This is a genomic window from Streptomyces mangrovi (assembly GCF_900114215.1).
Classification (GTDB): domain Bacteria; phylum Actinomycetota; class Actinomycetes; order Streptomycetales; family Streptomycetaceae; genus Streptomyces; species Streptomyces barkulensis.
Genome location: NZ_FOSG01000008.1, coordinates 114860 through 170329 on the forward strand (window position 1 = coordinate 114860; position 55470 = coordinate 170329).

50 protein-coding genes and 3 tRNA genes (1 of these 53 running past the window's edge) are annotated in these 55470 nt (G+C 73.4%); 24 read left to right on the forward strand and 29 right to left on the reverse strand.

The features are described from left to right. Together BM237_RS13450 and bcp are read right to left on the reverse strand one after the other, a co-directional pair. Positions 1-47, reverse strand: partial view of an HNH endonuclease signature motif containing protein gene (locus tag BM237_RS13450; protein ID WP_093849845.1) — the 5' end (the start) only. Its footprint begins 955 nt before the window's first position; 47 of the gene's 1002 nt are visible here — the first part of the coding sequence; its start codon is at positions 45-47; the stop codon falls past the left edge of the window. A gap of 122 nt (positions 48-169) precedes the next feature. Next, complete coding sequence (gene bcp, locus BM237_RS13455; RefSeq protein ID WP_093849846.1) at positions 170-637, reverse strand: thioredoxin-dependent thiol peroxidase; 468 nt, start codon at positions 635-637, stop codon at positions 170-172. A 208-nt stretch (positions 638-845) separates the two neighbouring features. Here bcp and BM237_RS13460 point away from each other — a divergent pair, with 208 nt between their 5' ends. Together BM237_RS13460 and BM237_RS13465 are read left to right on the forward strand one after the other, a co-directional pair. Further along, positions 846-1169: a DUF3618 domain-containing protein gene (locus tag BM237_RS13460; protein WP_093849847.1), complete on the forward strand. Its 324-nt coding sequence runs from the start codon at positions 846-848 to the stop codon at positions 1167-1169. Between the two features lie 76 nt (positions 1170-1245). Further along, entirely contained in the window at positions 1246-1548 is a 303-nt protein-coding gene (locus BM237_RS13465) for a GroES family chaperonin (RefSeq protein ID WP_093850016.1), read from the forward strand. 105 nt (positions 1549-1653) lie between these two features. On the opposite strand, the gene BM237_RS13470 is transcribed toward BM237_RS13465, so the two are convergent. Both BM237_RS13470 and BM237_RS13475 read right to left on the reverse strand, forming a co-directional pair. Next, complete coding sequence (locus BM237_RS13470) at positions 1654-4014, reverse strand: transglycosylase domain-containing protein (RefSeq protein ID WP_093849848.1); 2361 nt, start codon at positions 4012-4014, stop codon at positions 1654-1656. 288 nt (positions 4015-4302) lie between these two features. After that, positions 4303-5613: an SGNH/GDSL hydrolase family protein gene (locus BM237_RS13475; RefSeq protein ID WP_425443694.1), complete on the reverse strand. Its 1311-nt coding sequence runs from the start codon at positions 5611-5613 to the stop codon at positions 4303-4305. A gap of 283 nt (positions 5614-5896) precedes the next feature. On the opposite strand from BM237_RS13475, the gene BM237_RS13480 reads away from it, so the two are divergent. Then, a complete protein-coding gene (locus tag BM237_RS13480; RefSeq protein ID WP_093849849.1) occupies positions 5897-7225 on the forward strand; it encodes a DUF445 domain-containing protein in 1329 nt (442 codons plus the stop codon). Positions 7226-7261: 36 nt separating this feature from the next. On the opposite strand, the gene BM237_RS13485 is transcribed toward BM237_RS13480, so the two are convergent. After that, positions 7262-8143 (reverse strand): aldo/keto reductase family oxidoreductase, encoded by an 882-nt coding sequence (locus tag BM237_RS13485; RefSeq protein WP_093849850.1) that lies wholly within the window; start codon positions 8141-8143, stop codon positions 7262-7264. A gap of 93 nt (positions 8144-8236) precedes the next feature. On the opposite strand from BM237_RS13485, the gene BM237_RS13490 reads away from it, so the two are divergent. Then, entirely contained in the window at positions 8237-9145 is a 909-nt protein-coding gene (locus BM237_RS13490; RefSeq protein WP_093850018.1) for a LysR family transcriptional regulator, read from the forward strand. Positions 9146-9174: 29 nt separating this feature from the next. Here BM237_RS13490 and BM237_RS13495 read toward each other — a convergent pair whose 3' ends face one another. Beyond that, complete coding sequence (locus tag BM237_RS13495) at positions 9175-10263, reverse strand: Gfo/Idh/MocA family oxidoreductase (RefSeq protein WP_093850019.1); 1089 nt, start codon at positions 10261-10263, stop codon at positions 9175-9177. A 56-nt stretch (positions 10264-10319) separates the two neighbouring features. Between BM237_RS13495 and BM237_RS13500 the strand changes: the two genes are divergently transcribed. The 5 genes from BM237_RS13500 to BM237_RS29300 all read left to right on the forward strand — a co-directional run bounded on the left by BM237_RS13500 (position 10320) and on the right by BM237_RS29300 (position 14394). Beyond that, positions 10320-11606, forward strand: a complete 1287-nt coding sequence (locus BM237_RS13500; protein WP_093849851.1) for an ROK family transcriptional regulator — start codon at positions 10320-10322, stop codon at positions 11604-11606. A 76-nt stretch (positions 11607-11682) separates the two neighbouring features. Further along, a complete protein-coding gene (locus tag BM237_RS13505; protein ID WP_093849852.1) occupies positions 11683-12462 on the forward strand; it encodes an HAD-IIA family hydrolase in 780 nt (259 codons plus the stop codon). Between the two features lie 132 nt (positions 12463-12594). Then, entirely contained in the window at positions 12595-13320 is a 726-nt protein-coding gene (locus tag BM237_RS13510) for a hypothetical protein (RefSeq protein WP_093849853.1), read from the forward strand. 20 nt (positions 13321-13340) lie between these two features. Then, on the forward strand, positions 13341-14063 hold the full coding sequence (locus BM237_RS13515; RefSeq protein ID WP_093849854.1) for a class F sortase: 723 nt from the start codon (positions 13341-13343) through the stop codon (positions 14061-14063). A gap of 178 nt (positions 14064-14241) precedes the next feature. Beyond that, a complete protein-coding gene (locus BM237_RS29300; RefSeq protein ID WP_175540995.1) occupies positions 14242-14394 on the forward strand; it encodes a hypothetical protein in 153 nt (50 codons plus the stop codon). Between the two features lie 78 nt (positions 14395-14472). Here BM237_RS29300 and BM237_RS13520 read toward each other — a convergent pair. Then, positions 14473-14546 (reverse strand) — tRNA-Lys (locus tag BM237_RS13520). A 114-nt stretch (positions 14547-14660) separates the two neighbouring features. Here BM237_RS13520 and BM237_RS13525 point away from each other — a divergent pair. Then, positions 14661-15308 carry a nucleoside/nucleotide kinase family protein gene (locus tag BM237_RS13525; RefSeq protein ID WP_245793602.1) on the forward strand — a complete coding sequence of 216 codons (648 nt, stop codon included), beginning with the start codon at positions 14661-14663 and terminating at the stop codon, positions 15306-15308. A 58-nt stretch (positions 15309-15366) separates the two neighbouring features. Here the strand turns inward: BM237_RS13525 and BM237_RS13530 are convergent. From BM237_RS13530 to ehuB, 6 genes are all read right to left on the reverse strand, one after another. Continuing rightward, positions 15367-15440, reverse strand: a tRNA-Lys gene (locus BM237_RS13530). 134 nt (positions 15441-15574) lie between these two features. Next, on the reverse strand, positions 15575-16336 hold the full coding sequence (locus BM237_RS13535; protein ID WP_245793621.1) for an IclR family transcriptional regulator: 762 nt from the start codon (positions 16334-16336) through the stop codon (positions 15575-15577). A gap of 280 nt (positions 16337-16616) precedes the next feature. Continuing rightward, the gene (ehuA, locus tag BM237_RS13540) at positions 16617-17432 is read right to left on the reverse strand and encodes an ectoine/hydroxyectoine ABC transporter ATP-binding protein EhuA (RefSeq protein ID WP_093849856.1); all 816 of its coding nucleotides are present in this window, start codon (positions 17430-17432) and stop codon (positions 16617-16619) included. Beyond that, entirely contained in the window at positions 17422-18072 is a 651-nt protein-coding gene (gene ehuD / locus BM237_RS13545; RefSeq protein WP_093849857.1) for an ectoine/hydroxyectoine ABC transporter permease subunit EhuD, read from the reverse strand. The genes ehuA and ehuD overlap by 11 nt, the downstream gene beginning before the upstream one ends. After that, positions 18069-18824, reverse strand: a complete 756-nt coding sequence (ehuC, locus tag BM237_RS13550) for an ectoine/hydroxyectoine ABC transporter permease subunit EhuC (protein ID WP_175540996.1) — start codon at positions 18822-18824, stop codon at positions 18069-18071. Before ehuC ends, ehuD begins: the two co-directional genes overlap by 4 nt. Continuing rightward, positions 18821-19777: an ectoine/hydroxyectoine ABC transporter substrate-binding protein EhuB gene (ehuB, locus tag BM237_RS13555; RefSeq protein ID WP_093849858.1), complete on the reverse strand. Its 957-nt coding sequence runs from the start codon at positions 19775-19777 to the stop codon at positions 18821-18823. Before ehuB ends, ehuC begins: the two co-directional genes overlap by 4 nt. Before the next feature lie 133 nt (positions 19778-19910). Here ehuB and BM237_RS13560 point away from each other — a divergent pair, with 133 nt between their 5' ends. Then, the gene (locus tag BM237_RS13560; protein ID WP_093849859.1) at positions 19911-20411 is read left to right on the forward strand and encodes a DUF3830 family protein; all 501 of its coding nucleotides are present in this window, start codon (positions 19911-19913) and stop codon (positions 20409-20411) included. Here the strand turns inward: BM237_RS13560 and BM237_RS13565 are convergent. Together BM237_RS13565 and BM237_RS13570 are read right to left on the reverse strand one after the other, a co-directional pair. Continuing rightward, a complete protein-coding gene (locus tag BM237_RS13565; RefSeq protein ID WP_093849860.1) occupies positions 20392-21963 on the reverse strand; it encodes an amidase in 1572 nt (523 codons plus the stop codon). The two genes, BM237_RS13560 and BM237_RS13565, sit on opposite strands and share 20 nt — an antisense overlap. Further along, entirely contained in the window at positions 21960-22964 is a 1005-nt protein-coding gene (locus BM237_RS13570; RefSeq protein ID WP_093849861.1) for a D-2-hydroxyacid dehydrogenase, read from the reverse strand. Before BM237_RS13570 ends, BM237_RS13565 begins: the two co-directional genes overlap by 4 nt. 235 nt (positions 22965-23199) lie before the next feature. Here BM237_RS13570 and BM237_RS13575 point away from each other — a divergent pair, with 235 nt between their 5' ends. The 3 genes from BM237_RS13575 (at position 23200) to BM237_RS13585 (ending at position 26290) form a co-directional block, all read left to right on the forward strand. Then, the gene (locus BM237_RS13575) at positions 23200-24144 is read left to right on the forward strand and encodes a maleate cis-trans isomerase family protein (protein WP_093849862.1); all 945 of its coding nucleotides are present in this window, start codon (positions 23200-23202) and stop codon (positions 24142-24144) included. A gap of 100 nt (positions 24145-24244) precedes the next feature. Then, on the forward strand, positions 24245-25048 hold the full coding sequence (locus BM237_RS13580; RefSeq protein WP_093850022.1) for a maleate cis-trans isomerase family protein: 804 nt from the start codon (positions 24245-24247) through the stop codon (positions 25046-25048). 75 nt (positions 25049-25123) lie between these two features. Next, entirely contained in the window at positions 25124-26290 is a 1167-nt protein-coding gene (locus tag BM237_RS13585; RefSeq protein WP_093849863.1) for an LLM class flavin-dependent oxidoreductase, read from the forward strand. Here BM237_RS13585 and BM237_RS13590 read toward each other — a convergent pair. Next, positions 26260-28047, reverse strand: coding sequence for a putative bifunctional diguanylate cyclase/phosphodiesterase (locus BM237_RS13590; RefSeq protein WP_425443695.1), 1788 nt, complete (start codon positions 28045-28047; stop codon positions 26260-26262). The two genes, BM237_RS13585 and BM237_RS13590, sit on opposite strands and share 31 nt — an antisense overlap. Before the next feature lie 483 nt (positions 28048-28530). Between BM237_RS13590 and BM237_RS13595 the strand changes: the two genes are divergently transcribed. After that, positions 28531-29805 (forward strand): M6 family metalloprotease domain-containing protein, encoded by a 1275-nt coding sequence (locus tag BM237_RS13595; RefSeq protein WP_093849865.1) that lies wholly within the window; start codon positions 28531-28533, stop codon positions 29803-29805. A gap of 60 nt (positions 29806-29865) precedes the next feature. Here the strand turns inward: BM237_RS13595 and BM237_RS13600 are convergent. The 6 genes from BM237_RS13600 to BM237_RS13625 form a co-directional block, all read right to left on the reverse strand. Further along, positions 29866-29939: transfer RNA gene (locus BM237_RS13600), tRNA-Lys, on the reverse strand. Continuing rightward, entirely contained in the window at positions 29930-30547 is a 618-nt protein-coding gene (locus BM237_RS13605) for a hypothetical protein (RefSeq protein WP_093850023.1), read from the reverse strand. Before BM237_RS13605 ends, BM237_RS13600 begins: the two co-directional genes overlap by 10 nt. 135 nt (positions 30548-30682) lie before the next feature. After that, positions 30683-31045 (reverse strand): DUF8844 domain-containing protein, encoded by a 363-nt coding sequence (locus BM237_RS13610; protein ID WP_093849866.1) that lies wholly within the window; start codon positions 31043-31045, stop codon positions 30683-30685. A 106-nt stretch (positions 31046-31151) separates the two neighbouring features. After that, positions 31152-32471 (reverse strand): AAA domain-containing protein, encoded by a 1320-nt coding sequence (locus BM237_RS13615; protein ID WP_093849867.1) that lies wholly within the window; start codon positions 32469-32471, stop codon positions 31152-31154. Between the two features lie 68 nt (positions 32472-32539). Beyond that, positions 32540-34075, reverse strand: coding sequence for a hypothetical protein (locus BM237_RS13620; protein WP_093849868.1), 1536 nt, complete (start codon positions 34073-34075; stop codon positions 32540-32542). Continuing rightward, positions 34075-35241, reverse strand: a complete 1167-nt coding sequence (locus BM237_RS13625) for a hypothetical protein (RefSeq protein ID WP_245793605.1) — start codon at positions 35239-35241, stop codon at positions 34075-34077. The genes BM237_RS13620 and BM237_RS13625 overlap by 1 nt, the downstream gene beginning before the upstream one ends. A 197-nt stretch (positions 35242-35438) precedes the next feature. Between BM237_RS13625 and BM237_RS13630 the strand changes: the two genes are divergently transcribed. Then, positions 35439-36047, forward strand: coding sequence for a histidine phosphatase family protein (locus BM237_RS13630; protein WP_093849869.1), 609 nt, complete (start codon positions 35439-35441; stop codon positions 36045-36047). Between the two features lie 21 nt (positions 36048-36068). Here BM237_RS13630 and BM237_RS13635 read toward each other — a convergent pair whose 3' ends face one another. Then, positions 36069-37532: an NsdA family TPR-like regulatory protein gene (locus BM237_RS13635; RefSeq protein WP_093850025.1), complete on the reverse strand. Its 1464-nt coding sequence runs from the start codon at positions 37530-37532 to the stop codon at positions 36069-36071. Positions 37533-37717: 185 nt separating this feature from the next. Here BM237_RS13635 and BM237_RS13640 point away from each other — a divergent pair, with 185 nt between their 5' ends. Together BM237_RS13640 and BM237_RS13645 are read left to right on the forward strand one after the other, a co-directional pair. Continuing rightward, entirely contained in the window at positions 37718-38113 is a 396-nt protein-coding gene (locus tag BM237_RS13640; protein WP_425443696.1) for a hypothetical protein, read from the forward strand. A gap of 59 nt (positions 38114-38172) precedes the next feature. After that, positions 38173-39063, forward strand: a complete 891-nt coding sequence (locus tag BM237_RS13645) for a spermidine synthase (protein WP_412719938.1) — start codon at positions 38173-38175, stop codon at positions 39061-39063. 34 nt (positions 39064-39097) lie between these two features. On the opposite strand, the gene BM237_RS29305 is transcribed toward BM237_RS13645, so the two are convergent. After that, positions 39098-39646, reverse strand: coding sequence for a hypothetical protein (locus BM237_RS29305; protein ID WP_107415229.1), 549 nt, complete (start codon positions 39644-39646; stop codon positions 39098-39100). A gap of 166 nt (positions 39647-39812) precedes the next feature. Here BM237_RS29305 and BM237_RS13655 point away from each other — a divergent pair, with 166 nt between their 5' ends. The 3 genes from BM237_RS13655 (at position 39813) to BM237_RS13665 (ending at position 42316) form a co-directional block, all read left to right on the forward strand. Next, entirely contained in the window at positions 39813-40520 is a 708-nt protein-coding gene (locus BM237_RS13655; RefSeq protein WP_175540998.1) for a response regulator transcription factor, read from the forward strand. A gap of 57 nt (positions 40521-40577) precedes the next feature. Next, positions 40578-41966, forward strand: a complete 1389-nt coding sequence (locus tag BM237_RS13660) for a HAMP domain-containing sensor histidine kinase (protein WP_093849872.1) — start codon at positions 40578-40580, stop codon at positions 41964-41966. A 137-nt stretch (positions 41967-42103) separates the two neighbouring features. Next, on the forward strand, positions 42104-42316 hold the full coding sequence (locus tag BM237_RS13665) for a hypothetical protein (protein WP_093849873.1): 213 nt from the start codon (positions 42104-42106) through the stop codon (positions 42314-42316). Positions 42317-42510: 194 nt separating this feature from the next. Here BM237_RS13665 and BM237_RS13670 read toward each other — a convergent pair whose 3' ends face one another. The 4 genes from BM237_RS13670 to BM237_RS13685 all read right to left on the reverse strand — a co-directional run bounded on the left by BM237_RS13670 (position 42511) and on the right by BM237_RS13685 (position 47298). After that, the gene (locus BM237_RS13670) at positions 42511-43968 is read right to left on the reverse strand and encodes a GH1 family beta-glucosidase (RefSeq protein WP_093849874.1); all 1458 of its coding nucleotides are present in this window, start codon (positions 43966-43968) and stop codon (positions 42511-42513) included. Between the two features lie 72 nt (positions 43969-44040). Then, the gene (locus BM237_RS13675; protein ID WP_425443697.1) at positions 44041-44973 is read right to left on the reverse strand and encodes a carbohydrate ABC transporter permease; all 933 of its coding nucleotides are present in this window, start codon (positions 44971-44973) and stop codon (positions 44041-44043) included. Further along, the gene (locus tag BM237_RS13680) at positions 44970-45986 is read right to left on the reverse strand and encodes a carbohydrate ABC transporter permease (RefSeq protein ID WP_245793607.1); all 1017 of its coding nucleotides are present in this window, start codon (positions 45984-45986) and stop codon (positions 44970-44972) included. Before BM237_RS13680 ends, BM237_RS13675 begins: the two co-directional genes overlap by 4 nt. A 28-nt stretch (positions 45987-46014) precedes the next feature. Further along, positions 46015-47298, reverse strand: coding sequence for an ABC transporter substrate-binding protein (locus BM237_RS13685; RefSeq protein ID WP_093850029.1), 1284 nt, complete (start codon positions 47296-47298; stop codon positions 46015-46017). 337 nt (positions 47299-47635) lie between these two features. On the opposite strand from BM237_RS13685, the gene BM237_RS13690 reads away from it, so the two are divergent. Continuing rightward, positions 47636-48673: a LacI family DNA-binding transcriptional regulator gene (locus BM237_RS13690; RefSeq protein ID WP_093849876.1), complete on the forward strand. Its 1038-nt coding sequence runs from the start codon at positions 47636-47638 to the stop codon at positions 48671-48673. A gap of 142 nt (positions 48674-48815) precedes the next feature. On the opposite strand, the gene BM237_RS13695 is transcribed toward BM237_RS13690, so the two are convergent. After that, complete coding sequence (locus BM237_RS13695) at positions 48816-50579, reverse strand: glycoside hydrolase family 6 protein (protein WP_093849877.1); 1764 nt, start codon at positions 50577-50579, stop codon at positions 48816-48818. 613 nt (positions 50580-51192) lie between these two features. Here BM237_RS13695 and BM237_RS13700 point away from each other — a divergent pair. Both BM237_RS13700 and BM237_RS13705 read left to right on the forward strand, forming a co-directional pair. Further along, a complete protein-coding gene (locus BM237_RS13700; RefSeq protein ID WP_093849878.1) occupies positions 51193-54153 on the forward strand; it encodes a glycoside hydrolase family 48 protein in 2961 nt (986 codons plus the stop codon). A 561-nt stretch (positions 54154-54714) separates the two neighbouring features. Further along, positions 54715-55311, forward strand: coding sequence for a M23 family metallopeptidase (locus BM237_RS13705; RefSeq protein WP_093849879.1), 597 nt, complete (start codon positions 54715-54717; stop codon positions 55309-55311). Positions 55312-55470 lie beyond the last annotated feature (159 nt).

Genomic DNA, 55470 nt, shown 5'->3' on the forward strand with positions numbered 1-55470 from the left:
CGGGCGACAGCGTCGGCGAGTGATTCGCGGGTGTACTCGGTGGCCACGGCCCCTCCCCTGTGGACCGTCCGCGCAGTGGTCGTTCGGTCTTCTGTCGCGGACTCGTACTGGTCAACGAACGGCGTGCGGGGTGGTTACGCCGGGTGGGGGAGGGGCCGGGAGCGGGGGCTCAGAGGGAGAGGTCCCGGATGAGCTTGGCGACGTGGCCGGTGGCCCTGACGTTGTACAGCGCCCGCTCGACCTTCCCCTCCTCGTCGACGACCACCGTGGAGCGGATGACGCCGGTGACGGTCCTGCCGTACATCTTCTTCTCGCCGAAGGCGCCGTAGGCCTCCAGTACCTTCTTCTCCGGGTCGCCGACGAGGGTGACCTTGAGGTTCTCCTTCTCACGGAACTTCGCGAGCTTCTCCGGCTTGTCGGGGGAGACGCCGATCACGCCGTAGCCCGCGCCGGCGAGGAGGTCGAGGCTGTCGGTGAAGTCGCAGGCCTGCTTGGTGCAGCCGGGGGTGAGGGCGGCGGGGTAGAAGTAGACGATCACCTTGCGTCCGGCGCGGTCGGAGAGCGAGACGGGGTTGCCGTCGGCGTCGGGCAGGGTGAAGGCCGGGGCGGTGTCGCCGGGTTGCAGTCGCTCGCTCATCGGTACTCCTCGGGCGGGGCTCGCGGTCCCGTGGTCGGGGCCGTCGTCGGGGGCCGTTATCGGTTCGAAAGCCTAGCCACGGGGTGTGACGGGGGTGGCGCGGGGCATCGGAGGTGAGGGAACTGCCAGACTGTCCGGTGGCCGGGTTCCCGGTGCACGGCGGCCCGGGTGGGGCGGATGAGACGGATGAGACGACGGAGGCAGTGCGGTGTCGGAAGCCAGGACCCCAGCGGAGATCGAGGCGGAGATCGTCCGCAGGCGGCAGGAGCTCGCCGAGACGCTGGACGAGCTGGCGGTGCGGGTGCACCCGAAGACGATCGCCGACGGTGTGAAGGCGCGGGCGGCGTCGGCCGTGGACCGCACCGCGGGCCGGGCGTATGTCGCGGTGAACCACGCGCTGTCGGATGTGCGGGACCGGTTCACGGACGAGGAGGGCCGCCCCCGGGCGGCGCGGATCGTGCCGGTGGCGCTGGTGGTGGCGGGGGCGGCCGGGCTGCTGGTGGTGTCGTCCCGGCGTCGTCGCCGTCGCTGAGCGGGGCGGAGGCGGGCTGGGATACGGTTCTGCCGTGAGTTCCAAGACGTCCCACCACGACAAGCTGCCCATCCGGATGCTGCACGACCGGGTGCTGGTGCGTACCGACATTCCCGAGGGCGAGCGCCGGTCCTCCGGTGGCATCGTCATTCCCGCGACGGCGGCGGTCGGCCGCAGGCTGAACTGGGCCGAGGTGGTCGCCGTCGGGCAGAACGTGCGCACGGTGGAGCCCGGCGACCGCGTGCTGTTCGACCCGGCCGACCGGGCCGAGGTGGAGGTGCGCGGGGTCGCGTACGTGCTGATGCGCGAGCGTGATCTGCACGCGGTGGCGGCCGAGCGGCTGCAGGGGGCGGAGGACTCCACCGGGCTGTATCTGTAGAGCAGGATCCGTGGAGCCGCGCCCGGGGGAGGGCGGCGGCCGTACGGGCGGGCCCCGCGGATGTGCCGCGGGGCCCTTCGTGCTGTCCGCTCCGGCCGTTCGGTCTCAGGGCCGGGGTGCGGCGGAGGTTTCGGGGGAGCCCTCGGGGGAGGCCTCGGGGGCCGGGGAGGGGGCCTGGCCGGGGTTCTTGCCGTCCGCCGCTTCGCCGGAGGGGTTGGCGGGTTTCCCCGGCTGTTTCTCGTCGTTCCCGGCCTTCTTTCCGCGGTCCTTCTCGGCCTTTCCGGCCTTCTCCGGGGCGCGTTCGCCGTTTGCGCCGTCGTCCCCGTCGTCCCCGCCGCCTCCGGTGTTCTCGGCGTCCTCCCGGCCGGGGCCGGTGGCGGAGGCGTCCGGGGCCTCCTCGGAGCCGTCGACCGGGGTGGGCTCCTCCTCGGGGGCGTCGGGACCACCGGACGGGTCGGTGCTGCCGGAGGGGCTGGGGGACGCCTTGGGGAGGCGGTTCTTGCCGGGCTTGAGTTCGAAGTCCTTGACGGGGGTGCCGCGCAGTGCCTCGGTGGTGTAGGCGGTCCAGATGAGGGTGGGGAAGTCGGATCCGTTGAGGCGGGGCATTCCGGCGGCGCCGTACAGCGACTTGTGGCCGCCGGTTTCGGGGTCCTGGCCCATGAGGGCGACGACGGTGGCCAGGTCGGGGGTGTAGCCGGCGAACCAGGCGGCCTCGTTCTCCTCCGCCGTGCCGGTCTTGCCGGCGGCGGGGCGGCCCAGGGCCTTGGCGCGGCTGCCCGTGCCGGTCTTGACGACCTCGCGCAGTACCGCGGTGGTGGAGTCGGCGGCCTGGCGGGAGACGGCCCGCTCGGTTTCCGGCTCGGGGACGGGGATGCTCTCGCCGTCGCGGGTGATCTTCTTGACGAGGGTGTGGTCGACGCGTTCGCCGTGGTTGGCGAGGGTCGCGTAGGCCTGGGCCATGTCGAGGGTGCTGGGGGTGGCGGTGCCCAGGGAGATGGAGGCGTTGGACTCGGCCATGTTGGGGGTGTCGGGGGAGAGGCCGAGGGCGACGGCGGTCTTCTTGACCCTCTCGGGGCCGACGTCGGCGCCCATCTGGGCGAAGACGGCGTTGACCGACTTGTTCATGGCGGTGGTGACGGGGATCGAGCCGTAGCTGACGTTGTCCTGGTTGTGCGGGGCCCACTTGGTGGGGCCGCCGGCGCCGATGACCGTGCGTCCGCTGGCGCCGTCGTAGGTGGTGTTGGGCCCGATGGGTTTCCCGCCGCGGGTCTTGGCGCGGTGGTGGACGGCGGAGGCGTAGACGATGGGCTTGAAGGTGGAGCCGGCCTGGTAGTCGCGGCGGGTGGCGTTGTTGACGTACTGCTGGATGTAGTCGATGCCGCCGTACATCGCGACGACCTCGCCGGTGCGGGGTTCGATGGAGGAGGCGCCCGCACGGACGTAGGAGTCCTCTTCGCGTTCGTCGCCGAGTTTGGACAGGAGTTCCTTCTCGACGGCCTTGACCAGGGCGTCCTGTTTGGCGCGGTCGATGGTGGTGGTGATCCGCAGGCCGCCCCTGGCCAGTTCCTGCTCGTCGAGGATGCCGTTCTCGGTGAGGTGGGTGTTGACGGCTTCGACGAGGTAGCCGCGCTGGCCGGCCAGGGCCGAGGGGCGCTTGGGGTCGCGGGGCTCGGGGAAGGCCATGGCGTCGCGTTCGCGGGGTTCGAGCCAGCCTTCCTTGACCATGCCGTTGAGGACGTACTTCCAGCGGGCGACGGCGCGTTTCCTGTTCTCGGGGTGGGCGGCGACGTCGTAGAGGTTGGGGGAGTTGAGGAGGGCCGCGAGGTAGGCGCCTTCGGCGGTGGTGAGGTCGGAGGCGTGCTTGTCGTAGTAGGCCTGGGCGGCGGCCTGGATGCCGTAGGAGTTGCGGCCGAAGTAGCTGGTGTTGAGGTAGCCGGTCAGGATCTCGTCCTTGCTCACCCGGTTGTCGAGTTTGAGGGCGATGAAGAGTTCCTTGCCCTTGCGGGTGAGGGTCTGCTCCTGGTCGAGGTAGTAGTTCTTGACGTACTGCTGGGTGATGGTGGATCCGGACTGCTTGCCCTCGCCCTGGAGCATGTTCCAGCCCGCGCGGATCATGGCGGTGACGTCGATGGCCGGCTGGTGGTAGAAGTCCCGGTCCTCGGCGGCGAGTACGGCGTGCCGGGTGGGTTCGGGGATGTCGTCGAGCCGGACGTTCTGGCGGTTGACGTCGCCGTCGCGGGCGAACTGGGTGCCGTCGGAGTAGAGGTAGACGTTGTTCTGGGCGGTCGCCGCGGAGTTGGGGTCGGGGATGTCCACGAGCAGGTAGCCGGTGATCAGCCCGCCCGTCGCCACCACGGTGACCAGGACGCCGGCGCCCAGGATCCTCCGCTTGACGGGTGACCGGCGCGGGCCGGCGGCCGGCTGCTGCTTCCCGCTGCTGTTCGGCTCCTCGGGTTCCTCGCTCATGACCGCGGTCTCCTTGTCGGTATGGCTTACCCATTCCGTTTTATGGCGGAATGACCCGTAGGACACTCTGGCACCGTCCACTCCGGTGAGCGAGGGCAGGTGGCACCCGCGGTGGGGTGCGTGGTGCCGGTGGACGTGTACGCGTGTGCCCGGTGAGGCCGGGCCGCCGGGCTTCGGGGGAGTGTGGTGATCGGGCTGTCACGCTCCGCCATCACCCGTGAGGGTGCCGGGCGGCCGCCGGGTGGAGGCTGTGAGGCGGGCCTGCCCGGCCCGGGGTTCAGGGCCGGGTCAGAGCCTGGCCGGTGAGGCGCCCATGAGGAGGTCCAGGTCCAGGGCTCCGGCCATCGCGCGGAAACCGCTGTCGCTGGGGTGGAGATGGTCGCCCGAGTCGTAGACGGGGAGGAGCCGCTGCGGGGCGGCCGGGTCGCGCAGGGCCGCGTCGAAGTCGACGACGGCGTCGAAGACGCCGCCGCGGCGGATCTGCTCGTTGACCTGCTGCCGTACGGCCTCCAGGCGCGCGTTGTGCTTGCGGTGCCCGCCGAACGGCGTCAGGGTCGCCCCGATCACCCGCAGTCCGCGCCGGTGGGCGTGCTGGGTGATTCGTTCCAGGCCGTCCACGATCCTGCGGGGGTCGGTCTGCTGGGGCGTCTTGAGGATGTCGTTGATGCCGAGCTGGACGACCAGGACCTCGGCGCCGGTGCGGGAGAGCACGTCCCGCTCCAGCCGGTTCAGGGCGCTGGGCCCGTTCTTGAGGTCGGTCGGGGAGGCGTCGAGGAGGATCCGGTTTCCGCTGATGCCCTGGTTGAGGACGCTGTAGCGGGGGGCGCCGCGCTCGGTGCGCAGCCGGTCGGCGAGGAAGTCGGTCCAGCGGCGGTTGGCGCCGAGGCTGGAGGTGACGCCGTCGGTGATGGAGTCGCCGAGGGCCACGACGGCGGCCTCGGTCTCGTTCGTCCACACGTCCACGGCCGTCACGTGCCGCCAGTAGGCGGTCTGCTCGGTGTAGGGGGTGCCGGTGGTGTCGTCGGCCCGGTCGCCTCGGGCCAGATAGCTGGTCTGGCGTGCGTGGGGGTGGTGGGTGACGGCGCCGGAGCCGGTGGGCGAGTAGAGGGTGACGAGCAGGTCGGCGGCGGCGGGCACGTTCAGCCGTACCGCGTCGCTGGTGACGGCGGAGCCGACCGGGACGGTCACCTCGCTTCGGTCGCCGAAGGTCAGCCTGCGCATGCTGCCGGGCGAGGCGGCGGGGCTGCTGGGCTCGGCGGCCAGGGCGAGGGTGGCGTGGGTGATGGTCAGCGGGCGGGTGCCGAAGAGGTTGGAGAAGCGGACACGGGCGGCGCTGCCGCCGACGGAGGTGTGCACCACGTTCCGCAGGGAGGCGTCCGGGTGGCCGTCCGGGGCGTTCGGCTCGGCGGAGGCGGGTGAGGCGGACCAGGTGCCCACCCAGGCCCCGGAGGAGGCCGGTGCGGCGTTCTCCCCGCCTCGTGGGGCGGCGGTGTCCGGGGCCGCGCCTTTGACGCCGGCGCCGACGAACACGGCTCCGGAGACCAGGACCACGACGGCCGCGAGCCCTGCCAGCAGGGCGTATCCCATGTTCTTGCTCACGGGCGGCAGCCTCGCTCGTACACGGAAGAGTCCCCCCTCGGGCGGTGCGGGCCCAGGTGTGCGAAGTGATCGGCGGTTTCCCCATGATCCCATGGCGGCAGGCGTGTTCCCGCCGGGTGGCCCCGCCTGTTACGCGATCGATGAAAGGGCGTGAGGCGGCCGGGCCCCGCGGGCCGCCGCGTTCGCGGTGCGGGACGCGGGCGGCGCGTCCGGCGTCCGGTGCCGTCGGGACGGCGGCCGCTTGCGACAATTGCGGCCGGGACGGCGCAGACGGGTGGAGACGATGGATCGGACGACGACGGACGGGAAGAGCGCCCGGGGCTCCGGGGCGGCCGGGGCGGCGTTCGACCCGGTGGCCTTCACGGCGGCCGACGAGGAGAAGCGCCGCGGGGTGCGCCGGATGAAGGCCATCGCGACCGGTGCGCTGCTGCTGGCGGCGCTGGTGTTCGCGCTGGCCACCTGGGCGCAGCGGGCGGGGGCGGGAGCCTGGGCCGGCTATGTGGCGGCCGCCGCCGAGGCGGGCATGGTGGGTGCGCTGGCCGACTGGTTCGCGGTGACCGCGCTGTTCAAGCGGCCGATGGGGCTGCCGATCCCGCACACCGCGATCATCCCGAACAAGAAGGACCAACTGGGGCGCAGTCTGGGCGACTTCGTCGGCGAGAACTTCCTGTCCGATCAGGTGGTGCGGCGGAAGCTGCGCTCGGTGGACATCGGCGGCCGGCTGGGCGCCTGGCTGGCCAGGCCGGCCAACGCCGACCGGGTGACGGCCGAGCTGTCCACCGCGCTGCGCGGGGCGCTGGCCGTGCTGCGGGACAACGATGTGCAGGCGGTGGTGGGTGAGGCGATCACCCGGCGCGCCCATGCGCAGGAGATCGCGCCGGGGCTGGGCCGGATGCTGTCGCGGATCGTCGCCGACGGCGGCCACGCCCGGGTCGTGGACCTGGTGGTCTCACGGGCTCACGACTGGCTGGTGTGGCACAGCGACTCGGTGATGGACGCGGTGGCGGGCGGGGCGCCGGGGTGGACGCCGCGCTTCGTGGACCGCAAGGTCGGCGAGCGCGTCTACCGGGAGCTGCTGCGCTTCGTCTCGGAGATGCGGGACATGCCCGACCACCCGGCGCGCGAGGCGCTGGACCGCTTCCTGCGGGACTTCGCCGCCGACCTGCAGTCCGACGAGGAGACCCGGGCGCGGGTGGAGCGGCTGAAGTCGGAGATCCTGGACCGCGACGAGGTGCAGGAGCTGATCTCCTCGGCCTGGTCGGCGGTGCGGGCCATGGTGGTGGCGGCGGCCGAGGACGAGCGCAGCCAGCTGAGGCTGCGGGCACGCGCCTCGCTGCTGTCGTTGGGCGCGAAGCTGTCGGGGGACGGCGGGCTGCGGGGCAAGGTCGACGGCTGGATCGAGGGGGCGGCGGTGCATGTCGTCACCACCTACCAGAGCGAGATCACGTCCCTGATCACTGAGACGGTCGAGAGCTGGGACGCCGAGCACACCTCCCGCAAGATCGAGGCGCACATCGGCCGCGACCTGCAGTTCATCCGTATCAACGGCACGGTGGTGGGCGCGCTGGCGGGTCTGGCGATCCACACCGTCGCCCACGCGCTGGGCGGCTGAGGCCGCGCCCGCCGCCGCGCCGTGCCCCGCGTCCCGTCAGCGGCCGATCTTGTCCAGCTCGGCGAGGTCCTCGCCGGAGAGCGGGAGTCCCGCGCCGGCGACGTTCTCGCGCAGGTGCGCCACCGACGAGGTACCGGGGATGAGCAGGATGTTCGGCGACCGCCGCAGCAGCCAGGCCAGGGCGACCGACATCGGTGTCGCGTCCAGCCGGGCGGCCACGGCGGAAAGCGCCGTGGACTGCAGCGGGGTGAAGCCGCCGAGGGGGAAGAAGGGCACGTAGGCGATGCCCTGCTCGGCGAGTTCGTCGATCAGCCCGTCGTCGTGGCGGTGGGCGAGGTTGTACATGTTCTGCACGCACACGATCGGTGCGATCGAGCGTGCCTCGGCGACCTGTTCCGCCGTCGCGTTGCTCACGCCGAGGTGCCGGATCAGGCCCTGCCGCTGGAGGTCGACGAGCGCCTCGAACGCCTCCGCGAGCGAGCCGGGCACGGGGCCCTGAGCGTCGCCGAGCCGGAGATCGACCACGTCGAGCGCGTCGATGCCGAGGTCCTCGAGGTTCTCGTGGACGGCGCGGCGCAGGTCCTCGGGCCGCCGGGCGGGGGGCCAGCCTCCCTCCTCGTCCCGGGTCGCGCCGACCTTGGTCACGATGTGCAGCGATTCGGGATAGGGGTGCAGCGCTTCACGGATCAGCCGGTTGGTGACACGCGGCCCGTACGCGCCGGCGGTGTCGATATGGGTGATCCCGAGGCGGGCGGCCTCGCGCAGGACGGCGAGCGCGCCGTCGCGGTCGGCGGGCGGGCCCATGACCTTGGGGCCGGCGAGCTGCATGGCGCCGTAGCCGAAGCGGGTGACGGTCAGATCGCCCAGGGCCCAGGTGCCGCCGGGCGGTGGCGTGGAGGGTGTGCTCGGTGTGCTCATGCCGTTGATGCTCGCTCGTGGCCGAGCGGCGCATCCAATACCGATACGGTGCTCTGTGATACCTGGTGGGTATCACCCGGTTACGCTGTGGTCATGGAAACCCAGGACATCCAGGAGGCCCAGGAGACCCAGGAGACCCAGGACATCCTGGAGATCCGTGAGCTGCGGTACTTCACGGCCGTCGCGGAGGAACTGCACTTCGGCCGTGCCGCCGAGCGACTCGGCATGGCCCAGCCGCCGCTGTCCCGGGCGATCCAGCGGCTCGAGCGGCGTCTCGGCGTCTGCTTGCTGAGGCGCAACCGCCGCGGCGTCTGTCTGACCGGTGCCGGGGAGATACTGCTGCAAGAGGGCCGCGCGGCCCTCGACGCGGCCGCCGCCGCCGCTCGCCGCACCCGCCGCGCCGGCGGCGCCGACGGTCGGGGCGGCCCCCGCAACCGCCTGGTGCTGGCGGTGAAGGCCGGCGCGTCCCACGAGCTGCTGCACAGACTCCTGGACGCCTATGCGGCCGAGCCCGGTGCCGCCGAGGTCGAGGTGCTGCCGAGCGGCACGTGTGAGCAGGAGGGGATGCTGCGCGACGGCCGCGCCGACGTGGCGCTCATGCACGCGCCGTTCAACTCCCTCGCCGGGTTCGACAGCGAGGAACTGACGACCGAGGGGCAGATCGCCGTCCTGCCCGCCGGGCACCCCCTCGCCGCGCGCAGGACGCTGTCCCTGGCCGAGGTCGGCGACATCCCCGGTCTCCCGCTTGCCCGCTGGGCCCGCCACGGCAGGTTCCCGCCCGGTCCGGGCCCCGAGATCCACGACCAGACGCAGCTGGCCCAGCTGATCGCCCTCGGACGCACCGTGGCCGTCTTCCCCGAATCAGCCCGTGCCTGGCTGTGGGCCGAGCACGCCGCCGTCCCCCTGACCGACGCGCCCTCCGTCGTCACCCACATCGCCTGGCCCGCGCACAGCCGCTCCCTCGCCCTCGCCGGGCTGGTCCGCACGGCCACCCGGCTGTGAACCGCCCCCGCCTCCCGCCGGCCGGTCCGTCAGCCGAGCCGTACGGTGCGGCCCTCGGCCGCGGAGGTGCGGGCCGCCTCCAGTACCCGCAGCGTCTCGGCCGCCTCCCGTGCGGCGACCGGGGGCTCGCCCCCCTCGCGCAGGGCGGCGGCGACGGCGGCGTAGTAGGCGGGGTAGTCGCCGGAGCGGGACGGCACGGGCCGTACGTCGTCCGCCGCGCCCAGGGTGCCCCAGGCGGACTCCGCCTCCGCGCCCCAGGGCTCGCCGGGGGTGGGGCGGGCGCCGGCGCGCAGGGCGTCCTCCTGGGGGTCGAGGCCGTACTTGACGTAGGCGGCCCGGCTGCCCAGTACCCGGAAGCGGGGGCCGAGGGCGGCGGCGGTGGAGCTGACCCACAGGTGGGAGCGGGTGCCCGAGGCGTGGTGGAGGGCGATGAAGGTGTCGTCGTCGGCCTCGGCGCCGGGGCGGCGCGCGTCGGACTCGGCGTGGACGGAGACCGCGGGGCCGAAGAGGGTGAGCGCCTGGTCCACCACATGGCTGCCCAGGTCGTACAGCAGTCCGCCGAGTTCGGCGGGGTCGCCGGACTCGCGCCAGCCGCCCTTGAGGTTCGGGCGCCACCGCTCGAAGCGGGACTCGAAGCGCCACACCTCGCCCAGCGCGCCCTCGGCCAGCAGGTCGCGCAGGGTGAGGAAGTCGCCGTCCCAGCGGCGGTTGTTGAACACCGACAGCAGCAGTCCGCGGCGCTCGGCCAGGCCGGCCAGTTCCTCGGCCTCGGCGGCGCCGGCCGCCAGCGGCTTGTCGACGACGACGGCCAGTCCGGCCTCCAGCGCCCGGGTGGCCAGCTCGACGTGGGTGCGGTTGGGGGAGGCGACGACGACGAGGTCGAGTTCACCGGCGCGTGCGAACAGCTCGCCGGCACTGGCGGCGGTGCGCAGTTCCTCGCCGTGCTCGGCACGGGCCTGCCGCCGCCGCTCGGGGGAGGAGGTGACGACGGTGTCCAGTACGAGGCCGTCGGTGGCGGCGATCAGCGGCGCATGGAAGACGGAGCCGGCCAGGCCGTAACCGATCAGTCCGACGCGCAGGGGGTTGGGGACCGGGGCGGCGGGGGAGGCGGCGTTCATGGCGCCCACTTTGGCAACAGCGTTTCCGAAGTGCAAGCGGGCGCGAGAATGGACCCGTGACCCCTGCCTCCCCCGGTTCCGTCCCCGCCGTTTCCCCCGGCCCCGGCCCCGGCCTCGCCGCCTCCCCGGCGGCCGCGGACCCGCCGGCCCTGCGCGGCCACAACGCCGCACTCGTTCTGGATCTGCTGCGCGCGGCGGGCGAGGCGGGCGCGAGTAGGCCCGAACTGGCCGAGGCCGCGGGGCTGACCCCGCAGGCCGTCAGCAAGATCACCGCCCGGCTGCGGGAGGCGGGACTGGTGGCGCGGGCGGGGCGCCGCCCCTCCACCGGAGGCAAGCCGCGCACCCTGTGGCGCCTGGTGCGCGACGCGCGCCACGCGGTGGGTCTGCACCTGGACCGTGACGAGGTCACCGCCGTCCTGGTGGATCTGCAGGGCGGCGTGATCGCGGCGCACCGGGCCCCCTTCGACCTGGGCGCGCCCCGCGATGCGGTGCTGGACGCGGCGGCCGGCGCGGTGCGCGCCCTGCCGGACGGTCCCGGACTGCCGGACGGCCCCGGACGCGGCGGCCGTCCGCTGGGCGTCGGGGTGGCGTGTCCGGGCCCGCTGGACCACCGCACGGGAGTGCTGCGGCGGGTGACCGGCCTCCCCCACTGGGACGGCCACCCGCTGCGGGAGGCGCTGTCCCGGCGGCTGGGGCTGCCCGTCGTGCTGGACAAGGACACCAACGCGGCGGCCCTCGGTCTCGCCCTGTGCGGCGGACAGGGGGCCGGGGGCGCCTCGTTCGCGTATCTGCACCTGGGCACCGGGCTGGGCGCCGGGCTCGTGCTGGGCGGGGCGCTGTACCGGGGCACGCGCACCGGGGCCGGCGAGTTCGGCCACCAGGTGGTGCTGCTCGACGGCCCGGAGTGCGGGTGCGGCGACCGCGGCTGCCTGGAGGCGCTGTGCCTGGCGGCCGTCGCCCGGGGCGACACCGCGGAGGCCGCCCGCGTGCTGGGCACCGGGGCGGCGGGGCTGGCCGGGCTGCTGGACGTCGACCGCGTGGTGCTCGGCGGCCGGACCGTACTGGCCGACCCGGAGCCGTACCGCGCGGGGGTGGAGCGGGTGCTGGCGGCCCGGGCCGCGCGCACCGACGGCCGGGCCGTACCGGTGTCCGTCGCCCCCGGCGGCGCGCGTCTGGTCGCCCGCGGCGCGGCGCATCTGGTCCTCGCGCCGCTCTTCGGACGGTTCGAACCGGGAACGAGACCGCAAGGCGCCGTCCGGGACCGGCCGGGCGGCCCCGGCCCCGGTCCCGGCCCCGGCCCCGGCCCCGGAAAGACGGGGTCGGGTTCGGCGGGCAGTGGCTAGTCTGAGGGCGTCGGCGCAGCACAGCGTGGTGCCGCCGCCACGCCCCGATGTGCGTTGTGACAGGCAGGAGTGACCAATGGCGGAGCGCAAGCCGATCGAGTCATGGCTGACCGACATGGACGGAGTCCTCGTCCACGAGGGAGTGCCGATCCCGGGGGCCGACGACTTCCTCAAGCGGCTGAGGGAGTCGGGCAAGCCGTTCCTGGTGCTGACCAACAACTCGATATACACGCCCCGTGACCTGCACGCCCGCCTGAAGCGGATGGGCCTGGACGTCCCGGTGGAGAACATCTGGACCTCCGCCCTGGCCACCGCCAAGTTCCTGGAGGAACAGCGCCCGGAGGGCACCGCGTACGTCATCGGCGAGGCCGGGCTGACCACCGCGCTGCACGACATCGGCTACATCCTCACCGACACCGACCCCGACTACGTGGTGCTCGGCGAGACGCGCACCTACAGTTTCGAGGCGCTCACCAAGGCGATCCGGCTGATCAACGACGGTGCGCGGTTCATCGCCACCAATCCCGACGAGACCGGACCGTCCGCCGAGGGCGCGCTGCCGGCCACCGGGTCGGTCGCGGCGCTGATCACCAAGGCGACCGGGCGCGAGCCCTACTTCGTCGGCAAGCCCAACCCGCTGATGATGCGGGCCGGGCTCAACGTCATCGGAGCCCACTCCGAGTCCAGCGCGATGATCGGCGACCGGATGGACACCGATGTGCTGGCCGGACTGGAGGCCGGGATGGAGACCTTCCTCGTCCTCACCGGGCTGACGCGGCCGGCCGACGTGGACCGCTTCCCCTTCCGGCCCTCGACGGTCGCCGACTCGATCGCGGACCTCGTCGAACGGATCTGATCAGCCCCGCCCCCGCCCGCCCCCGTCCCGCCCGCCTCCGGGCGCGCTCGAACGGAGCAGCGCGGGGCGGCGCCGGGATGCGGGCGGGGCGGGGGCGGCGGATCTTCGGGAGTACCGACCCGGAGGTTCGACATGGGCATCTTCCGCACCGTACGACCCGCTCCGAGCGTCCTCGCCGCGGCGCTCGCCGTCTGCGCCGCGGCGGCCCCTCCCGCCGGTCTCGCCGCTCTCACGGCCCTCGCCGCCCCCGCGGCGGCCGCCGAGAGCCCCGGCCCCGGCGTCTCCCACCCCCCCGGCCCCGGCGTCTCCCACCCCCCCGGCCCTGAGACCCCCGGTACGGGGCGGTCCGGCTCGCCGGAGGTGACGGTACGGGTGACCCCCGCCAAGGTCCGCCCCGGCACCGAGATCGAACTGTGGGCCGTGTCCTGCGGGGGCACCGTCGCCACCGCCCGCTCCGAGGCGTTCGTCGCCGACGCGCTGCTGTCCCCCGGCGCCGACCGCGGCGGGCTGCGCGGTGAGGCGGTCATCCGCTCGGACGCCGAGCCCAGGGAGTACCGGATCACGGTGGAGTGCATGGGCGTGAAGGTCGCCGGCCGGGTGATCGTGCACCACTCCGGGTCCGGCCCGGCCTCCGAGAGTCCTTCGCACCACGCCACCGACCCGGCCGTGAGCCCGGTCGCCCCCGTGCCGGCCGGTGGCGGCGGCACCGCGAAGGCGGCCGCTGACGAGGGCGGGGAAGCCGGACCGAGCGCCCTCCACACCGCCCTGGGCGCCGGACTGGCGGGCACCGCCACCCTGATCGTCCTTGGGCGGGCCGCGGCGCTGCGCCGCCGGTCCCGCTCCGAATCCGACCGCTGAGCCGGCCGGCGGCGACGGCCGTGTACGACGACGTCCCGGGCGGGGAGCCGCGCACGGGCTGCGCCTCCCGGCTGGCGGTGGTAGCGGTGTGGGCGGTGCTGCTGCTCGGGCTGTGGCTGTGGGGGAGGGAGCTGACCGACCCCGCCGCCCGGCCGCCGGAGCAGGCGCGGGCGGGAGCCCCGGCGTCCGACCGGGCGCCGGGCGGCGAGTTCGGCCACGCGCCGCTGCCCGGTGCCCAGCCCCGGCGTATCGACATCGACACCATCGGCGTCCACGCGCGGATCATCGAGCGGGGGCTCGACCGCGAGGGCGCCGTGGAACCCCCGCCGATGGACTTTGCCGACGCCGTCGGCTGGTTCGCCGACGGTCCGGCGCCCGGAGCGGAGGGGGTGGCGCTGCTGGTGGGCCATCTGGACACCGACACCGGCGGGGCGGTCTTCCAGCGCCTGCCCTCGGTACGCCCCGGGGACCGGATACGCGTCGCACGCGACGACGGCAGGACCGCGGAGTTCACCGTCGAGGACGTGGCGATCGCCGAGCGGGCCGACTTCGACCCGCATGAGGTCTACGGCGCCCGCCGCCCCGGACGTGCCGAGCTCCGCCTGATCACCTGCACCGGCGCCTTCGACCGGGCCAGCGGCTCCTACACGGCAAATCTGGTGGTCTCGGCGTATCTGACCGGCGTCCGCTCCGGGACCGGGGCGGACGCCGGCCGGGCCGGCGGCGCGGGCCGGGCGCGGTGAGCGGCCCCGCGCGGATCGAGCCGCGTGCGCAACCGCCGCCCGGCCCGGTCGTTGTGGTCACCGGGGTGAACCTCCGGCCGGAACCGGTTGCGTTCCCCACCCGCCCGGGATTGAAGAGAGGGGAGACGCGGTACTCGGAGGCCGAGATCCCCAGGACACGGAAGGCTGTCGCTGCGCCATGTATGACACAGCTGAACCGGAAGCCGACGCCCCGCCCGCCGTGCCGCGGGCCCTCGACGAGCTGCCGGTCTCACCGCCCCCGCTGCTGCGCCTCGCCGGGGACTGCGACGACGACGAGTGCGAGCCGCACATCTGCCGGGGCATCGACTGAGGAGCGACCGCGCGAGGACGCGCCGGGAAACACGTCCGGGCCCCACCGCGGAGGGCGGTGGGGCCCGGATCGAAGAGGTACGCCGCCAGGGACTCGAACCCCGGACCCGCTGATTAAGAGTCAGCTGCTCTAACCAACTGAGCTAGCGGCGCCCGCAGGGGCGGTGATCCGCACGGTGTGTGCCGATCGGTGCCGAACTGCGGGGACCAGCATACCCGACACCGCGCGGTGCTCCTTCCGGGGCGAGGGGGGATAGGTTTCCGGTCATGCGAACCGGTGAGCTGATGGGCCGGGCCCGGCGGCTGACGGCCCGCGCGCGGGGCGGGCGGGCCGTGCTCGGCCTGGCGGGGCCGCCCGGCGCGGGCAAGTCCACCCTGGCCGAGGCCCTGGTGGCGGGGCTGTGCGAGCGGTACGGGGCGGACGCGGCGGCGTACGTCCCGCTGGACGGCTTCCACCTGTCCAACGCCCAGCTCGACCGGCTGGGCCTGGCCGCCCGCAAGGGCTCGCCCCCCACCTTCGACGTCCACGGGTACGCCGCCCTGCTGCGGCGCCTGGCCCTCGAACCGGACCACGACGTCTACGTGCCCGACTTCGACCGGACGCTGGACGAGCCGGTGGCGGCCCGCCATGTGGTGCGCCCCGGGGTCCGGCTGGTGGTGACGGAGGGGAACTACCTGGCCTGTGACCTGCCCGGCTGGCCGGACGCGCGCGGGTCGATCGACGAGCTGTGGTACGTGGAGGCATCTCCGGAGGAGCGCCGCCGCAGGCTGGTGGAGCGCCAACTGGCCGGGGGCCGCACCGCCGGGGAGGCCCGGGAGTGGGTCCGGTCCAACGACATGCCCAACGCGGAGATCGTGGAGGCGTCGAGGACGTCGGCGTGTGTGAAGCTGTCGTTCCACTGGTCGGGACACTGACGGGACACCAATGCGGAGAGGGGCCCCTCGCGCGGTGCGAGGGGCCCCTCTCCTGCTGTACGCCGCCAGGGACTCGAACCCCGGACCCGCTGATTAAGAGTCAGCTGCTCTAACCAACTGAGCTAGCGGCGCCTGCGGGCAGCGACTCCGGTGATCTCGTGGCGACCTGGCGGAGCGCGCTGTCGGGAACCATACTACCCGCTCCCCGCGGTGTTCCCGACCACGCGCCCCGACCACGCGCCCGGCGCGCTCGGCAGGACGGCTCATCACAGGGACAGCGGGAGCAGCACCCCGGCGGCCTGCTCGCTCAGCGCCTCGGCGGCCCGCCGCAGCCGGTGGGTCTCCTCGGCCGGCAGGCACACCCCCAGGGAGCCGACGGCCGATCCCGCGGTCACCGGCACGGCCGCGCAGACCGAGCCGACCGCGTACTCCTGCAGGTCCAGGACCGGTACGGTCGGCGGCTGCCGTTCCAGGACGCTCAGCAGCACCCGCTCGTCGGTGATCGTGCGCGGGGTCAGCCGGACGGCCCGGTGCCGGGAGAGGTGGTCCCGGCGCGCGTCGTGGTCGAGCTGGCCGAGCAGGCACTTGCCGAGCGCGGTGGCGTGCCCGGCGAAGCGGAAGTCCGGCCGCTCGGGCGGCGCGGGGTGGCGCGGGCCGCCCGCGTATCCGACGATCTCCACCTCGCCGTCGCGGTAGCGGCCGAGGTAGACCGCCGCGCCGATGGAGTCGCGCAGCCGGGCCAGGGTCCGCCACAGCCGCTCGCGCAGCGCCCTCTCCCGGCCGCCGGCGCCCGCGCCGCCGAGCAGGCCCAGCGCCTGGCCCGCCACGTACGAGCCGTCGCCGAGGCGCTCGACGTACCCCTCGCGCAGCAGTGTCCGCAGCAGGCCGGCCAGACGCGCGGGCGGCAGCCCCGTCCGGGCTGCCAGCCGTACCTCGTCCACACCGTCGTGGCCGCCCGCGACCGCCTCCAGGACGCGCAGGGCGTGCCGCACCGTGGGAGGGCGGACGGAGCCGGGCGCGGACCTCACCGGCTGCGCGGACGGGCGGCGCTCCGGGTTCGGGCGGCGCTCCGGAAGCGGTTCGGGGCAGGGGTCCCCGGGTGAGTGCAGCAGTGTCACGGTGCCCCCTCGGGCGGATGACCGCTCGCGGCGCGACACCCGCCCGAGGGTCACCGGGTCTTCGGGTGCGGGGCGGCCGGCGGCCGTACGCCGTCCCCGCACAGAACACTGGCCCCCCGCCCGCTCCCCGAAACATGTTCGAAGGCGGACGGGAGGGCCGGGCGCGGCGGCGCGCCCCCAAGGGTCCTCCTCAGAGGATCGCGCCCAGGAACTCCCTGGTGCGCTCGTGGTCGGGGTCGTTGAAGATCTTCTCCGGCGGACCGGACTCGATCACCTTGCCCTCGTTGAACATCAGCACGTCGTCGGAGATGTCCCGGGCGAAGTTCATCTCGTGGGTGACCACCAGCATGGTGATGTCGGTGGTGTGCGCGATGTCCCGCAGGACGTCCAGCACCCCGGCGACCAGCTCCGGGTCGAGGGCCGAGGTGACCTCGTCCAGCAGCAGCACCTTCGGGCTCATGGCCAGCGCGCGGGCGATGGCCACACGCTGCTGCTGGCCGCCGGAGAGCTGGGAGGGGTACTTGTCGATGTGCTCGGTCAGCCCCACCTTCTCCAGCAGCTCGCGAGCCTGCTGCTCGGCCTCGTCCTTGCCCATGCCCAGCACGTGGACGGGTGCCTCGGTGATGTTGCGCAGCACCTTCATGTTGGGGAAGAGGTTGAACTGCTGGAAGACCATGCCGATCTTCTTGCGCACCTCGCGGGTGTGCTTCTCGCCCGCGGGGACGAGCCTGCCGCCCTTCTCCTCGTGGGTGAGGTGGTCGCCGTCGACCGTGATGACGCCCTCGTCGGGCCTGAGCAGGGTCATCAGCAGCCGCAGGATCGTGGTCTTGCCCGATCCGGAGGGGCCGATGAGGGTGACGTGCTTCCCGGCGGAGACGCTGAACTCCAGCTGGTCCAGGACGACGTGGTCGCCGAAGCGCTTGGTCACCTTGTCGAAGCGGATCAGTTCGCGGCCGTCCGCGGCGGTACTCGTGGTGGCGTTCTCACGCGGGGTGTCAGCGGACAAGACGACGCTCCAGGGCTCGGATGAGGAGGGAAGCCGGGTAGGCGATGACGATGAAGGCGATGCCGACGACGGTGATCGGCTCCAGGAACCGGAAGGTCTCGGAGCCGTAGGCGCGTGCCTCGCCGAGCATCTCGAAGGCGCCGATGATCGCGATCAGCGGCGAGTCCTTCAGCATGGCGATGACGTAGTTGCCCAGCGCGGGCACCACGCGGCGGATGGCCTGCGGCAGGATCACGGCCGTCCAGGTGCGCACCGGCGGCAGGCTGAGCGCGGTCGCCGCCTCCCACTGCCCCTTGGGCACACCGTCGATGCCGGCCCGGTAGACCTCGGCGGTGTAGGTCGAGTAGTGCAGGCCGAGGCCGATCACACCCGTCATCAGCGGGGACATGGCCGGCCCCCACTCGGGCACCACGTAGAAGAGGAAGAACAGCTGCACCAGCAGCGGGGTGTTGCGGATGAACTCGGTGACCGCGGTCACCGGCATGCGGACCCACGCCTTGGAGGAGCGCTGCGCGATGGCCCACACCAGACCGAGGGTGAAGGCCAGCAGGGACCCCAGCACCAGCGCCTGGAGGGTGACGAGCACCCCGTCCCAGAAGCGCGGCATGAAGTCGTCGACGACGTCCCAGTTCCAGTTCACTGATTACCCCCCGGGGTGCCCGCTCCGGCCGTCCCGGTGACGGGGTCGGCGGTCTTCGTCCGGCGGCGCAGACCGCCCAGCAGTCCGCCGCCCGGCGGCGGCGCCTGCCCGATCCCGGCCTTGGCCTTCCGCTCCACCAGCCGCATGCCGCGGGTGATGAGGAAGGCGAGGACGAAGTACATCACCAGCAGGAGCGTGTAGATCGGCGCGCTCTCGTTGGTGGTGAAGCGGATCAGGTTCGCCGCGAAGGTCATGTCGGCCACGCTGATGACCGAGACCAGCGCGGTGCCCTTCAGCAGCTCGATGGCGAGGTTGTTGAAGGGCGGGACCATCTCCGGCCACGCCTGGGGCAGTTCGATGCGCCGCAGCCGCTGCATACGGGTGAAGCTCAGCGCGATCCCCGCCTCGCGCTGGGCGGGGGAGACCGCGGCCAGCGCGCCGCGTACGACCTCCGAACCGTACGCGCCGTAGGTCAGGCCCAGCGCCAGAACACCCGCCCACATCGGGACGAGCTGCCAGCCGAAGGCGATCGGCAGCGCGAAGAACAGCCAGAACATGAACACCAGCGCCGAGGCTCCGCGGAAGATCTCGAAGTAGGCGCCGGACAGGAACCGGACGATCCACAGCGGGGAGGACCGCAGGATTCCGACGACGAAGGAGACGGCCGCGGCCAGCGCGGCGCTGTACACCGTCACCTGGATGGTGATCCAGATGCCGGGCAGCATGTAGGACTCCCACAGGCCCCAGGTCATGATGCGCACAGCTCCTTCGCGGTCAGGTCGGTCATCTCGTCCTCGGAGAAACCGAAGGGCCGCATGATCTCCAGCAGCTCACCGCTCTCCTTGAGCTTGCGCAGCTCCCGGTTGAACGCGTCACGCAGCATGGTGGCGCTGGGCCGGAAGGCGAAGCCGCCCGCGCCGATCGCCGGCTCGCCGTCCACCATGGGCTGGAAGGCCTCCGTGGCCTCGGCCCGGTCGCTGCCCTTCACCACCTGGCGGACGGTCAGCGAGGTGCCGGCGAAGACGTCGGCCCGGCCCTGCTCGACGGCCGCCAGTCCGGCGACCTGGTCGGGCAGGATCAGCATCTCGCCGCGGGGGACGCCGGCCGCGACCGCGTAGTCGATCTCGGCGTACGCGGTGCCGGTGGCCATCTTGGCGCCCGTGCGGACGATGTCCTCGTAATTGTTCAGCCCTTTCGGGTTGCCCTTGGGGACGATGAACGCATCGAGCATCACGTACTCGGGGTCGGCGAAGATCACCTGTTCGCAGCGCTGGGGGTTGATGTACATGCCCGCGGAGACCACATCGAACTGCTGCGAGCGGAGTCCCGGAATCAGCGAACCGAACTCGGTCGGAACGGGGACGACGTTCTCCACACCCAGCCGATTGAAGATGACCTTCGCGATCTCCGGCGCCTCACCGGTCAACTCGCCCTGGTCGTTGATGTATCCGTAGGGGACCTCGCCGGCGATGCCCACCCGCACGGTGTTCTGCGCCCTGATGCGCTCCAGCAGGTTGCCCTCGCCGGCCTCCCCGGCGTCGGGTACCCGGCTGCATCCGGCCACGCCGATCGCGCCCGCCGCGCCCAGCGCGCCCAGGCCCGCCAGCATCGCGCGGCGGCTTATCCCCCGGACGGGTCTCGTCCGGTTATCGAGGCTGTCGCCTGTACCTGATTTTCCTGTCTCGTTCCCTTGTGGTGGAGCCATGGGCGCGCCACTACCCCGATCAACGAAAAATATGCCCGCCGTTTCCAGCCCTTGATGCGGCCGTTGCGGTGTTGACGGCCGGGCCCGGTCGCTGCGTCAGTATTGGGAGGGAAATCGACGGACAGGAGCCGAAATGGCAGACCGTTTCATCGAAGTATCACTCGACAAGCGGGGAGTGAGCTGCACGGCGAGACTGCTCGACGACCGCGCGCCCATCACCTGCGAGGCGGTGTGGAACGCCCTTCCGCTGGGCGGCGACGTCTACCACGCCAAGTACGCGCGCAACGAGATCTACACACTCCTGCCGGTGTTCGCCCCGGCCGAGCCGCCGCTGGAGAACCCCACCATCACGCCCATCCCCGGCGACCTGTGCTACTTCACCTTCACCGACGTCCAGCTCGGCACCTCCTCCTACGGGTACGAGGCGGAGGCGGGGCACCGGGGCCGGCCGACCGTGGTGGACCTGGCCCTGTTCTACGAGCGCAACAACCTGCTGATCAACGGCGACGCCGGCTGGGTCCCCGGAATCGTGTGGGGGGCGGTGGTGGACGGGCTGGACCGGATGGCCGACGCCTGCCAGGACCTGTGGCGGGCCGGGGCCCTGGGCGAGAGCCTCAGCTTCCGGCGGGCCTAGGCACCGGGCCGGGCACAGGACCGGACGCGGAGCCGGAAGCAGAGTCGGACGCGGAGCCGGAAGCAGAGTCGGACGCGGAGTCGGACGCGAGCGCCGGGGGCGGCGGAACATCGGCGGCCCCCGCCTCGTACAGCGCGTGCGCGGCGCGCAGCACCAGCGCGTCCGCGTGCCGCGCGCCCACCAGCTGCACCCCGATCGGCAGCCCGCCGCCGTCCACCCCGCAGGGCAGGGACGCGGCGGGCTGCTGGGTCATGTTGAACGGGTAGGTGAACGGCGTCCAGCCCGTCCAGCGGCCGTACGGCGAGCCCGGCGGCACCTCGCCGCCCAGTTCGAAGGCGGTGACCGGCAGCGTCGGGGTGACCAGCAGGTCGTACTCCGTGTGGAAGGCGCCCATCAGCCGGCCCATCGACATCCGCACGTCCACCGCCGCCAGGTAGTCCAGCGCGCTGCGGGCCGCGCCCTGCTCGCACGCCTCCCGCAGACCCGGGTCCAGCAGCGCGCGCCGCTCGGGGTCCAGATGCTGGGTCACCCGGGCGGCGCCGCTGAACCACAGGGTGTGGAAGGCCTCCAGGCAGTCGGGCAGGCCCGGGTCGCGCTCCTCCACCCGCGCGCCCAGCCCCTCCAGCGCCTCCACGGCCCGCCGCACCGCCGCGGCGACCTCCCGGTCCACCTCCACCCGGCCGCCGAGGTCGGGGGAGTAGGCCACCCGCAGGCCGGCGACCCCGCCGTCCAGGCCGTCGCGGAAGCTGCCCGGCACCGGCCCGAGCTGCGACCAGTCGCGGGCGTCCGGGCCGGTGATCACATCCATCAGCAGCGCCGCGTCCCGCGCGTCGCGGGTCATCGGGCCGACGTGCGCGAGCGTCCCGTAGGCGCTGGCCGGGTACAGCGGCACCCGCCCGTAGGTCGGCTTCAGCGCGAAGATCCCGCAGAAGGACGCCGGGATGCGCACCGAGCCGCCGCCGTCGGTGCCCAGGCTCAGCGGCCCGGCCCCCAGTGCCACCGCGGCCGCGCTGCCGCCGCTGGAACCGCCCGCGGTGCGCCCCGGGGCGTACGGGTTCCCCGTCGCGCCGTGCCGCGGGCTGTCGGTGACGCCCTTCCAGCCGAACTCCGGTGTCGTCGTCTTCCCCGTGAACACCGCCCCGTGCTCGCGCAGCCGCGCCACCGAGGGCGCGTCCTCGTCCCAGGGGCCGTCCGCGGGGACGGTCCACGAGCCGCGCAGCGTCGGTCCGCCGCGCAGCAGCAGGATGTCCTTCACCGACACCGGCACCCCGTCCAGCAGACCGGCCGGCTCACCGCGCCGCCACCGGCCGGCGGACCGCCGCGCCTGCTCCATCGCCGTCTCGGCGTCGAGCCGGACGAACGCGTTCACCACCGGCTGGATGTGCTCGGACCTCTCCAGCACGGCGCGGGCCACCTCCACCGGAGTGAACTCCCCGCGGGCGTAGCCCTCCACGAGCCGGGCGGCGGTCAGGTCCGTGAGGCCGCTCGGGTCCGCGGAGCCGTTCGGGTGGGTCAGGCCGGTGGGGCCGGCCGGTTCGGTGGTGCCGGTCATGGTGCACTCCTGTCCGGGACGTAGCCGAGCTGTTTGTCCACGACGTTGAACAGTGGCTCGCCCGCCGCCCAACGGTCGAAGTTGTCGCAGAACTGCCGGGCGAGGTCGTCGCGCCAGCCGACGGTGTCGCCGCTCATGTGCGGCGAGACCAGCAGGCCGGGGACGTCCCACAGCGGGCTGCCGGAGGGCAGCGGCTCATCGGCGAAGACGTCCAGCGCCGCCGCCGCGATCCGGTGCGAGAGCAGTGCCTCGACCAGGTCCTCCTGCACCACGTGGGCGCCGCGTCCGACGTTGACGAAACGGGCCGTCGGCTTCATCCGGGCGAAGGCGGCGGCGTCGAACATCCCGGTGGTCGACTCGGTCAGGGGCGCCGCGCACACGACCCAGTCGGCGGAGGGGAGGAGGGCGTCGAGCGCTCCGCCGGCGTGAATTCGGCCGAATTCCGGGTCCGTGGGCCGCTCCCTGCGCCCCACGAGTTCCACTTCGACACCCAGTGCCATAAGTGTGCGGCCGATTGCCCGGCCGATGGGGCCCGAACCTACGACAATCGCGTGAGTTCCGGCCAGTCGCATTGTCTCCCGGTGCCGCCAGCGCCGCTGCCGCTGCAATTCCCAACTGCCGTGGAAATCCTTGGCCAAAGCCAGGACGAGACCTGCCACGTATTCGGCGATGGGTTGGTCGAAGACCCCCCGCGCATTGGTGATCACCGTTTCCGAACCGACCAGTTCCGGACAGCCCAGCAGCCGGTCGACCCCGGCGCTCGCGGTGTGCACCCAGCCCGGCCGCGGGCCCGCCCCGGGCCAGGCGCGGCGTACGGCGTCGGAGGTGAAGTCCCAGACCAGCAGCGCGTCCACGGCCGGCAGCAGGGCGGCCAGCGAACCCTCGTCGGCGTACTCCACCCGGGCACGCCCCGAGAGGCGTTCCAGGTCCGGCGGATCGCCGCCGGGAACGCCGAGGACACCGAGAGTGGGGATGCCGGCCGGAACAGTGGTTTCTGACATGGGCGGAAAACCGTTTCGCAACGAGGGGGCAACGAGGAAGGAGAAGTATTGGGTCCGGCCCGAAGAGATCCGGAGCACCGTACGGACGCACGGATGGACGGAAGGATTGACCACGGTAGGGACCTGTAACTACCTTCGTCAACGAAGGCATCTGTCCCGGCGTCCCGGCTCTCTCGCGCCGGCTTTTCTCCCGTCAACGGCCCTTGGCCGCCCCTACCCTCTTCAAGGGGTGCTCATGGATGTCTCGTTCCTCGGCGGTCCGCATCCGCAGCGCGGAGTCGGTGTCGTCGCCCCCTTCGACTTCGCACTCGACCGCGAACTGTGGCGGTGGATCCCCGACGACGTCTCCCTCCATCTGACCCGCACTCCGTTCGTCCCCGTCGAGGTGAGCCTGGACCTGGCCCGGCTCGTCAGCGAGCACGAGACGCTGCGGGAGGCCGTCCAGGCACTGTGCGCGGTGGCGCCGGAAGTGGTGGCGTACGCCTGCACCTCCGGCTCCTTCGTGGGCGGCGCGGTCGGGGAGCGGGCCATGTGCGCGGCCATGGAGCTCTCCGGAGAGGTCCCCTCCCTCACCACCTCGGGCGCTCTGCTGGAGGCGCTGGAGGAACTCGGCGCACGGCGGGTCGCCGTCGTCACCCCGTACACCAGGTCGGTGACCGACTCCCTGGAGGCCTTTCTGGGCGAGGCCGGGATCGAGGTCACCGGCCGCAGCTACCTGGGGCTGACGCGGGAGATCTGGCGGGTGCCGTACCGGGACGTGGTGGACATGGCCCGCGAGGCCGTGATGGACGCGCCCGACGCGCTGTTCATCAGCTGCACCAACCTGCCGACCTACGACGTGATCCCGCAGCTGGAGGCGGAGCTCCGGATGCCGGTGCTCTCCGCCAACCAGGTCACCGTCTGGTCGGCGCTGCGCCGCATCGGCAAGGACGCGGTCGGCCCCTACCAGGCGCTGCTCGACCCCGTGGCCCGGCGCGGCCCGGCTTCCATGTCCTCCCTGCCGCCGGGGCCGCCCGTACCCCCGGACGGCGCAACGGAGTCGGGGAACCTCGCGGGGCTGCCCGGGCCGTCGGCCGAGCGCGAGCCGGAGCCCGCGGTGGCCGGGGCCGAACCGGAGGCGGCCGAGGGCGCGGAGCCGCCGCCCTTTCCGGACGACCTGGGCGGACTGCCGCCCCTGTGACCCCGCCCCGCGGCGCCGCCGCCGCGGGGACGGCATCACCACCGAGGAAGAGACCGAGGAAGAGGAGGACCGGATGGACCGGACGGACGGGACGGCCCGGATGAAGGACGCGGACCCGGCGGAAGACACGGAACGGGCGGTCCGGACGGCGGATGTCGTCGGCTTCCTCTACCCCGGCCACTCCGCCGAGGACGAGTACCCTCGGCTGGAGGCGATCCTGGGCGAGGCCGCGGGCTCCGTCCGGCTGCCGCTGGTCCACACCGACATCGGCGAGGACGCGCACCGCGTGGACGCGCTGCTGGAGATGGGCTCCACCGCCCGTCTGTCGGCCGAGGCCGGCCGCCTGCGCGAGCACGGCGCGCAGGCGGTGGTGTGGGCCTGCACCAGCGCCAGCTTCGTCTTCGGCTGGGACGGGGCGCACGAGCAGGTGCGCGAGCTGTCCTCGGCCGCGGCCCTCCCCGCCTCCAGCACCTCCTTCGCCTTCGCCCACGCCGTGCGGGCGCTGGGGGCCGAGCGGGTCGCCGTCGCCGCCACCTATCCCGATGACGTGGCCGAGCACTTCAGGGCCTTCCTCAAGGCGGCGGGCGCCGAGGTGGTGTCGGTGTGCGGCGCCGGGATCGTCACCGCGGCCGAGGTCGGCACCTGGGGTCGCGAGGAGGTGCTCGCGCTGGCCCGCGCGGGCGACCACCCGGACGCCCAGGCCGTACTGCTGCCCGACACCGCTCTGCACACCGCCGCCTGGCTCCCCGAGCTGGAGGCGGCGCTGGGCAAGCCGGTGCTCACCGCCAACCAGGTCACCGTCTGGGAGGGGCTGCGCCTGCTGGACCGCACGGTCTCCTGCCCGGCATTGGGGGCGCTGTTCGACGGCCGGGCGCTCGCGGAACCGCTGCTGCTGCGGGAATAACGGGCGGTCGGTGCGGGCTGTGCTCTTGCGGCGCGGACATCCCGCGCCGCACGCACCACGAGGAGGCAGCCCGCGATGGACCCGGTCAAGGACGCGGAGGCGAGGAACGGCGGACAGCCGGGCGGACAGCCGGGCGGACAGGGCGGCGACCCGGTCAGGGGCACGGCGCGGGGCACCGCCCCCGTCCCGCTGTCCGTTCTCGACCTGGCCACCGTCGGCGCGGGCCGCACCGCCACCGACGCCCTGCGCACCTCCGTGGAGACCGCCAGGCTCGCCGAGAGCCGGGGCTACCACCGGCTGTGGGTCGCCGAGCACCACTCCATGCCCGGGGTGGCCAGCTCCTCGCCCGCCGTCATCCTGGCCCACCTGGCGGCCCACACCGCCTCCATACGCCTGGGCTCGGGCGGCGTGATGCTGCCCAACCACGCGCCTTTGGTGATCGCCGAGCAGTTCGGCACCCTGGAGGCGCTCGCCCCCGGCCGCGTCGACCTGGGCCTGGGCCGCGCCCCCGGCACCGACGGGGCGACGGCCGCCGCGCTGCGCCGCACCGACCGGCCGCACGAGGCGGCCGACGACTTCCCGCGGCAGCTCGCCGAGCTGATCCGCTTCCTCGACGACGACTTCCCCGACGGCCACCCCTACGCCCGTATCCACGCCGTCCCCGGCCCCGTCCAGGGCCGCGTGCCCGGCGGGGTGCAGGCGGCGAACCGGCCGCCGGTGTGGCTGCTGGGCTCCTCCGGCTTCAGCGCGCAGCTCGCCGGGAGCCTGGGCCTGCCCTTCGCCTTCGCCCACCACTTCTCGGCGGCGAACACCCTCCCCGCCCTGGAGCTGTACCGCTCCTCCTTCCGCCCTTCGGACGTGCTGGACGAGCCGTACGCCCTGATCGGCGTCTCGGCCCTGGCCGCGGACGAGGAGGGGGAGGCGCACCGTCAGGTGATGACCGGCGCGCTGTCGATGCTGCGGCTGCGCACCGGGCGCCCCGGCCTGGTGCCCACGCCCGAGGAGGCCGAGGAGTACGAACGGGGCATGGGCGAGATGGAGCGCGACTTCGTGCGCGGCTGGCTGGCCAACGTGGTGTACGGCACGCCGGGGCAGGTGCGCGACGGCCTCGACGCGCTGGCCGGGCGCACCGGGGCCGACGAGCTGATGATCACCTCGCAGTCGCACGGGGCCCGGGCCCGGCTGCGCAGCTACGGGCTGATCGCCGACGCCTACGGGCTGCCGTCCGCCACCAGCAGCTGACTGATGCGGTCCGCCGGCACCGGCTTGGAGTAGTGCCAGCCCTGGCCGGTGTCGCAGCCGATCCGCCGCAGCCGGTCGGCCTGGGCCGGGCCCTCGACGCACTCGGCGGTGACCGTCAGCCCGAGGTTGTGGGCGAGCTGGACCAGCGAGGTGACGATCGTCTCGTCGGCCGGGTTGAGGGAGCGGGCGGTGCGGAAGCCGCGGACGAACGTTCCGTCCAGCTTCAGCCCGCGCACCGGGAGCCTGCTGAGGTAGGCGAGGTTGGAGTAGCCGGTGCCGAAGTCGTCGATCGCGATGCGCACTCCCATGTCGGACAGCGCCTGGAGCGCCTTGATCGGCCGTCCCGCCGAGCCCATCACCGCCGACTCGGTCAGCTCCAGCTGGAGCAGTCCCGCGGGCAGCCCCGTCTCCTCCAGGATCGCCGCGACGTCGGCCACCAGATCCGAGTCCCACACCTGCCGCACGGCCACGTTGACGCTGACGTACAGCGGCCGGCCGGGCTGCTCCAGCTGCCAGCGGCGGGCCTGACGGCACGACTCGGCCAGGATCCAGCGGCCCAGCGGCACGATGGCGCCGTTCTCCTCGGCCAGTCCGATGAACCGGTTGGGGGCGAGTGTGCCGAGCCGCGGATGACGCCAGCGCACCAGCGCCTCCACCCCGGTGAGCGTCTCGTCGTGCAGGGAGACGATCGGCTGGTACTCCAGCGCGAACTCGCCGCGCTCCAGCGCCGGACGCAGCGTGCTGGACAGCGCCTGGCGGGTCATGCGGCTGGCGTTGCGCTCGGGGTCGAAGAGCGTCCAGCGGGCCTTGCCGTCGGCCTTCGCCCAGTAGAGCGTGGTGTCCGCGGCCTGCATCAGCTCCGTGGCGGTGGTCCCGGCGGCGGGCCGCTCCACCACCCCGATGCTGGCGGAGACCGCCAGCCGCTGACCGGACAGGTCGAACGGCTGCTGGAGGGCGGCGAGCACCTGCTCGGCCAGCTCGGTCAGCGGCCGGGTGCCGGTGGAGGCCTCGGCGAGCAGGGCGAACTCGTCGCCGCCCAGCCGCGCCACCAGATGCCCGCCCGGCTCGGCGCACCGGCGCAGCCGGTCGGCGACCGCGTCCAGCAGCCGGTCGCCCACCCGGTGGCCGAGGGTGTCGTTGACGGCCTTGAAGCCGTCCAGGTCCAGATAGCACAGCCCGACCCGGCCGGTGGTGGACTCGGCGAGCACGGTGGACAGCCGCTCGAAGAACAGGGACCGGTTGGGCAGTCCGGTGACCGGGTCGTGCATCTGCAGATGACGCAGCCGCTCCTGGAGGTCGCACCGCTCGCTGATGTCGGCGACGGACAGCAGGGCGGCGCCGCGGCACCGCCCGGGCCGCGCGGCCGGCCCGCCGGTGGGGACCACGGTGACCCTGGCCCACACCGAGCGGCCGTCCCCGTGCTTGAGGCGGCGGGTGCAGCTCATGAAGTCGCTGCGCCCCTCCAGCACGGCCTGGCACTCGTCGCGGGTCCGCTCGTCGATGCCGAGCCCGGTCAGGGAGGCGACGGGGGTGCCGGCGAGTTCGGCGGCGGGGGAGCCCAGCAGTTGCCCGAGCGCGTGGTTGGCGGCCAGGACGCGCCCCTCGCCGTCGATCACCGCCATCGCGAGACCGGCGGCCTCGAAGGCGGTGCGGTAGTCCGCCGGGTCCAGGGGAGCGCTGCCGGGGGAAGGGCCGCCTGGGGGAGGGCCGGGGGGCGCGGGCGCCCGGAGGCCCGCGGGACCGTCACTCTCGGTCACGGCGGGCGCCGTCGTGCCCGGACTGTCACCCGGTTTCCTGCCCGGTCCGTCGAGTGGTCCATTCACCGATCGCTCCCGCGGGGGACTCGTCTCGTGTAGGTGGCCCGGGCGGCGGGCCGGTGGTCTTCGTGGGGGTTTCCGCCCTGGAAATGTGCCGATCATAGAGGCTTATCGGGCGGCCGAGCCAGTGTCGCGCGGAGTGTTCCGGATCCGTGCGGCGGACCCCCGGGACGCATTTTCGAGCGGCTGATCGTTCCTGCGCGGCAACTTCCCGCGGGCGACCGATGATGACCGATTGTTACGCACGGTGATCCTGTGGGGTCTCACTCGTACGGCGTAGCGGAACGGGGCACGCGGGCACAGGAAGGCACACAGTGGGTGCCGTGCCCCTCCCCGGGGCGCCGTGCCCCGACACCACCGCGGGAGGACGATGTGCGGTTTACGCGCAGGGCCGAGTGGACCGGAGGGGGACGGAGCGAGTCCGTGTCCCGGCCGGGCGGCTCCTGGCCGGGCCCCCGCTCCCGCAGGACCGGGGCGGTGCTCACGGCGTTCTCCGCGCTGGTCGGCACGAGCCTGGTCACCGGGCCGGTCGCCGTCGCGGCCGGAGTCGGCTCCTGCGCCCTGGAACGCACCGCACTCCACCACTCCGAGGGCCTGGACACCTGGCACCCGGCCTACCCCCGGCCCCTGGGAGAGCTCGACGCGCTGATGGTCTTCCTGTCCTTCCCCGAGGCCCGGCCCGCCGCCTCCCCCCGCAAGATCGCCGCCGACTACTTCCCGGAGACCTCGGACTTCTTCGAGCGGGCCTCCTACGGGAAGTTCAGGCTGCGCCCGCACGTGACGCCCCGCTGGCTGGAGATGGCGGCCGACTCGCGGGCGTACGGGATACAGCGCGACTGGGAGCCGGACCTGCGCGGCGCCTACCTGCACGACGCGGTCGCCGCGGCCGACCCGCACGTGGACTTCGGCGACTACGACATCGTCTACCTCGTCGCCGACCCCGACGCGCCGGGCGTGAACTCCGACGCCACCAAGGTCGTCAACCTCGACGAGCCGATCACCGTGGACGGCACCGAGCTGCACCGGGTCGTGACGGTCTTCGAGAAGCAGCCGCCGGACCGCAACGTCCTCGCCCACGAGACCCTGCACATCTTCGACCTGCCCGACCTCTACCACCAGCCCGAGGACGGCGACGGCGACTGGGACACCCACGTCGGCGACTGGGACATCATGGGCAGCCAGTTCGGGCTCTCCCCGGAGCCCTTCGGCTGGCACAAGTGGAAGCTGGGCTGGCTGGACGGCGGCCGGATCGACTGCCGGGCCGAGGCGGGCGTCAGCCGGCACACCCTGCGGGCGGTCGGCGCGCCGGACGGCGAGGGGCCGGCCGGCGGGTCCGACACCCGGCTGGTCGCGGTCCGCACGGGGCGCGGCGAGGCGCTGGCGATCGAGGCGAGGGAGCCCAGCGGCAACGACGTCACCTCCTGCACCAGCGGCGTGCTGGTCTACCGGGTGCGCAACGACGTCCCCTCGGCGCAAGGCCCCGTCAAGGTGGTCGACGGCCACCCCGGCACCGGGGCGTGCGACCGCGTCTCGGTGTACCCGCCACTGGCCGACGCGCCGCTGGGCCCGGGGGAGGCCGTGGAGGTGGACGCGGACACGGGCACCGTGCGCGTGGAGGTCGTGGACCGCACCGAGGAGGGCTGGCGGGTGGAGGTCACCGTGCGCGGAGTGCCGGGCCCCGGCCCCGGGAGGGTGTGAGCGGGCCGGACGGGGAAAGCCGGAAGGCCTCCGCTTCCGCGGAGGCCTTCCGGCTGTCCGTACGCCGCCAGGGACTCGAACCCCGGACCCGCTGATTAAGAGTCAGCTGCTCTAACCAACTGAGCTAGCGGCGCCTGTTGACGTGGTAAACCTTAGCACCCTGATCCGAGGGAGCGGAAATCGGTTGATCACGGCCGCCGGCGAGCCCCCGGCCGCCCTCGCGAACGGCCCGCACACAGGCCCACAGCAGCGCCTCGGTGCCCGGCAGCCAGGGCTTTCGGACATCCGGGGCGACCAGCCAGCGGGTGGTGGGCGGACATCCCTCGCCGGGCACCGGCGGAGGGACGGTCACGGCGTCGCCGAGGCCGTAGCACAGAAGCGGAGGGATCGTTTCCGCAGTGCCGTCCGCCGTGCCGTCCGCCGGGGCGGACGAGCCCCGCCACTCCCGCCAGCGCAGCAGGGCCGGCAGCCGCTGGGCGGTGCCGGGCTCGGCGAACAGCAGCATCCGTCCCGCGTGGAGCGCCACCGGGCCGGTGCCCGGCCCCGCGGTCCACAGCCGGTCCAGCATCCGGCGGCCGAACAGCGTGCCGACGCTGACCACGTCGAAGGCGGTGCCGCAGGGCAGGGTGCTCGGTGCGCCCGGGCGCACCGCCCACAGGGCGTGGACGCTGCGCGGGAAGGCGCTGGAGGAGGCGAGCCACTCGGCTCCGGCGGGGGTCACATAGGCGGCGGGATCGTTCATGCCCACAACATCTACCGGCAACCTGTGTACCGTCCCTGGAAATCCGCGAAAACGGGACGCGGGGCGGCGGCGTCCGGTATCTTCCGCGCCCGCATATGCCGCGGGCGTAGCCTGGCCGCCGTCACCTCCGCGCCGTCACTCCGGAGTGCGGTCCCTCATCAGCTCGCGGCCGAACTCGATCATCTTGCGGGCGTAGTCGGCCGTCCACTCGGCCCGCTCCGCGATCGCCTCGTCCGGCAGCCGGTCGAAGCGCCCGGGGTCGGCGAGCTGCGCCGCCGCCATGGCCTGGAACTCCATGGCCCGGTCCGCCGCCGCGCGGAAGGCCAGGGCCAGCTCGGTGGCGCGGCCCAGCAGCTCGCGCGGATCCTCGATGGACTCCAGGTCGAAGAAGTGCTCGGGGTCCGAGGCGGCGTCCGGCGGTTCGAAGAGCAGCGGCGCGGGGCGCCGATGGCGCGGCTCACCGCCGCGCCGTTCCGGAGCCGGGTTCGGCTCGGACATGGAGATACCTCCGTCGGTCGTGGGCAGCGTTCCATTGTCCACCCTCCCGGCCGCCCGGGGCGGGTCCGGGCGGCCGCCCCGTCCGGCCGCCCCCCACCGGGAGCGCTCACCAGGCCACGGTGTGCTCCGCCAGATGGGCCAGGACCGCGTGGTTGGCCTCCCAGCCGTCCGGGAACTTGACCGTGACGCCGAGCTGGACCGGCTCGGCCGAGGGGTACTCGTCCAGCAGCTCGGGGACGCCCGCCCGGCACACCACCACACAGGCCTGCCGGTGGCGAGAGGCCAGCACGCACAGCCGTCCCGTCTCCAGGTGGAAGGCCGTGGCGTCCGGGCGGCCCGACAGCGGGTGGAGCACCACCGTCACATCGAACTCGCGGCCCTGGAGCCGGTTGGCGGTGTCCACCGCGACGTCCGTCACCCCCAGGCGGGCCAGCGCCGCGCGGACGGCCGCCGCCTGGTCGCGGTGGGCGGTGCCCACCGCGATCCGCTCGGCCGTCACCGGGTCGGGTTCCCCGGAGCGCTCGCCGAACGCCGCGCCACCGCGGTCCAGCAGCCGCCGCACCACCGCCGCCACGGCCGCGACCGCCTCCGGGTCGGTACGCGGGGTGTGGCGGGCGGGCAGTTCCAGCAGCCCCCATCCGGAGCCGGCCGCCTCGTCCAGCACCCGGTCCACGCAGGAGCCGTCGGAGGGCTGTGCGAACTCCAGCCGCCGCTCGCCCGGTCCGGTGCCGCTGCGGAACGGGGTGTAGGGGTAGAACGCCCTCGATACCAGCGGCGCGGCCGAGGCGGGCAGCCGCCAGGAGACCGGCAGCCGGTGCACGGGCAGGTCCGGGTTGTGGGCCAGCAGCGTGGTCACGGCGCTGGCCGACGGGTCGTACGACAGCCCCGCCCACTGCTCGGAGCCGACCTGGCTGAACGGGTCGAGCTGCCCGGGATCGCCGACGAACAGCGCCCGCTCGAACAGCCCGGCCACCGACAGCAGCGCGTCGGAGCGCATCTGGTACGCCTCGTCCACGATGGCCTGCTCCCACGGCCCGGCCCCCCGGACATGGGCCCACTTGGCGGCCGTGGAGACCACCACGTCCAGCCCGGCCAGATCCGCGGCCTTCGAGGACTTCACCACCGACGGGTGGCGGTCCAGCGCCGGGGAGTAGGGCTGCGCCTCGCTGCTGTGCAGCCGGCCCACCGGCAGCTCCGGTTCGGCGGTCGCCAGCCGGTCCACGAGGTCGTCGACCTGGGCGTTGGTCTGGGCGACGATCATCAGCGGCCGGCCCGCGGCGGCCAGCTCCCGTGCGGCACGCACCACCAGCGTGGTCTTGCCGGCGCCGGGCGGCGAGTCCACGACCACACCGCGGTGGGCGCCCGAGAGGACGTCGCGCAGGATCGCGCCGGTCGCCTCGGCGGCGGCCGAGCCCGGGTCGGGCACGGTGCCGGTTCCGGAGCCGGCACCGGCGGGGGACGCGGTGCCGGCGGGGGCGCCGGCCGGGGTGCCGCTCACAGCAGGTCCTCCGGTGTCACGGGGTCGGGCGCGTCCAGGGCGTCGGGGTCGGGCGGGCCGCCGTGCGTCCACGGCGTCTCCTCCGGATCCGGCAGATCCGGTCCGCCGCGCGGCGCGTGCTCGAACAGCGTCCAGCACACCGTCTCGCCCACCTCCGGCACCGAACCGGCCTCGGGCTCCCTGCCGCGGCCCATGCCGCCGGTCAGCCGTACCGTCACCAGCCCCGGCGCGGGGGACCCGGCGAACGTCCCCGGCTGCGGCTTCCCGCTCTCCAGGGCCCGGTACAGCCGCTCGTCCCCCTCCAGGTGCGGCCGGTCACCGGTGCGGACGGTGACCAGCGGGCGCGGCATCGGACGCTTCCCCGACGAGTACGCCGTCTCCACCTCGACGACCTCGCCCTCGAACGCCTCCCCGGCCATCCGCCGCTGAGCCATCACCAGCGGGTCGTCCAGCGCCTCCTGGGCGGCCAGTTCCGCCTGGGCCGTCTCCCGGGAGGCGAGCTTGCGGGCCGCCGTCACCGCGTCGTCGCGCCTCGGCTGCGGCGGCTCGCCGCCGCGCACCCGGTCGCGGTGGGCGGTGTAGGACCAGCGGTCCCTCTTCCAGCGGTCGGCGACATGCGCGCCGGGCGGCAGCGCGCGCAGCAGGTCCAGGCCCCGCCACACCGCGTCCCAGGTGGGCCGCAGCTGGGAGGCGACCAGTTCGCGGATCTCCGCCTCGGCGCCGGGCAGCCCCGCGTCGTACCGCGCGACGGCCGGGGCCAGCCTGCGGTTGTCGAAGGCCGGATCGGTGGCAGGTCCCGCGGGCGGGGTGAGCAGCAGCCCGTCGCGGTCGCGGGCCAGCTCGGCGCGGAGGGCCGCCTCCGCGCCCGACTCGCCCTCCCCGGCGGTGATCCAGGCCAGCAGGGCGCCCAGGTGCTGGTCCTCCAGACGGCTCTGGCCCGTGGCCCAGTGGCGGCCCAGCACCTCGGTGACGGCCAGCAGCAGCGAGGAGCCGGGCACCCGGGCCCGCTCCCCGTAGTGCGTCAGCCACCTTCCCAGCAGCGGCAGCCGGGGCGGGGCGGGGTGGGCGGCCCGCGGATCCTCCTCGGCGGTGCGGCGGAAGCGCATGGACCGGCCCAGCAGCCGCACGTAGGCGACGCCCGCGGCGCTGGGCACGACCAGCTGCGGCGCGTCCGCGCACAGCTCGACCTCGACCTTCGCCTGCCTCCCCGTCTCCGGATCGGTCTCGGAGCGCTCGACGACCTCCACCTCGTCCTGCGCGGCCTCCAGATGGGGCAGTACGGCTTCGGCGAGCTCGGCGAGGAAGGCGAAGCGCAGCGTGCGGTCGCGCGGCTGGGGAACGACCAGCAGGCGGGGCGCGTCCCGGTCCGTCCCCACCATCGCGCCCAGTGGGGCGCCGACCTCGCCGGCGGTGGTCAGCGGTACCAGTACCAGGGGCCGCTCGGCCAGGTGCCGGTGGCGCACCGTCGCCACGGGCCGCGCCCGGCCCGTGGCCGCGGCCTCGATCCGGGCCAGGGTGGTCACCAGCGACATCAGGGCCTCCTCGCGGCCGCGAGGGCCTCGGCCCGCAGCCGGGCCGCGCGGCGCAGCGCGGCGGCGGCCGGGTCCCCGGCGGGCTCCTGCGGTGAGCGGTTCGGCGAGCGGTCCGCGGTGCCGCACGCCTCGTCGCGGGCGGCCGCCAGGACCGCTCCGACCGTGGTCAGCCCGCCCAGCTCCCCGCGGACCTCGCGGCCCAGCACCTCCACCGCGCCCTCGGACCGGGCGCGGTCGCGGCAGTGGAAGGCCAGTTCGCAGGTGGACAGGCACTGCGGCGCGTAGGCGGCCGGCACCGACTCGACGGAACCGGCCAGTTCGGCCGGCGGGCGCGCCGGGTCGAAGGTGGCGTCCTCGGGCAGTGCGGCGGCGATCTCCTCCAGCCGCGTCAGCCGGGCCAGCTGCCGCCGGGTGGTGGCGATCTGCCTGCGCAGGTCGAGAGCCTCGGCGGTGGGCAGGTTGGAGAAGTCCTTCGGGCAGACCAGCAGCGCCCGGTCGTCCACCCGGCCGCCGGGCACCCCGAGCGCCTTCAGCGCCAGGGCGTAGACGGCCGCCTGCCGGGCCGCGGCGCCGACCTTGGCCGGATCGGCCGAACCGTCCAGGATCGGGAAGGACTTGATCTCCACCACCGTCCAGCGCCCGTCCGGGTGGACCGCCACCGCGTCGGGTTCCAGATGGACGGGGGAACCGGCCACGTCCAGCCGCACCATCGGGTGGTCCAGCAGCGTCCAGCCGCCGTCGGCCGTCGCCCGCTCCAGCGCCTGCCGGGTGCGCTCCGCGCGCCCGGCGGGGCCGGGCGCCGACAGGTCGGGCACGGACACCCCGCCGGGCTCGGGGGCCGGGGTGTCGGCCGCGGCGGTGCGCGAGTGGACCAGGCGCATCAGCTCGGCGCCGCCGTCCCCCTTCACCCGCGCCTCGAAGGCGTGGCCGCGGACGAACGCGAACTGCGACTGTCCGAAGGGCGCGGGGGAGCCCAGCGCCTCAGCCAGCGCGCCCTTGTCCACCCCGGCGCCGTCCAGCAGCGCCCGGCGGCGGCAGCCCGGGTTGGCGGCCAGCGCGGCGAGCGCCCGCGCGTCCATCGGCCGGGGCGCGACGTCGGCGCCGCGCAGCTCGGTGAGCCGTCGGCGCAGGGCTGTCGTCGCTTGGCTGTCGGGGTTGTAGCTCACCCGCGGAAGTGTGACATCCGCCTGTGACACCGATGGAGTTGAGGTCGTCCGAAGCCGCCGGTGCGGACCGCCGCCCCCGCCCCCGCCGTCGGCGGCGGACGGCCGCCGTGCGGGCTCGGTGCGGCGGCGCACGGGCCCGGCGCGCGATGATGGCCGTGAGCCCGGCGGTGCCGGGAGTCCCTTACGGAAGGCATGGAATGGCAGCGCGCATCCTGGCGGTCCGGCATGGTCAGACCGCATGGTCCCGGTCCGGGCGGCACACCGGCCGCACAGACGTCCCCCTGCTGGAGGAGGGGCGCGGCATGGCTCGCGCCCTGGGGGAGCGGCTGCGCGGCGCGCCCTGGGGCGGACTCCCGGACGCCGAGGTCCGCACCAGCCCGCTGTCGAGGGCGAGGGAGACCTGCGACCTGGCGGGTTTCGGGGAGCGGGCCACCGACTGGGACGCGCTGCTGGAGTGGGACTACGGCGCCTACGAGGGGCTGACCCCGGACGGCATCAGGGAGCGGGCGGGGCGGGACTGGCTCATCTGGCGCGACGGCGTGGCCGGCGGCGAGCGCCTGGCGCAGGTCGCCGCCCGCGCCGACGAGGTGGTCGCCTGGGCGCGGTCGGCGGAGCGCGATGTGCTCGTCTTCGCGCACGGCCATCTGCTCCGGGTGCTGGGCGCGCGCTGGCTGGGCCTGGACCCCTCCTTCGCCGCACGGCTGCGCCTGGACGCGGGAGCGCTGTCGGTGCTGGGCTGGGCCTACGGGGAGCCGGCCGTCGAGAGCTGGAACGACCGGGGCCACCTGGACCGGCCGGGGCGGTGAGGGACGGGCGGCGGGCCGCCGTCAGGCCGGCCGCGCCCCTTCGGCCAGGCGGTCCAGGAAGTCCGCGACGGCCGGGACGCCCCGGTGGTGGCGCAGCCGCCGGGCGGTGCCGTCGAGCATCCCGCCGACGCGGGAGGAGCGCACCTGGCCGAGCAGGTCCAGCACCCGGCCGGCGGAACCGGCGGCTTCCTCCACCTCGCCCCCGCCGGCGAGGTCGTCCGCCAGCTCGGCGGTGAACAGGGCGGTGTTGCGTGTGAAGTGCGGATCCTGGAGGGTCACCGCGCGGCGCGCGCGGCGTGCCGCGCGCCCCCAGTCGCCCAGCGCCGCCCAGCACTGCGCCTCCAGACCGTTCAGTTCGGCCTCGCCGTAGAAGGTCATCCACTCCGGGTCGGCGTCGCGGGGGCCGTGGTCGAACAGCGTCCGCGCCCGGCTCAGCGACTCCTCGCAGGCCGTGCGGTCGGCGAGGAGGGCCCAGCCGCCCGCCTCGCGCGCCGCCAGCAGCGACAGCAGCCGCGCCGAGCCCAGGGGGCGGGCGATGTGCTGCCCGGCCTGCGCGGCCCGTACCGCCTCCCGGGGGCGCCCGGCGTCGCGGGCGAGGAAGGAGGTGTTGCAGAAAGCGTGCGCCTCCAGGGCCTCGTCCCCGGCCACCCGGGCGATGGCCAGGGCCTCGGCGTAGTGCGGGCGGGCCTCGGTGAGACGGCCCGAGTCGTGGGCCAGCCAGCCCACGGAGAGGGCCAGCTCACCGGTCCAGGTGTGCAGCCGGTCGGCGGTCGGCTGCCGCCGGGCGCCCGTGTCCAGCAGGTCGTACGCGGCCCGCAGCGCTCCGCCGGCCCGGTGGTAGAGGCCGTCGGCGCCGTACCGGTCGTCCAGCAGCCGGATGCCGCGCACCGTCTCCTCGACGGCCGCGGCCTCGGACGTGCCGGGCCGGCCGCTCCGGGCGGCGGCGGGGGGCGCGCCGGCGGCCGGGTGCGCCAGGGACTCCGGGGACTCCAGGCACACCGCCGCCACTGCGGCCGGGCCGCCGGTCATGAACGCGCGACGCAGCACGTCGTTCTCCTCGTCGGTCGGGCGATCGCTCGGGCCGTGGCTCGGATCGCGGGTCGGGCGGAGCGGCTCCGGCAGGGCGGAGCCGGGGCGGGTGCGGGCGTCTTCGGGCGTGCCCGCGGCGTCGTACGCCCCCCGTCCGCGCGCGGTGCGCCCGCGAACCGCCTGACGGGGCTCGAAGCCCAGATCGGTGAGCGAGTACCCCGGGTACATGTGCAGGAACACGCGCTCGTAGGCGTAGTTGGGGCAGCGGATCTCCCCCGCCTCCACCCGCCCGACGTACCGGGCGTCGCAGGAGACGCTCTCGCCTATCTCCCGGGCCGCCCTGCGGACGACCGCCGCGAACTCCCCGGGCGAGAGCCGCCCGCGCAACCGCCGGAAGGCCAGATTGGGCTGACGGCCCGGACCCGCCGGCGCTGAGGGTGACGGTGACGACGCCATGGCCGGGACCGTACCGGCCGCCTCATGGAACATACGAGATGTTTTGCCGACGAACGGGATATCCAACACGTGATCTGCCATCAACTGCCATCCTTTGCGGCGGCATTGCGCCGTAGCGGTTGACAGACCGGTTCGTTGAGCCTCGTGTAGCGAACGTGGAGGACGACCCAGGAGGAGGTTCCCCCGTGCTGGACACCGGCCGCGAGACCGGCGGCGGCCCGCCGCCCGCCGGAGTGCCGGACGCGCCCTGCGAACTGGTGACCGTGCCCGCGCGGCACGGCCTGGAGGCCGTCGACATCCTGCGCCTGCGCGAGTGCGTGGGCCCGGTGCTGTACGACGGGGCGGGCGGCACCCTCGGCTTCCTGGTTCCGCCCGGCACCGCGGACGGCTGGGACCTGCCGGGCAGCGTCTGCTTCCCGGTCCACCGCCGCTTCGGCCGGCCCGCCGATCCGCCGGTGGCGGGCACCGGATGGCTGGTGCCCCCGGAGAGCGCGCACACGGGCACCACCGAGCCGGCGCGGCTGCGTGACGCGCTGAGCGAGGCGGCCCGTACGATCGCCGCCGCCGAGGGCGGTTCCTGAGGACGCCGGGGAGCGGCCGCGGCCGCGGTCCTGCGGGGCGCGGGTGGGCCGTACGGGTGATACTGGACGGTGTGGCGAGGAACGGACGGCGACGCGAGGGCGGCAGGCGGACCAGGGAGCCGGTGAGCGAGCCGGTCGACGGCGGACTGGCCCAGCTCCTGCCGGACCCGGACCGGCCGCGCGCCTGGACGCTGCTGCTCGACGGCGCACCGCAGTCCCATGTGGACCTCGACGACCCGACGCACCTGGACTTCGAGTACCAGCGCAGGATCGGCCATCTGATCGACCTGGCCGCACCGCCCGGGCGGCCGCTGCGGGCGGTGCACCTCGGCGGCGGCGGGCTCACCCTCGCCCGCTACACCGCCGCCACCCGGCCGCGCTCCACCCAGCAGGTCTTCGAGGCGGACGCCGCGCTGACCGCCCTGGTCCGCCGCGAGCTGCCGCTGGAGGGCGCCTGGCGGATACGGGTGCGCGGCGGCGACGCCCGCGCCGGGCTCGCCAGGCTCCCCGAGGACGGGGCCGACCTGGTCGTCGCGGACGTCTTCGGCGGCGCCCGCACCCCCGCCCACCTGACCAGCGCGGAGTTCCTCGCCGAGGTCCGGCGGGTGCTGTGTCCCGGCGGGCTCTACGCCGCCAACCTCGCCGACGGGCCGCCGCTGGCCCATCTGCGCGCGCAGGTCGCCACGGCCGCCGCCGTCTTCCCCGAACTGTGCCTGATCGCCGACCCCGCCGTGCTGCGCGGACGGCGCTTCGGCAACGCCGTCCTGGCCGCCTGCGACCGGGCGCTGCCCGTCGCCGAGATCACCCGGCGCGCGGCGGGCGACCCGCACCCCGGCCGGGTCGAACACGGTCGCGCGCTGGCCGGCTTCACCGGGGGCGCCGCCCCCGTCACGGACGCCACCGCCACCCCCTCGCCGCAGCCGCCCGCGCGGGTCTTCCAGCGGCGCTGAACCGGCCGCCGTACCCCGCCGCCGCCCCGGGCCGTCAGCCCCCGTGCTCGTCGACCGTCACCCGCGGCGGGGTGCCGTCCCAGACGCAGAAGACCGACGACGCCTCCTCGCCCCGGGTGAAGGTGACCCGTATCCACTCGCTTCCCCGCCAGACCCGCATCTCCCAGCCGGGACCGGGAGACGCCGAGATGAGGGCGGCCGAGTCCCGGCCCAGGTCGAAGGCGACCCGGCCGCCGCGCACCTCGCGGCTCTCCACGTTCCCGGACGTCCTGCCCGCGCGCGGAGTGCCCTCGCCCGGCCCGGCGTCCCGGCGGGTCCCGGCGGAGCCGCGCGAGACGGAGGGCCCGGACGCCACGGGGGAGCGGGCGGTCGAGGAGGACCTGGGCCGCCGGGTGGAGGCGGTCTCCGGCTCGGGACTGTGGCGCGAGGCGGACGGCGCCGGGGTGCCCGAGGTGATCGGCGGCATCCGCGGCAGGTCGTACGCGGCCTGTGACACCACGGTGCGCACACCGAACCAGGACAGGGCCACCGCCGACCCGGTGGCCAGTATCCACGCGCCCGCGTGAACCAGTCCTCGTCGCATCCCGCGCACCCTAGCGCCGCGCCGGCCGAAGTTCACCCCGCTCGCCGCCTCCCCGGACCTCCGGCCGGGGGCCGGGAGCTTGGGGAGCCCCGCCACCGGGCGAACCCCGGCTGACGCGGTGCCGACCCCTCCTTGACGCGCCCGCGCATGACGTACCGTGCCGCCCATGGCACGTGTACTCGTCGTCGAGGACGACCAGTTCGTACGCTCCGCCCTGATCAGGCACCTGACGGAGGCCTCCCACACCGTACGCAGCGTCGGGACGGCCCTGGAGGCGCTGCGGGAGGTCGCGCACCTCGGGTTCGACGTGGTGATCCTCGACCTCGGACTGCCCGACCTCGACGGGGCCGAGGCGCTGAAGATGCTGCGCGGGATCACCCAGGTGCCCGTGATCATCGCCACCGCGCGGGACGACGAGGCGGAGATCGTCCGGCTGCTCAACGACGGTGCCGACGACTATCTGGTCAAGCCGTTCTCCGTGGAGCACCTGTCGGCCCGGATGGCCGCCGTGCTGCGCCGCGCCGGAACGGGCGCGGGCACGGGCGCGGGCACGGGCGCGGGGGCGGAGCGGGCGATACGGGCCGGCGGGCTGGTCATCGACCCGCTGCGGCGGCAGGCCGAACTCGACGGGCGCGCACTGGACCTGACCCGCCGGGAGTTCGACCTGCTGGCCTTCCTCGCGCAGCGCCCCGGGGTCGTCGTGCCGCGCAGGGAACTGCTGGCGGAGGTCTGGCAGCAGAGCTACGGCGACGACCAGACCATCGACGTCCATCTCTCCTGGCTCCGCAGGAAGCTGGGCGAGACCGCGGCCAACCCCCGCTATCTGCACACACTGCGCGGTGTGGGCGTCAAACTGGAGCCCCCGCGGGAGTGAACCCGGCCGGGGGCGCCGGGGCCGGGACGGGACGGCGGGGGAGAGGGGGAGGAGCCCATGAGACGGGCGCTGGTCAAGGTGTGCATCGCCGTGACCGCGATGGTCGTGGTGGCCTTCGCCGTACCCCTGGCGCTGGTGGTCAAGGAGATGGCCCGCGACCGGGCCTTCACGGGCGCCGAGCGGCTGGCCGCCTCCGTCACCCATCTGCTCGCCGCCACCGGCGGCGACCGGGGACCGCTCCAGCGCGGACTGGCCAGCATGCCGGCGCAGGCCGCCGGGCGGATCGCCGTGTACGCGCCCCCGGGCCGGGAGGACGGGAGCGCCGAGATCGGTGAACGCCGCCTGGACGAGGGGAGGCTGAAGGCCACAGCCCCACTGGAGGGGGCCGCCGTCGTACCCGTCGAGGGCGGCTTCGTGCTGCTCCAGCCGGTCACCACCGAACGGTCCGCCGTCGTCGAGGTGTTCGTGCCCGAGGAGGAGGTCACGGGCGGTGTCACCACCGCCTGGCTCGTTCTGGCCGGCACCGGCCTCGCGCTCGTCGTGGCGTCCGTCGTCATCGCCGACCGGCTCGGCACCCGTATGGTGGGCGCCGCCGAGCGGCTGGCCGGGGCCGCCAGGGAACTGGGCACGGGACGGCTGGCGGTGCGGGTCCCGGTGGAGGGGCCCGCCGAACTGCGCCTGGCCGCGGCGGCGTTCAACTCCATGGCCGATCAGGTCGCTCAACTGCTCGCCAACGAGAGGGAGCTGGCCGCCGACCTGTCCCACCGGCTGCGCACCCCCCTGACCGTGCTCCGCCTCAACACCGCCTCGCTCGGCGCCGGCGACGCCGCCGAGCAGACGCGCGCGGCCGTCGCGCAGCTGGAGCGGGAGGTGGACCACATCATCCGCACCGCGCGCGAGCAGCGGACCCAGCCGCCGGACGCGCCGGGCGGCGGCGCCTTCTGCGACGCCTGTGAGGTGATCCGGGAGCGGATGGACTTCTGGTCCGCGCTCGCCGAGGACGAGGGCCGCGACGCGGAGCTGGCCGGGGTCGGGGAGCCGGTGCGCGTCCCCGTGGCCCGCGCCGACCTCGCCGCCGCCCTCGACGCGCTGCTCGGCAACGTCTTCCGCCACACTCCGGAGGGCACCGCCTTCGCCGTGGACGTCCACCGCTCGGCCGCCGGCGACTCGGTGATCGTGCTGGTCTCCGACGCGGGCCCCGGCATCGACGACCCCGACGCGGCGCTGCGCCGCGGCCACGGCGACGGCGGGCCCGGTTCCACGGGCCTGGGCCTGGACATCGTGCGGCGGGTGGCGGAGTCCACCGGCGGCGACGTGCGGATCGGGCGCTCGGTGCTCGGCGGGACGGAGGTACGGCTCCTGCTGTCCTCGGACGGAGGGCCCGCCGCCGGGGCGAGCCGCCGGCGCGGACACAGAGTGCGACGGGGCGTGCGCCGAAAGTGGTGATTCCTCAGCCGTTCCGTAGACCGGCCTTAAGGGAGCCATAAGTTCCCGGACGCCCGCCCGGAACGGGTGGTTCGCCGGGACCGGCCTCGCTAGCGTGCTCCCTGTCCACGTTCCCCCTGGATCGAGGCAGGAGTGCGATGAGGAGCATCGCCGCACAGTGGCGCCGCCCGGGCGGGCGGCGGCAGCCGATCGCCGACGCGGCCGTGGCGGCGATCGTGGCGGCCGGCGGGCTGGTCCTGGCCGGTACGGCCACGGCGGAGCCGGGCCCCGCGCCGGCCGCCGCGGCCACCGCGGAATCGTCCGCCGCGGCCGACGGAGCGCGGGAGAGCGCCGAGCCGCCTCCCCGCTGAGTCCTCCCGCCCCGGCCCCGCCGGTCCCCCCCGGCCGGTGGGGAGCCGGCCCCCGTGAACCAGCCACCCCCCACGACAGGCGGGGCGCAGCGGTCTCCACCCCCCACGCCCGCTGCGCCCCGCCCGGTCCGGCCGGTGCGTTCCGGTCTGCCCCGGTCAGGCCCTCCGGTCAGACCGCCCGGCCGCCGGGTGCCTCAGTCGGCCACCGGGTCTCCCACCGTGTCCAGCGCGTCCACCGCGTCCAGCGCCCCGGGCGCGGGCAGTTCACCGGTCCGGGCGACCTCGGCGTACCAGCGGGCGCTGGACTTGGGGACGCGCTCCAGGGACTCGAAGTCCACGTACACCGTGCCGAAGCGCTTGCTGTAGCCGTACGCCCACTCGAAGTTGTCCAGCAGGGACCACAGGAAGTAGCCGCGCACGTCGGCGCCGTCGGCGATCGCCCGCCGGACGGTGTCCAGGTGGCCGCGGAGGTAGGCGATGCGGTCGGGGTCGTGGACGGTGCCGTCGGGGGACGGCTTGTCGTCGCAGGCCATGCCGTTCTCGGTGATGTAGAGCGGGATGCCGCCGGTCTCGCGGTGGTAGCGCATGAGCAGGTCGTGCAGACCGGTGGGGTCGATCGTCCAGCCCATGTCGGTGGTCTCGCCCGGGGTCTGGTGGAAGGCGATGTCCTCCGCGGCCGGCCAGGGGGACTGCTCGCCGCCGCCGTGCCCGTCCCGGCGCGGCAGCTTCCGGTCGGCGGAGGCCGAGACCAGGGTGGGGGTGTAGTAGTTGATGCCCAGCGCGTCCAGCGGCTGGTGGATGTCCGCCAGGTCGCCGTCCTTGACGAAGCTCCAGTCCGTCAGGCGCGAGGTGTCCTGGATCAGGTCCTCGTCGTACACCCCGCGCAGCATCGGGCCGTCGAAGATCCGGTTGGCCAGGGCGTCGATGCGCCGCCTGGCGTCCAGGTCGTCGGGGTCGTCGGTGAGGGCCCGGACGGCGGCCGGGTTGATGCTGACGCCGATCTGCGCGCGGCCGGGGAGGGCGGCGCGCAGGGCCTGGGTGCCCAGTCCGTGGGCGAGGTTGAGGTGGTGGGCGGCGCGCAGTACGTCGGCGTGGTCGGTGCGGCCGGGGGCGTGGACGCCCGAACCGTAGCCGAGGTAGGCCGAGCACCAGGGCTCGTTGAGGGTGGTCCAGTGCTCCACGCGGTCGCCGAGCGCGCCGGCGACCAGGGAGGCGTACTCGGCGAACCGCTCGGCGGTGGCGCGCTCCGGCCAGCCGCCGGCGTCCTCCAGTTCCTGGGGCAGGTCCCAGTGGTACAGCGTGATCCAGGGGGTGATGCCCTTGGCCAGCAGTTCGTCGACCAGCGAGCGGTAGAAGTCCAGGCCGCGCTGGACGGCGGGGCCGCGGCCGGTGGGCTGGACGCGGGACCAGGAGATGGAGAAGCGGTAGGCGTTGAGGTTGAGGTCCGCCATGAGCCGCACGTCGTCGCGCCAGCGGTGGTAGTGGTCCACGGCGACGTCGCCGGTGTCGCCTCCGAGCACCTTGCCGGGGGTGCGGCAGAAGGTGTCCCAGATGGACGGCGTGCGCCCGTCCTCGGCGGCGGCGCCCTCGACCTGGTAGGCGGAGGTGGCCGAGCCGAACAGGAAGTTGGCGGGGAAGGAGGATTGGCTCATATGGGAGCGCTCCCATCAAAGGTTGTACGGAAGGGGATGACGTGGGGGGCTGAGAGACGGGAGGGCTGCCGGTCAGCCCTTGACCGCCCCCTGCATGATGCCGCCGACGATCTGCTTGCCGAAGACGGTCAGGATCAGCAGCAGCGGCAGGGTGCCCAGCAGCGCGCCGGCCATGATCACCGACTGGTCGGGTATGTAACCCCGGCCCAGACCGGTCAGGGCGACCTGGACGGTCGGGTTCTGCTGGGTCAGCGCGATGATCGGCCAGAAGAAGTCGTTCCAGGCCATCACGAAGGTCAGCATGCCGAGCACGGCCATCGCGGGCCGGGCGGCGGGGAAGACCACGTGCCACACGATGCGCAGACTGCTCGCGCCGTCCACCCGCGCGGCCTCGATCAGCTCGGTCGGCAGCGCCTCCAGCAGGTACTGCCGCATGAAGAACACGCCGAAGGCGCTGACGAAGGTCGGCAGGATGACGGCCTGGAGCTGGTTGGTCCACTCCAGCTCGGCGATCGCCATGAACAGCGGCACCACGCTGAGCTGCGGCGGCACCATCATGGTGCCGATCGTCAGCATCAGCAGCAGGTTCCGGAAGCGGAACCGCAGCTTGGCGAACGCGAACCCGGCGATCGTGCCGAACAGCACGGTGCCGACCGCGATGGACCCCGCGACGATGGTGGTGTTGAACAGCGCCAGGCCCATGTTGGCGTCGGTCCAGGCGATCTGCAGGTTCTTGAAGAGGTTGCCGCCGAACCAGAAGGGCGGCGGCATCTCCGCGAGCCGGGTGTTGTTCCGGGACGCGGCCACGGCCGTCCAGAACAGCGGGAAGAGCGCGATCGCGGTGACGAGGAACAGCACCGCGTACGTCAGCTTGCCGCCGTGCAGCGTGCCGCCGGCGCCGCCGGCCCGCCCCCGCATGCGGCCGCGGCCGGTGCGGTGGTCCGCCCCGCCGGGCTCGGGCGCCGTCCGAGGGGACGTGGCGCGGTCGGAGTCCAGCACGCTCATGAGCGCCTCCTCGCGGTCTTGCGGCCCAGCTCCCGCTTCTGCATGCCGCGCGAGATCAGCCAGTTGACCAGCGCGATCAGCACCAGGATCAGGAACATCATCCAGGCGATGGCCGAGGCCCGGCCCAGGTGCAGGTTGACCCAGCCCTGCTCGTACAGGTACAGGCCCAGGGTCTGGTACTGGTGGGCCGGACCGCCGTTCGCACCGCCGCCGGGGTTGAACAGCAGGGGCTCGCCGAACAGCTGTGTCGCGCCGATCGTCGAGACGACGACCGTGAACAGGATCGTCGGCCGCAGCGCGGGGATGGTGACGTGGACGAACTGCTGCCAGCGCGAGGCGCCGTCCAGCGCCGCCGACTCGTACAGGTCCTTGGGCACCGCCTGCATGGCAGCGAGGTAGATGAGGGTGTTGTAGCCGGTCCAGCGCCAGATCACGATCGCGGAGATCGCGAAATGGGAGGTCATGCCCTCGTGCCAGTTGACGGGGTCGAACCCGACGAAGCCCAGGAACCAGTTGATCATGCCGTAGTCACGGCCGAAGAGCACGACGAAGACGAGGGTCGCCGCGGCCACCGAGGTGGCGTAGGGGGCCAGCATGGCCACGCGGTAGAACGTGGCGCCGCGCAGCTTGTAGTTCAGCAGGTGGGCCAGCCCGAGCGCGATCAGCAGCTGGGGCACGGTGGAGATGATCCCGATGCTGAAGGTGTTGCGCAGGGCGTTCCAGAAGAAGTCGTCCTCGAGCAGCCGGGTGAAGTTGTGCAGCCCGGCCCACTCCATGTCGGTGGGGGCCGTCAGCGACACCTTGTGCAGGGACGCCCAGCCCGTGTAGAGCAGCGGGAAGAGGCTGAAGGCCCCGAAGAAGAGGAAGAACGGGGCGACGAAGCCGTAGGGGCTCCACTTCACGTCCCGCTGGTACCAGCGGCTGCGGCGTGCCCGCCGCCGGTCCTCGCGGGAGGAGGGGACATGTTTGTGGCGCGGGGCCGCGCCCCCCTGCTTGACGGGGGGCGCGGACACCGGCGAACCGGTAGTGGTCACTTGTCGATCACTCGTCCAGGGCGTTGTCGACTGCCTTGGTGGCCTCTTCCCAGGCCTTGTCGGAGGACAGACCGCTGCGCTCCATCTGCAGAAGGCCGCTGCGGGTGATGTTCTCCTGGATGACCTGGTCCTTCGGGCCGATCACCTGGGTCGGGATGCCCTCGGCCGCCTTGGAGAAGATCTCACCGATGGGGGCGTCCGAGAAGTACTCGTGCGTGGCCTCGGCGACCTCGGGGGTCTCGTACGACTTCGGGGCGCTGGGGAAGCTGCCGCGCTCGGCGAAGAGCTTGGCCTGCTGGGTGGGGGCGGTCAGCCAGGCGGCGAGCTTGATCGCCTCCTCCTTGTTCTTGCTGCTCTCGGGCACCCCGAGGAAGGAGCCGCCCCAGTTGCCGGCCTTGGGCGCGGGAGCGACATCCCACTTGTCCTCGGCCTTCTCGCCGCCCTTGTCCTGGATGTAGCCGAGCATCCAGGCGGGGCAGGAGAGCGTGGCGAAGGTGCCGTTGTTCATGGCCTTGTTCCACGAGTCCGTGAACAGCTCGTGCTTGTCGGTCATGTCCTCGGAGGCGGCCTCCGCGGCGACGTCCCAGGCCTCCTTGACGTCGGGGTTGGTCTTGTAGACGACCTCGCCCTGCTCGTCGTAGTAGCGGGTGGCGCTGGAGGAGATGGCCGCGTTGTACAGACCGCTGGCGGAGTCGACCCACTTGACGCCCTTGGGGGCGCTGTCCATGAACTTCTTGCCGGTGTCGAGGTACTTCTGCCAGTCGCCCTCCCACAGCTTCCCGACCTCGTCGCGGTCGGTGGGCAGGCCGGCGGCCTCGAAGTGGTCCTTGCGGTAGCAGATGGCCATCGGGCCGATGTCGGTGCCCAGGCCGATGGTCTTGCCGTCGGCGGTGGTGGCCTGGTTCCACTTCCAGTCGAAGTAGTCGTCCTTGGAGACGCCGCCGGCCTTGGACAGGTCGGTGAACTTGTCCGCCTGGGTCTGGACGACCTCGGCGATGTTCGCCACCTCGATGCCCTGGATGTCGGCGAGGCCGCTGTTGCTGGCGAGGCGGGTGAGCAGCTGCGGGTAGTAGTTCTCGTTCCGCTCGACGACGCTCTGCTCGATCTTGACCTTCGGGTTGAGCTTCTCGTACTCCTTGTAGAGCCCGGCCTCCTGGAAGCCGAAGGTGCCGAAGAGGCCGACGGTGATGACGGTCTTGCCCTTGCTGTCGGTTCCCCCGGCCTTGTCGCCCGAGTCGTCGTCGCTCGCGCATCCGGCGAGCAGGCTCGTGCCGATCGCCGCGGCGGCCATGAGGGCCACGGCTCGGCGGGTGGTGCGGGTCTTGCGCACTGCGTCCTCCTAGCGCCCTGACGTTTCACTCCCGGCCGTGGAAGGGTGTGGGGGACCGCGGTGACGGATGGTGCTGCGGCTCGGGCGGGAACGTGCGGGTTCTGTATGGGTCAAGTCCTTTGGGAGCGCTCCCAGACGTGATGAGTTGAAGAGTCGCGGTTCCCTGGCGCGGGTGTCAAGGGAATGGACACACTGACCCGGCGCAGTTATCCGGCTGTTAGCTTCGGTGGCTGATCGATACTGGTGCAAGGGCCGACCGGCCCTTGCGGTCGAGCCCGTACACGCTGGGGAGGCGGTCATGACAGTGAGCGGAAGGCGGGGCCAACGGCCCACTCTGGAGCAGGTCGCCGCCTACGCGGGGGTGGGCCGCGGTACTGTCTCCCGGGTGATCAACGGCGCCGCCAACGTCAGCGACCAGACGCGTACCGCCGTCCAGCAGGCGATCGCCGAACTGGGCTATGTGCCCAACCGGGCCGCCCGGGCGCTGGCCGCGGGCAGCACCGACGCGATCGCGCTGGTCATTCCCGAGGCCGAGACCAGACTGTTCGCCGAGCCCTACTTCTCCGGCATCATCCGCGGCGTCAGCACCGAGCTCGCCGACACCGACATGCAGCTGTTGCTGACCCTGATCCGCAACCCCAAGGAACGCGACCGCTTCGCCCAGTACGTCGCCGCCCACCGGGTGGACGGTGTGCTGCTGGTGTCCGTGCACGCCGACGACCCCCTGCCCGACCTGCTGGAACGCATCGAGATGCCCGCCGTCCTCAGCGGCCGCCGCAGCGGCGACGAACCGGTGCCGTACGTGGACTGCGACAACACCGGCGGTGCCCAGACCGCCGTGGAGCATCTGATCGGCCGCGGCCGGCGCGCGGTGGCCACCATCACCGGGCCGCTGGACATGTACGTCGCCCAGTGCCGTCTTGAGGGGTACCGCCACGCGCTGCGCACCGCGGGCCTGGAGGAGGACGAACGGCTGGTGGCCGTCGGCGACTTCACCGAGGAGGGCGGCCGCCGCGCCGTGCGGGAACTGCTGTCGCGGCGGCCCGACCTGGACGCCGTCTTCTGTGCCTCCGACGTGATGGCCGCGGGCGTCCGCGCCGTGCTGCGCGAGTCCGGCCGCCGGGTGCCCGAGGACGTGGCCCTGGTCGGCTTCGACGACTCGGCCGTCGCCCGTCACATGGACCCGCCGCTGACCAGCGTGCGGCAGCCGCTGGAGGAGATGGGCCGGTCGATGGCCCGGGTGCTGCTGGAGCAGATCGAGGGCCGCAAGGCGGGCCGGGACGACCGCTCCAGCCGGGTGCTGCCGACCGAGCTGATCCGCCGCGCGTCCTCCTGACCCCCGACGGTCCCCGGCCGGTCACGCGGACGCGGCGCTCACGCGGACGCGGCGCTCACGCGGACACGGCGAAGGGGCCGGCCGGCGTACCGACCGGCCCCCTTTCGAGCCGTCCTACCGCTGTACGGTGATCAACCGGTGATCAGTCGATCGGCGGGTAGGCGTTGCGCAGCAGCTCCTCGAACTGGGCCTGGAACCAGTGGCCGGAGACCGGTGCGTCGGGCAGGGCACCGGAGGGGCTGTTGCCGTTGCGGACGTTGCCCTCGTAGCTGGGGTCGCACATCTCGTCGGCGCGCTTGCCCTCGTCGTTCTGGATGTCCTCGCTGGCGCCGTCCGACTCACCCGGGGGCTTGATCCACGCGTAGGCGTCGATACCGGAGGCAGGCGAGGCCTGCGGCCGCTCACCGAGGCCGGCGCCGGCCTGGTTGCACCAGTTGCCGGTGTGGATCCGGCCGTCGATGCGGCTGCCCTCGACATAGGAGTTGACATCGGTCTTGGCCGCGGGACCGCTGGGACGGTCCGGACCGCCCCAGCCGTTGCGGGAGGTGTCGATGATCACGCCGACGTCGGAGTTGAAGCCGACCCGGACGGCTTCCTCACGGAAGGCCTGGGCGTAGGACTGCTCGTCCACGTAGCGGTTCCAGTCGACCCAGTCGGACTGGCGGACCGAGGTGCCGTTCACCGAGTCGCCGATGTTGAAGTACGGCTCGACGAGCGCACCGTAGTTGGCGACGTTGGCGGCGAAGCCGGCGACGTCGTTGACCGTGGCGCCCGCGGTGTTGGCGGCCTCGTAGAGCAGTTCGGCGGTGGGGGTGAAGTTGTTGTCCCAGCCGAGCCAGCCGTGGTGGCCGATGTCGATGTAGTTGTAGACGTTGTCGAACTGGCCGAGCGTGGCCAGGGCGTAGCCGACGCCCTCGACGTAGTTGCCGTTGGCCAGCATCTCGTCGCAGTTCTCGGTGGCCGTCTCACGGCTGCCCACGTTGGTGATCAGGTTCGGCAGCGAGTCGATCTCGACGATGTTGATGATCCGCAGGTCGGCGTACTTCGGGTCGCCGACGATCTCCGCGATCGGGTCGATGAACTCGTTCTTGTACCGGTCGATCTCGTCCGGGCCGAGCTCACCCTGGGAGGCGAGCGCGGAGCAGTCGCGGCCGGGCAGGTTGTAGGTGACCATCTGGAGCGCGTCGGCGCCCTGCTCCAGGGCGGTGTCGAGGTGGTCGCGCAGGCCCATGGTGTTCTCGCCGGCGGAGCCCGACTCGATGGCGGAGATGCGGTCCAGCCACACGGCGGTCGGCTCGTCGGCGATCGCCGCGCCGCCGCTCTCGGCGGCCTGCTCGGACCAGTCCGGGTTCACGTAGAGCTGGGCGCCCTCGTACGGGTTGTCGACGCGGTCGCCCGGGTCACCGGGGTCGCCCGGGTCGCCGGGGTCATCCGGGTCGTCCGGGTCATCGGGGTCGCCCGGGTCGCCGCCGTCCACGTTGCAGGTGGTGCCGTTCAGCGTGAACGTGTCGGGCACCGGGTTCGAGCCGGAGTAGGTCCCGTTGAAACCGAAGTTCGCGGAACCGCCCGAGGACAGGGTGGAGCTCCACGTGGGGGCGGTGGCGGTCACGTGCGCACCGCTCTGGGACAAGGTGGCGTTCCAGCCGGATCCGGCCTGCTGGTTGCCCGCATAGTCCCACTCCACCTTCCAGTTGCTCACGGCGGAGGCGGCGTTGTTGGTCACGGTGACCGAGGCGGTGAAGCCGTTGCCCCAGTCGTTGGCGACCTGGTAGTCCACGGTGCAGACGGGTGCCGCCACGGCGGTCCCCTGCATCATGCCGCCCGCGCCGAGCGCGCCGGTTATCAGCGCGCCGGCGGCGAGCAGCGCCGTCCGGCGCCCGCGCGCCGGTTTTCTGGTGCCTGTCATGCGATCTCTTCCTCTTCCTTCCGGTGTTCTCCGGATGACGACGGAGCCCAGCTCCGCATCGGGGGTGCGGTCGTGTCACGGGTGCGAGTCCCGGACGGAGGGGTCTTCCGCCGCGGTGGGGAACGACCGCCGTTGCGGCACGGAGCGAGGTCCCGCTCCGCTCCCGCCTCCGGGCACGGCCTCCCGGAGCGTGCTCCGGTATCGGTGCCGGGGAAGGACGGGGGGCGTCGTGAAGGGGTGAGCCGGCCGGTGTGGCCGTGAAGGCGCGCCGCGGCGGGCGCCGCGGTGCCGGATAACGCCCGAGGGCGCGGTGGGGGGTACATGAAGCGGCTCCTGGTCGGTCGAACGCGCCGTCCCTGGCGCACGACTGTGGAAGCGCTCCCACTGGTTGAAGGAGAACGTAGCGCCAACTTCCGATTGTGGCCAGAGTGCGTTCAGTAATTGGCGGATCGAATTCCTTCGACAGGGTCTTCTTGTTCGGAGTCTTGACAGGTGTCATGTCCGCGTTGACGCTTGGGAGCGCTCCCACTGGTTTCAGTTCCTCCACACGTCCCTGTCAGGCACGGTCCAGGCACAGTTCTTCCCCACCGAGCTGCGAGGAGAGAACCCCCGCATGAGCGCGTTACCAGTCACGGGCGTACCGCCCAGGCCTCCCAGAGGCAGAACCAGGAAGCTGCTGGTGGCAGCAGCCGTCGCGATCTCCCTCCCACTGGGGCTGACCTCGGCCCTGAGCGGGACGGCCCAGGCCGCCGCCCTCCAGTGCAGCGTGGACTACACGAAGAACGACTGGGGCTCCGGCTTCACCGCGAACGTCACCATCACCAACCGGGGCTCCGAGGCCATCGAGGACTGGACCCTGACATACGACTACAGCGGCAACCAGCAGCTCCAGCAGGGCTGGAACGGCCGGTGGTCGCAGTCCGGCAGGACCGTCACGGTCCAGAACCCGACCTACAGCACGAGCATCGGCGCCGGCGCGGCCGTCACCGCCGGCGCCAACTTCAGCTACAGCGGCACCAACACCGACCCGACCTCGTTCTCGGTCAACGGCACCCGCTGCGGCGGCAACCTCTCCGCCCCCACCGCCACTTTGACCAGCCCAGGAGCGGGCGCGGTCTTCTCCGCGGGCGCCACCATCGCGCTGGCGGCCGACGCGCGGGCGACGGAGTCCGGGGCCACCATCGAGAAGGTCGAGTTCTACAGCGACACCGAGCTGCTGGGCACCGACACCACGGCGCCCTACTCCTTCGACTGGGAGGACGTCCCGGCCGGCAACTACTCGATCTACGCCGTCGCCCACGACTCCAACGGGATGTCGAGCGAGTCCACCCCCGTCGGTGTCGAGGTGACCGACGGCCCCGCCGTGGTCGTCACCCCGGCCCAGCTCGGCGTGCGCCAGGGGGAGACCGCCCGGTTCGCCGTCAGGCTCTCCGAGCAGCCGTCCGAGACCGTGACGGCGACGGTGGAGCGCACCGGCGGGAACACCGGTCTGTCCGTGGCCGACGGCGCCTCGCTCACCTTCACGCCCGCCGACTGGGACACCCCCCAGGAGGTGACCGTCGCCGCCGACGAGACCGGCACCGGAGCGGCGACCTTCACCGTCAGCGCCCCCGGCCACGACGCGGCCGAGGTGACGGTCACCCAGCTGTCCGGCTCCGGTGACGGGGGCGAGTACGAGGACCGCTTCCTGGAGCTCTACAACAAGATCTTCGACCCGGCCAACGGGTACTTCTCGCCGGAGGGCATCCCCTACCACTCCGTCGAGACGCTGATGGTCGAGGCCCCCGACCACGGTCACGAGACGACCTCCGAGGCCTACAGCTACCTCATCTGGCTGCAGGCCATGTACGGCAAGGTCACCGAGGACTGGGACCCGTTCAACGAGTCGTGGCAGATCATGGAGGACTACATGATCCCCACGGCCGACGACCAGCCGACCAACAGCTTCTACGACCCCTCCAGCCCGGCCACCTACGCGGCCGAGCACCCGACCCCCGAGGACTACCCGTCGGCGATCGACGGCAACGTCCCCGTAGGCGTGGACCCGATCGCGGGCGAGCTGCGCAGCGCCTACGGCACCGACGAGATCTACGGCATGCACTGGCTGCAGGACGTGGACAACGTCTACGGCTACGGCAACGAGCCCGGCAGCGTCTGCCAGGGCGGGCCGGAGTCGGACGCGCCGTCGTACATCAACACCTTCCAGCGCGGCTCGCAGGAGTCGGTGTGGGAGACCGTCCCGCAGCCCACCTGCGACGACTTCACCTTCGGCGGTGAGAACGGGTACCTCGACCTGTTCATGGACGACGACGGCTACGCCGAGCAGTGGAAGTTCACCAACGCCCCCGACGCCGACGCCCGCGCCATCCAGGCCGCCTACTGGGCCGAGATGTGGGCCGAGGAGCAGGGGAAGAAGTCCGAGATCTCCGCGACCCTGTCCAAGGCCGCGAAGATGGGCGACTACCTGCGCTACGCCTTCTTCGACAAGTACTTCAAGAAGATCGGCGACTGCACCGGTCCCACCTCCTGCCCCGCCGGCACCGGCAAGGACAGCGCGCACTACCTGCTGTCCTGGTACTACGCCTGGGGCGGCGCCACCGACACCAGCGCCGGCTGGGCCTGGCGGATCGGCAGCAGCCACAACCACTTCGGCTACCAGAACCCGATGACGGCCCACGCCCTGACCACCGTCCCGGAGCTGAAGCCCAAGGGCTCCACCGCGGTGTCGGACTGGGAGAAGAGCCTCCAGCGCCAGGTCGAGTTCTACCGCTGGCTGCAGTCCGACGAGGGCGGCATCGCGGGCGGCGCGACCAACAGCTGGGAGGGCGACTACGGCACCCCGCCGGCCGGCACCCCCACCTTCTACGGCATGTTCTACGACGAGAAGCCCGTCTACCACGACCCGCCGTCCAACCAGTGGTTCGGCATGCAGGCCTGGTCGATGGAGCGCGTCGCCGAGCTCTACCACGAGACCGGCAACGCCACGGCCGAGGAGGTCCTGGACAAGTGGGTCCCGTGGGTCCTGTCCGAGGTGACCGTCAACCCCGACGGCAACTACCAGATCCCGTCGACGCTCCAGTGGTCGGGCAAGCCCGACACCTGGGACCCCGACAACCCCGGTGACAACTCGGACCTGCACGTGACGGTCCGCGACTACTCCACCGACGTCGGCGTCACCGCGGCCCTGGCCAAGACCCTGATGTACTACGCCGCCAAGTCCGGCGACGAGGAGGCCAGGAGCACCGCCAAGGCGCTGATGGACGCCATGTGGGACCACCACCAGGACGCCATGGGCATCGCGGTGGAGGAGACCCGGACCGACTTCGAGCGGTTCGAGAACCCGGTGTACGTCCCCGAGGGCTGGACCGGCACCATGCCCAACGGCGACCGGATCGACTCCGACTCCACCTTCCTGTCGATCCGCTCCTTCTACAGGGACGATCCGCAGTTCAACAAGGTGGAGAGCTACCTGAACGGCGGCGAGGCGCCGACGTTCACCTACCACCGCTTCTGGGCCCAGGCGGACGCCGCTCTCGCCCTGGCCACCTACGCGGACCTCTTCGGCGAGGAGTAGCGGCCGAGGGGGATGAAGCCGGCCCCCCGGTCCGGTCTGGTCGACGGCGGCCGCACCGGGGGGCTTCCAACCCACACCACCGGCGGCACCGGTACGAGCGGTGCCGCCGGCCGGTGACGAGCCGGAGCGGTGGTCCGTCCGTCCCCGCCTCTCCACCGCCCGGCCGCACCACCCGGCGGCCGCGGCCGTCCCGTACCGGCACCCGGGATCACCCTCGGTGCCGGCACCCGGGACGGCCGCGGCCGCTTCCGTCGTCTCCCGTCACCTCCCGGCCCGTCGGGGCCGGGAGGTGACCGCGTGCCAGACGAGCCGTCGCGGGCGCCCCGCCGCGGCGCCCGTGACGGCGCCCGCCGGGTGGTTTAGTCCATTCACCTGTACGGGGATTGTCGCCCGACGGACTGTCCGGGACCGCAACCGGGCCCGTGGACAGGCGGGTTCACGCGCCCGGACCCGGACGGTGCTACGCCGTTCGGCGGCCCCGGGCGCGGTCGCGAAGATGCGAGAAGGCTCCGGCTGACGTGTCCTCACATCTATGGCACCGCCGAATGGGAGGTCGAAGCGATGGCTGGACAGGGTGGACGCCGGCAGTGGACGCCGGACCGGCGCGGACTGGTGCTGCGCGGTGCGGCGCTGGCGGCGCTGGGAAGCGTCCCGTTCCTGGCGGGAAGGACAGGGGGAGCCGGGGGAGGGCGGCCGGGAGGCGACGCCGCCCCGGTGGCCTTCTCGGCCGGGCAGGAGACGGCTTCGGGGCGCTGGTCCCGGCCGGTGATGGGGGACTACCGGGTCTCGGCCGCCTACGGCATCCCCGGGAACTGGCAGGCGGGCCATCACACGGGCATCGACTTCGCGATGCCCGTCGGCACCCCCGTCTACGCGATCGGCGCCGGCTCCGTGGTCTTCGCCGGGGAGGCCGGCGCCTACGGGAAGGCGGTGACGGTCAGGATGGACGACGGCTACTACGCCCTCTACGCCCATCTGTCGCGGATTTCGGTGAACGGCGGGGAGCGGGTGAAGGCGGGCAGCCCGGTGGGCAGCTCGGGGGCCACGGGCCGGGTCACCGGCCCCCACCTCCACTTCGAGGTGCGCAGCAAACGCGGCTACGGCTCGGACGTCGACCCCGTCGCCTATCTCGCCCGGCGCGGGGTGCGGTTGCTGTGACCCCCACCACGCCCCGGTGCGTGGGCCGGTCGTGTTCCCCGCGGCCCGGCGGACGATCAAGGCCCGGCCTGCTTCCGCAGACCGGGCCTTGATCGTTCAGGGTGAGTAACGGGACTCGAACCCGATCCTTGACCCCGTTTTGACCTGCGGCGACGCTGA

What these genes read in the sequence shown, in the direction of transcription:
- BM237_RS13495 (WP_093850019.1), bottom strand. Translation starts at nt 10,263, where the DNA reads ATGAACGCCGCCTCCCCCGCCGCCCCGGTCCCCAACCCCCTGCGCGTC.
- BM237_RS13490 (WP_093850018.1), top strand. Translation starts at nt 8,237, where the DNA reads ATGGAAACCCAGGACATCCAGGAGGCCCAGGAGACCCAGGAGACCCAG.
- BM237_RS13565 (WP_093849860.1), bottom strand. Translation starts at nt 21,963, where the DNA reads ATGACCGGCACCACCGAACCGGCCGGCCCCACCGGCCTGACCCACCCG.
- BM237_RS13465 (WP_093850016.1), top strand. Translation starts at nt 1,246, where the DNA reads ATGCTGCACGACCGGGTGCTGGTGCGTACCGACATTCCCGAGGGCGAG.
- BM237_RS13610 (WP_093849866.1), bottom strand. Translation starts at nt 31,045, where the DNA reads ATGTCCGAGCCGAACCCGGCTCCGGAACGGCGCGGCGGTGAGCCGCGC.
- BM237_RS13665 (WP_093849873.1), top strand. Translation starts at nt 42,104, where the DNA reads ATGAGGAGCATCGCCGCACAGTGGCGCCGCCCGGGCGGGCGGCGGCAG.
- BM237_RS13570 (WP_093849861.1), bottom strand. Translation starts at nt 22,964, where the DNA reads ATGTCAGAAACCACTGTTCCGGCCGGCATCCCCACTCTCGGTGTCCTC.
- BM237_RS13485 (WP_093849850.1), bottom strand. Translation starts at nt 8,143, where the DNA reads ATGAGCACACCGAGCACACCCTCCACGCCACCGCCCGGCGGCACCTGG.
- bcp (WP_093849846.1), bottom strand. Translation starts at nt 637, where the DNA reads ATGAGCGAGCGACTGCAACCCGGCGACACCGCCCCGGCCTTCACCCTG.
- BM237_RS13655 (WP_175540998.1), top strand. Translation starts at nt 39,813, where the DNA reads ATGGCACGTGTACTCGTCGTCGAGGACGACCAGTTCGTACGCTCCGCC.
- BM237_RS13605 (WP_093850023.1), bottom strand. Translation starts at nt 30,547, where the DNA reads ATGAACGATCCCGCCGCCTATGTGACCCCCGCCGGAGCCGAGTGGCTC.
- BM237_RS13585 (WP_093849863.1), top strand. Translation starts at nt 25,124, where the DNA reads ATGGACCCGGTCAAGGACGCGGAGGCGAGGAACGGCGGACAGCCGGGC.
- BM237_RS13580 (WP_093850022.1), top strand. Translation starts at nt 24,245, where the DNA reads ATGAAGGACGCGGACCCGGCGGAAGACACGGAACGGGCGGTCCGGACG.
- BM237_RS13670 (WP_093849874.1), bottom strand. Translation starts at nt 43,968, where the DNA reads ATGAGCCAATCCTCCTTCCCCGCCAACTTCCTGTTCGGCTCGGCCACC.
- BM237_RS13470 (WP_093849848.1), bottom strand. Translation starts at nt 4,014, where the DNA reads ATGAGCGAGGAACCCGAGGAGCCGAACAGCAGCGGGAAGCAGCAGCCG.
- BM237_RS13525 (WP_245793602.1), top strand. Translation starts at nt 14,661, where the DNA reads ATGCGAACCGGTGAGCTGATGGGCCGGGCCCGGCGGCTGACGGCCCGC.
- BM237_RS13660 (WP_093849872.1), top strand. Translation starts at nt 40,578, where the DNA reads ATGAGACGGGCGCTGGTCAAGGTGTGCATCGCCGTGACCGCGATGGTC.
- BM237_RS13700 (WP_093849878.1), top strand. Translation starts at nt 51,193, where the DNA reads ATGAGCGCGTTACCAGTCACGGGCGTACCGCCCAGGCCTCCCAGAGGC.
- BM237_RS29305 (WP_107415229.1), bottom strand. Translation starts at nt 39,646, where the DNA reads ATGCGACGAGGACTGGTTCACGCGGGCGCGTGGATACTGGCCACCGGG.
- ehuB (WP_093849858.1), bottom strand. Translation starts at nt 19,777, where the DNA reads ATGGCTCCACCACAAGGGAACGAGACAGGAAAATCAGGTACAGGCGAC.
- BM237_RS13635 (WP_093850025.1), bottom strand. Translation starts at nt 37,532, where the DNA reads ATGGCGTCGTCACCGTCACCCTCAGCGCCGGCGGGTCCGGGCCGTCAG.
- BM237_RS13675 (WP_425443697.1), bottom strand. Translation starts at nt 44,973, where the DNA reads ATGAGCGTGCTGGACTCCGACCGCGCCACGTCCCCTCGGACGGCGCCC.
- BM237_RS29300 (WP_175540995.1), top strand. Translation starts at nt 14,242, where the DNA reads ATGTATGACACAGCTGAACCGGAAGCCGACGCCCCGCCCGCCGTGCCG.
- BM237_RS13695 (WP_093849877.1), bottom strand. Translation starts at nt 50,579, where the DNA reads ATGACAGGCACCAGAAAACCGGCGCGCGGGCGCCGGACGGCGCTGCTC.
- BM237_RS13690 (WP_093849876.1), top strand. Translation starts at nt 47,636, where the DNA reads ATGACAGTGAGCGGAAGGCGGGGCCAACGGCCCACTCTGGAGCAGGTC.
- BM237_RS13630 (WP_093849869.1), top strand. Translation starts at nt 35,439, where the DNA reads ATGGCAGCGCGCATCCTGGCGGTCCGGCATGGTCAGACCGCATGGTCC.
- BM237_RS13510 (WP_093849853.1), top strand. Translation starts at nt 12,595, where the DNA reads ATGGGCATCTTCCGCACCGTACGACCCGCTCCGAGCGTCCTCGCCGCG.
- ehuC (WP_175540996.1), bottom strand. Translation starts at nt 18,824, where the DNA reads ATGACCTGGGGCCTGTGGGAGTCCTACATGCTGCCCGGCATCTGGATC.
- BM237_RS13560 (WP_093849859.1), top strand. Translation starts at nt 19,911, where the DNA reads ATGGCAGACCGTTTCATCGAAGTATCACTCGACAAGCGGGGAGTGAGC.
- BM237_RS13705 (WP_093849879.1), top strand. Translation starts at nt 54,715, where the DNA reads ATGGCTGGACAGGGTGGACGCCGGCAGTGGACGCCGGACCGGCGCGGA.
- BM237_RS13505 (WP_093849852.1), top strand. Translation starts at nt 11,683, where the DNA reads ATGGCGGAGCGCAAGCCGATCGAGTCATGGCTGACCGACATGGACGGA.
- BM237_RS13620 (WP_093849868.1), bottom strand. Translation starts at nt 34,075, where the DNA reads ATGTCGCTGGTGACCACCCTGGCCCGGATCGAGGCCGCGGCCACGGGC.
- BM237_RS13685 (WP_093850029.1), bottom strand. Translation starts at nt 47,298, where the DNA reads ATGGCCGCCGCGGCGATCGGCACGAGCCTGCTCGCCGGATGCGCGAGC.
- BM237_RS13575 (WP_093849862.1), top strand. Translation starts at nt 23,200, where the DNA reads ATGGATGTCTCGTTCCTCGGCGGTCCGCATCCGCAGCGCGGAGTCGGT.
- BM237_RS13480 (WP_093849849.1), top strand. Translation starts at nt 5,897, where the DNA reads ATGGATCGGACGACGACGGACGGGAAGAGCGCCCGGGGCTCCGGGGCG.